We start from the raw sequence: 56,540 nt of genomic DNA on the forward strand, positions 1-56,540 counted from the left end.
GTGGAGCTGGCCCGCGAGGTCACTAAACATCTGCCGAACGTTGAAGTCGTCGGCTTTTCGACGTTGCTCGCGCATTTTGCCAAAGAGAAGAACGCCAACGTGTTCCTGCGTGGTTTGCGCGCGGTATCGGACTTCGAATACGAATTCCAGCTGGCCAACATGAACCGCCAACTGGCGCCGGATGTGGAAAGCCTGTTTCTTACCCCGTCCGAGCGTTATTCGTTCATTTCCTCGACGCTGGTGCGTGAAATCGCGGCCCTGGGCGGCGACATCACCAAGTTCGTCCACCCGGCGGTGGCCGACGCCCTCACCCTGCGCTTTAAAAAGTAGGAGCTGCCGAAGGCTGCGATCTTTTACGGCTACCGCAAGCTTCGATCGCTGCACTTGATCGCGCCCGCGTGCACTGCGGGCGCCAATGCGGCACAATTGTGCGCATTGATTTATTGCGCCCGGGCCTGCCGCCCCGGCTGGAGTTAGCATGTCCCTGATCATCACCGACGATTGCATCAACTGCGACGTCTGCGAACCCGAGTGCCCGAACGCCGCCATCTCCCAGGGCGAAGAGATCTACGTGATCGACCCGAACCTGTGCACACAATGTGTCGGCCACTACGACGAACCGCAGTGCCAGCAGGTCTGCCCGGTGGATTGCATCCCGCTGGACGAGGCTCATCCGGAGACTGAAGAACAGTTGATGGAGAAGTATCGCAAGATTACCGGTAAGGCTTGAGTCATTTGGCGCCTGTCAGGGCGCCTTCGCGGGCAAGCCTCGCTCCTACAAAGACCGCGTAAACCCTGTGGGAGCGGGCTTGCCCGCGATGAGGCCATCAGCCACACCGTAGATGTAACTGATTTCACTCCCGCTGCTCAAACCCCTCCCCGATACACCCCAAACACCGCACAAATGCGGCTTTCGCCGGATCGACCACCAACGCCTGCCCCGCATCGCCAATACCGCCGCCCAGCGCGGTAAACGGCAACGACACCACAAACGCCCCGGCACCGATCACCGTCGCCACCACCAATAACGGTCGGGCAATCAGTAAATCGCCAAGCATGGCGTAGGCCGGTGGGTTCTGGATGGTGTAACGAGGATCGCCGCTGCCGTTCTCAGCCGCCAGCGCGGACGCACCGACGCTCAGCAACAACGCAACGACAAGGGTTCGAAACAGATTCATGGCACGGTCCTTCGGCTAGGCAGTGAGAACACTGACTATAGACCGTAGCCGATATCAGCTCTGGCAGCGCGGACAAAAGACGCTGGCGCGCTGCCCAAGCTTGACTTCCCGCAGCCCTGTGCCACAGACCTTGCAGTGTTCACCACCACGGCCGTACACGAACAACTCCTGCTGGAAGTAACCCGGTTGACCATCGCCGCCGATAAAGTCCCGCAACGTGGTGCCCCCGCGCTCAATGGCGAGGGCAAGGATGCGCTTGATCTCGATCGCCAGCTTCAAATAGCGCGCACGGGAAATGCTCTTGGCTTCGCGCCGAGGGTCGATGCCGGCGGCAAACAGCGCTTCGGTCGCGTAAATGTTGCCGACGCCGACCACTACCGCGTTGTCCATGATGAACGGCTTGACCGCCATGGAACGCCCGCGCGATTGCTGGAACAGCCGCTCGCCGTCAAACAGATCGGTCAACGGCTCCGGCCCGAGGTGAATCAGTAGTTCGTGATTGAGCGGGTCGAGGCTCCAGAGCATCGCGCCAAACCGTCGCGGGTCGGTGTAGCGCAGGGCCAGGCCCGATTCCAGCTCAATGTCCACATGCTCATGCTTGGCCGCCGGCAGGCCGACTTCCACCAGCCGCAGATTCCCCGACATCCCCAAATGACTGATCAGCGTGCCGACTTCGGCGTTGATCAGCAGGTACTTGGCGCGCCGTTCCACCAGCACGATGCGTTGACCGGACAGTCGCACATCCAGATCTTCGGGGATCGGCCAGCGTAGACGGCGCTCACGCACGATCACCCGGCTGACGCGCTGGCCTTCCAGGTGCGGTGCAATCCCGCGGCGGGTGGTTTCAACTTCCGGCAGTTCAGGCATGAGGCTCTCGAATCAGGCGAGGTTCGACACTCAACGAGAGGCGAGGTCGCGAATCTCTTGTTTCTGGGTTTCGAAATCGTATTCCGACAGACCAATGTAATCGAGCACAAGAGGCCCGACACTGTTCCATTCATGGTCTTCGGACTGGTTGCCCAGTACCCGGAAGGAAGCGCAAATGTGCTCGGCCATCTTTAGCAGCGCCAGCAGATTTTTCAGCGGCGTATTACGAGCCGATTCATCGCTGAAAATGGCCAGGGCGTTGTGATGGTTGGCAATGGCCTGGGTGACATGTTCCGGCAGGCGCCAGGACTTGGCGGTGTAATACCCGACCACGGCGTGGTTGGTGTTGTATTTTTTGTTCTCGGTATCCACCACGCGACATTCGGCACTGGCATTGCCATAGGCCTGTTCCAGCACTTTCATGTAGTCGGGGAATTTCTTGAGCATCAACGGGATGCCGCAATCGTGGAACAGGCCCAGCGCATAGGCTTCATCACCGGCCTGGACACCGACGCGCTTGGCCAGGGTGAGGCACGTCATCGCCACGTCCTGCGCCGTGTCCCAGAAGCGGTTGAGGGTGACGATCGCGTCGTCGTTCAGCTCGCCCTTGATCGACTGCGCATTGATCAGGTTGATGATCGAACGGCTGCCCAACAGGTTCACTGCCCGCTGGATCGCGGTGATCTTGTTACTCAAGCCGTAGTACGGCGAGTTGACGATTTTCAGCAAGGCGCCGGACAGGCCTGGGTCCTGGGAGATCAGCTTCGCGATCACTTCCAGGTCCGGGTCGGGCATGTATTGCTCCATCTGCAGATCCACCATGATCTGCGGCTGGGCCGGCACGCTGATGCCTTGCAGGGACTGTTGAATCTGTGCGGTCGTCAACTCTTGGGACATAAGTACACACTCCGGGTCAGGCGGGGATTCTAACCCTTAAGAAGATGGATCTGACACACCCGCGGCTATGTCGCCGAAATTTCATTTATTGCCCAGAACAAATGCACTCCCTGTGGGAGCGAGCCTGCTCGCGATAGCGTCGGATTAGCCAACATTGATCTTGAATGTACCGCCGTCATCGCGAGCAGGCTCGCTCCCACAAGTTGCAGCCCCCCTCACCGCATGTCCATCCGCCAAGCCGAGCCCTTGCGCAACACGCTATACTCCCGCTCTTTTTTCCGGAGCGACGTCATGTCCCTGCCTAGCCTGCGCCTCAAAGCCAACGCCGACCGTCGCCTGCGGAACGGCCACTTGTGGGTCTACAGCAACGAAATCGATGTAGCCGCTACGCCTTTGCACGGTTTCAAGGCCGGCGACCAGGCGATCCTCGAAGCCGCCAGCGGCAAGCCGCTGGGCATCGTTGCCATGAGCCCGAACAACCTGATCTGCGCCCGTCTGCTGTCGCGCGACATCAAGTTGCCGCTGGACAAGTCGCTGCTGGTGCATCGCCTGAACGTTGCCCTGTCCCTGCGCGATCGCCTGTTCGACAAGCCGTTCTATCGCCTGGTCTACGGCGACTCCGACCTGCTACCAGGTCTGGTGGTCGACCGTTTCGGCGACATCCTGGTAGTCCAGATCGCCTCGGCGACCATGGAAGCTCACAAAGATGACGTGATCGCGGCATTGACCCAAGTGCTCAAGCCAAGCGGCATTCTGTTCAAGAACGACTCCGCTGCCCGTGATGCCGAAGGCCTCAACCGCTACGTCGAAACCGTATTCGGCCTGGTGCCGGAATGGGTCGCGCTGGAAGAGAACGGCGTGAAATTCGAAGCGCCAGTCATCCAGGGGCAGAAAACCGGCTGGTTCTACGACCACCGCATGAACCGCGCGCGTCTGGCACCTTATGCCAAAGGCAAACGCGTACTGGACTTGTACAGCTACATCGGCGGCTGGGGCGTTCAAGCAGCTGCCTTCGGCGCCAGTGAAGTGTTCTGCGTCGATGCTTCGGCCTTCGCCCTCGACGGCGTCGAGCGCAATGCCGCACTGAACGGCGTCGCCGAAAAAATGACCTGCATCGAAGGCGACGTGTTCGAAGCCCTGAAGGAACTGAAAGCCAGCGAAGAGCGCTTCGACGTCATCGTGGCCGACCCTCCTGCCTTCATCAAACGCAAGAAAGACATGAAAAACGGTGAAGGCGCCTACCGTCGCCTGAACGAGCAAGCCATGCGCCTGCTTAGCAAGGACGGCATCCTGGTCAGCGCTTCGTGCTCGATGCACCTGCCGGAAGACGATCTGCAGAACATTCTGTTGACCAGCGCCCGTCACCTGGACCGCAACATCCAGATGCTGGAGCGCGGCGGTCAGGGCCCGGATCACCCGGTACACCCAGCGATTGCCGAGACTCGCTACATCAAGAGCATCACCTGCCGTCTGCTGCCAAACAGCTGAGTACGCTGGTTTGACGGGGAGCCGACAGGCTCTCCGTCAGCCGTTTTAACGCCACACGATCCACTCTTCAGCCTCTGTTTCTTACTCTTGCGGTCCTACTGACTTGCAGGACGTTTCCCTGCATCTTTTATTTAAAAGAATATAACTTACAAACTTGCGCCTACCGCCAGATCGCTCCGACAAAATTACTAGAATATTCCTACTTAACATCCCCTTGATAAGGGCTCATTACCGCCTATGATTGAGTTGTCACCGCGAAGTGACACTCACTATCAATGACAAGGAGTCAAAAAACATGAAAGCAATTACTCTGGAAACAAACAAAATCGCTAACCTGGCTTTTCTGGTTGCGCCAAAAACCCGCTAAGTAAATGAAACGCTGGGGAGTGCCGGCTACCCAGCGTTTTCTATAGCTACGTCCAGAGCGAACCGTCCATCATGCAGATAAATCCATACCTGTTCATACTTCCCCGTACGCCCGGCCAAATAGTCTGGGATTACAAAAACCACAAACAATTTGAACTTAATCTGGAATATTCAACCCGGCTTACACAACTTATCCACAACCCCGAACTGTATAACGACAGCAACAGAGTAGACACTCAACTTCTGAACTCCGGAATACTGACCACCTCAATACAAGACACTATTGAATGGGGCTGGGATGAACTGTCGAAAATATTCCATATCGGCACCAAGAACATTCCCTGCGAAACTGTTCCTCAGAATATTCATGAATGGTCGAGATACTATCTGGATCATTGCACCGAAGTACTGGGCGCACCCGCGCCGGACGCCAGGCTCACAGAACGCCAGGCATGCGAGCTGATCGCCCTGCCAAAACCTTCCTGCCTGCCGGAGGGCTCCCTTGCCAACGTCCTGATCGGCCGAAAAACCTGCCGCACCTTCACGGATGAAGCGGTTTCGCTGGAAGATGTCGGCACACTGCTTTACCTGTCCCTGGGCTACTTGCATGAGCGCGAAAATGACGTCGACGAAACCATCGTCGAAGGTCTCGGTGCCCGACGCAGCAGCCCGTCCGGGGGCGGGCTGAATGCCTGCGAAGGCTTTCTTCATGTACAAAACGTCAGCGGCCTGAAACCCGGGCTCTACGCCTACCATCCCACTAACCACGCACTGAGCTTCATCAACCCGGCACCTGACTCGCCCCTGGGGCAGTTGCTGTGTGGGCAACATTTCATCAATAACCTGCCGGTGGGTCTGTTCATTACCGCTCGCTTCGACAAGTTGTGGTGGAAATATGAACACTCGCGAGCCTACCGAATGGCCTTCGTGGAGGCGGGACATATTTCCCAGACCTTTCAGCTGGTGGCCACTGCACTGGGGCTGAACACGTGGCTGACCGGAGCACTGACGGACGATCAGGTCGAAACATTGCTGGGGCTCGAGAACAACGCAGAACAACCCTTGTTTTTTGTTGGCTGCGGCCACAGCGACGGACAAGTGATGTGCAAGGAGTTGAAGGATCTGCTGAGCAGTCGGGAGCCGCAACAATGACCGACCCCATCATTGCCGCGTCAGACCACCCCGTTTCCTGGGCGCTGCGTTTCACCCTCGGCGACTGGAATACCCGCGCGTCGGTGCGAACCAGCGAGCATGACTATCTATTACCGCCAGACCTGGAACAGCAACTGGAAACACGTCACTGGTTTCCCCCAGGTTTGCTGGCTTACCTGAATCACCCGGCTATCAAAGCGCTGGGGAAAACCGTCATCCAGCGGCTGTCGGCCAATCATCTGGTGTACTTCCTCGACTACACCACCGTGCTCGAACACCGCATCGTCAACCGTTCCGTGGAAACCATCATCCACGGTGAATTGAAGGTCAACATTCCCTCACGGATGAAGACCGCAGCGCTTCAGCTTTATACCGACGAGGGTTATCACGCCCTGTTCTCCAATAGCCTTGCCGAGCAGATTGCCGGGGTCTACGGGATCAACCTGCGCCCGGTCATGCCGCACCGCATCACGCGATTGAACACCCTGCTCGAGCGCACACCTGACCAACACCGGGCGCTGGCCTGGTTTCTCGTCGGGTTCGTATCGGAAACGATCATTGCCAGGGAACTGCTCGACGTCTGCCGTGACGACCTGGTGTCGAGCGTCCAGATAATGCTCAGGGAGCATCTCGCGGATGAGGCGCGCCACAGCCGCTATTTCTCTGAAGTGTTCCATTACCTGTGGCTGACGCTGAACAGCCGTCAACGCATATTCGCCGCCAGGCTGCTGCTGGACAGCATCCGGATTTTCTTCGAGGCCGATGAGCGATGGCTGCGGGAAAGCCTGCACAGCGCGGGTATCGGCGAGACCGCCGTCACGCAAGTGCTCGGTGAACTGACCAGCCCCCAAGCCGCCCTTCAGCGTGCGCGATCCGGCGCCGGGGCGACGCTTCAGGCTTTGAAAAAGGCCGGTTTTTTCGATCTGCCTTACAACCGGCAACTGTTCATCAAGGCAGGACTTATCGATGGATGAAGGGCACTCTGCGGTAACCGTCAGACACCGCCGAGGGAAGGTCGGCCTGTTGTTGGCAATGGTACTGCTTGGCGTGTTCCCGCTGGATGTCCTGCTGCCCTCGTTCCCTGCGCTCGCTGAACACTTTCGCAACACGCGCGCCGATATTGCGCTGTCGATCAGTCTGTTTGCCGTCGGTATTGCGGCCTCTCAATTGCTGATCGGGCCGCTGTCGGATGTGATCGGGCGCAAAGGACTGTTGCTCGCCGGAATAACCGTTTCGATGCTGGGTGCAATGGGCTGCATATTGACCACGGACTATCTCTACTTCCTGCTGTTCCGTGTCATTCAGGCCTTGGGCTGCGGGTGTTTCGTGCTGTCACAAGCGCTGGTTCAGGATCTGTTCGAGGGTGAGGAACGTACCCGGTTGCGGATCCTGATGGTCACCGCCAGCGGCATTTTCATCTCGGTCTCGCCGCTGGCCGGTACGTTCCTGCAAGCCACGCTGGGCTGGCAGGGCAGCTTCTGGGTGTTTATCGCACTGGCTGGCGTGGTGCTGCTCAATGCTTGTCTGTTTCTCGAAAACACCCGGCCGGCGGCAACCGGAGCCCGACCGAATATCTTCCAGTCCTATGGTCGGGTCCTGCGTGATGCCGACTTCCTGCCCTATTGGTTGATCTCAGCCTTTGCTTTCGCCTGCCATTTTTCGTTCATCGTCATTTCGCCGCTGATTTTCATGGATCAACTCCAGCTATCGGCCTATGACTTCTCGCTGATTCTGTTGATATACGGTGGCGCCTACATTGTTGGCGGCATGGTGGCGACGCTCTTGGGTAAACGCATGAGCCCCGGTCATCAAATCATCAGCGGGTTGAGCCTGATCCTGCTGTCCGGTGTCATCATGCTTTACCTCTCAAGCCACTTTGCGCTGTCCCCGATCACCGTCCTGGTACCGATGCTTATCTGTACCGCCGGCACCACCATCACCCGGCCGGCCGCCAGTTCCAAAGCCATGAGCCTGTTCCCTGAAAATGCGGGAACCTCGGCGTCGGCTGGCAGCACGGTGACTTTCATCTGCGGCGGGTTGATCAGTGCGCTCATCAGCTTGAGCCCGGCCAACCTGCAATCCACCCTTGGATACAGCTTCATCATCTTGAGCAGCGTGGCGCTGGCGCTCAACAGTCGTATCAATAGCCGAGCAAAAAGCCCAAGAGCCAGCCCAAACGTCGAATAATCCTGCCGATCGTCATCCCACACGCTCCGTCAGCGCTGGTTCAACACTTTCCGGCATTCCCTCCTGACGCCAGCGGTGTAGAATCGCGAGATTCATCGCCAGTCATCCCCCGGCGGGTTTATGAGCTCAAGCTGAAGCGCGCGGCGATCCCGCAAAGTTATCGGCAACTTCCGGACACACGGCCATTTCTGAGTGTTCCAGACGTCAATAGAAGCTCACTTCCCTTTTGATACCTGATTAGCCGCCCGGAGTGCTTCATGCCTGATTACCGCTCGAAAACATCCACCCACGGCCGCAACATGGCCGGTGCTCGCGCACTGTGGCGCGCCACGGGGATGAAAGATGACGACTTCAAGAAGCCGATCATCGCCATTGCCAACTCCTTTACCCAGTTCGTACCGGGCCATGTGCACCTCAAGGATCTGGGGCAACTGGTCGCTCGCGAAATCGAACGGGCCGGCGGCGTCGCCAAAGAATTCAACACCATCGCCGTGGATGACGGCATCGCCATGGGCCACGACGGCATGCTCTATTCGCTGCCGAGCCGCGAGATCATCGCCGACTCCGTCGAATACATGGTCAACGCCCACTGCGCCGACGCCATTGTCTGCATCTCCAACTGCGACAAGATCACCCCTGGCATGCTGATGGCCTCCCTGCGCCTGAACATCCCGGTGATCTTCGTGTCCGGCGGCCCAATGGAAGCCGGCAAGACCAAACTGGCCAGCCATGGTCTCGACCTGGTCGACGCCATGGTGATCGCCGCCGACTCCAGCGCCTCCGACGAGAAGGTTGCCGAGTATGAGCGTAGCGCCTGCCCGACATGCGGCTCCTGCTCCGGCATGTTCACCGCCAACTCGATGAACTGCCTGGTTGAAGCCCTGGGCCTGGCATTGCCGGGCAACGGTTCGACCCTGGCCACCCACAGTGATCGCGAACAGCTGTTCCTGCAGGCCGGCCGCACCATCGTCGAGCTGTGCAAGCGTTACTACGGCGAGAACGATGAGTCGGTGTTGCCGCGCAACATCGCCAACTTCAAGGCGTTCGAAAACGCCATGACCCTGGACATCGCCATGGGCGGTTCCACCAACACCATCCTGCACTTGCTGGCCGCGGCCCAGGAAGCCGAGATCGATTTCGACCTGCGCGACATCGACCGTCTCTCCCGTCATGTACCGCAACTGTGCAAGGTCGCGCCGAACATCCAGAAGTACCACATGGAAGACGTGCACCGTGCCGGCGGGATCTTCAGCATTCTCGGCTCCCTGGCCCGTGGCGGTCTGTTGCACACCGACCTGCCGACCGTACACAGCAAGTCCTTGGCTGAAGGCATCGCCAAGTGGGACATCACCCAGACCACCGACGAAGCCGTGCATCACTTCTTCAAGGCCGGCCCGGCAGGCATCCCGACGCAAACCGCGTTCAGCCAGTCGACCCGTTGGGAAACCCTGGATGACGACCGTGAAAACGGCTGCATCCGCAGTGTCGAACACGCTTACTCGAAAGAAGGCGGCCTGGCCGTTCTGTACGGCAACATCGCTCTGGACGGTTGCGTGGTGAAAACCGCCGGCGTCGACGAGTCGATCCACGTGTTCGAAGGCAACGCAAAGATTTACGAAAGCCAGGACAGCGCCGTGCGCGGCATCCTCGCCGACGAAGTGAAGGCCGGCGACATCGTGATCATTCGTTACGAAGGCCCGAAAGGCGGCCCGGGCATGCAGGAAATGCTGTACCCGACGTCTTACCTGAAATCCAAAGGCCTGGGCAAAGCCTGCGCCCTGCTCACCGACGGCCGCTTCTCTGGCGGCACTTCGGGCCTGTCCATCGGCCACGCTTCGCCAGAAGCCGCTGCCGGCGGCGCGATCGGTCTGGTGCAGGATGGCGACAAGGTTCTGATCGACATTCCGAACCGCTCGATCAACCTGTTGATCAGCGATGAAGAAATGGCCGCCCGCCGTGCCGAGCAGGACAAGAAAGGCTGGAAACCGGTGGAAGTGCGTCCACGTAAAGTGACCACTGCGCTGAAAGCCTATGCCCTGTTGGCCACCAGCGCCGACAAGGGTGCGGTACGTAACAAGGCGATGCTCGACGGGCTGTAATACTTAACCGTCGAACAAAAAAATGCCCCGCCAAGTGCGGGGCATTTTTTGATCGTTCCCACGCTCCCGCGTGGGAATGCCTCAAGGGACGCTCTGCGTCCAGTGACGCAGAGCGTCACGGGCTGCATTCCCACGCAGAGCGTGGGAACGATCAATGGTGAATGTTATGGCCCCATCGCGGGCAAGCCCGCTCCCACAGGGACCTTCGGTGTTCAAACAATCTACTTATCACCTCAGCTCCTGTGGGAGCGAGGCTTGCCCGCGATGGGCGCGACTCGGTCCTACTGAATCTCTTCCGGCTTGACGATCACCCAGTTCTTGTCCGCCGTCACCGCCAACCCTTCTTTCGCCTGGGCTGCAGCGTTTTTGGCCATCATGCCGTTAATCTGGGTCATGTACTTGTCTTTGCGGTTGACCCACAAATGGATGCCGCCCTTGGACACGTCGACGCTGTGGAACAGCATGTAGCCGTCGCTGGTCGGGGTATCGCCGCCCACCAGGACCGGTTTCTTCCATTCATCGATGTAGGTCAGGATCGCCGCCTGCTTGCCGGCCATCCAGGTTGCCGGGGTCCACAGGTACGGGGTCAGTTCGAGGCCCAGGTTGGCCTTCTCGTCATACTTGCCAGCAGTAACCTGCTTGCGTGCCGTGGTCAGCTCGCCGGTCTTGCGGTCCTTGAGCATCAGGCTCACGCCGATCACGTTCTGCGGTTTGACGTTGTAGCCATACTTCGGATCGGAAGCGACCATGCGCACCAGTTCTTCAGAGGCGGCGGTCATCACATAGACCTCGATGCCGTTCTCCATCAGTTTGTTGTAGAGCTCTTTCTGACCGGTGAAAATTTTCGGCGGGTTAACATCGATGGTCTTGACCACGTCACCATCGTAATAAGTGCTCGGCACCGGTTTGCCAGACGCCATCAACTCATCGACGTTGCCCTTGAGTTCCTGAAGGGTGAAGCCGGAAAACACTTGGGCGACCCATGGATAGCAAACCATGTCGTCGATTTCACAGAGGCGATAGTAGTAGCTGAACAGGCTTTCCTTGTGGTCGGCGGTGTCCTTGAACGGAATCAGTTTCAGGGAGGGATCGAGGCTCTCGCGAGTGATCAAGCCTTTGTTTTCCATGAACGGCAGCAAGGACTCTTCGAGGTCGTAGCGGTAACTGGTGTTGTCCATGTCGAACACCGCGAAGTTACCTTTGTTGGCATTGGCCGCGATCATCGCGTCCAGCGCCTTGGCCTGATCGGCTGGCCAGTGCTTCAGGTCAGTAGCGAACGCCTGGCCGGCAAGGCCAAGGCCCAAACTCAATCCCAGTACGGCAGCCAGCATTTTCGGTGCGAACTTCATTAGCGCTTTCTCCCTGATTCAAAGATATCGACGCTAACAAATCTGTATGACAGTCCCCGCCTGCCCGCGACCGCTTGCATCCTGATTCCGTCAGCGGCATTCCCCACAGCGTCAGCGGCTTATTCCAAAAACGACAGCCAACCGCTGTTTTTGATATTAAATCATTACATATCAAGCTGTTAGGCTTGCCGGTTCGCAGTCACACACGAAGGTGGCTGGCACAAGTCTATGGAGCTTCTATGAATCTGCCGCTGATCCTCAATCTGCTGGTGTTCCTCGCCCTGCTCTTCGGTCTGGCACAAACCCGTCACACCACGTGGAGTCTGGCGAAAAAAGTCCTGCTCGCGTTGGTATTGGGCGTGGTGTTCGGTGTTGCTTTGCACACCCTCTATGGTGCCGGCAACCCGGTACTGAAAGCCTCGATCAGTTGGTTCGATCTGGTGGGCAACGGTTATGTGCAGTTGCTGCAAATGATCGTGATCCCGCTGGTGTTCGCCTCGATCCTCAGTGCCGTGGCGCGCCTGCACAACGCTTCGTCGCTGGGCAAAATCAGCTTCCTGACCATCGGCACGCTGCTGTTCACCACCGCCATCGCGGCGCTGATCGGCATCGGCCTGACCAACCTGTTCGGCCTCACCGCCGAAGGCCTGGTCGCCGGCACCCAGGAAATGGCTCGCCTGCAAACCATTCAGAGCGATTACGCGGGCAAGGTCGCCGACCTGAACGTGCCACAGCTACTGCTGTCGTTCATCCCGCAGAACCCGTTCGCCGACTTGGCTCGCGCCAAACCTACATCGATCATCAGCGTGGTGATCTTCGCGGCATTCCTTGGGGTCGCCGCACTGCAGCTGCTCAAGGATGATGTCGAAAAAGGTCAGAAAGTGATCAACGCCATCGACACCCTGCAAGCCTGGGTGATGCGCTTGGTGCGTCTGGTGATGAAGCTGACCCCGTACGGCGTATTGGCGCTGATGACCAAAGTGGTCGCCGGCTCCAACCTGCAAGACATCATCAAGCTCGGCAGTTTTGTAGTGGTGTCCTATATCGGCCTGGGGCTGATGTTTGTGGTGCACGGCGTGCTGGTGTCGGCGGCCGGGATCAACCCGCTGCGCTTCTTCCGCAAGATCTGGCCGGTGCTGACGTTTGCCTTCACCAGCCGCTCCAGCGCCGCCACCATTCCGCTGAGCATCGAAGCCCAGACCAGCCGTTTGGGTATTCCACAGTCCATTGCCAGTTTCGCCGCCTCGTTCGGCGCGACCATTGGCCAGAACGGCTGCGCCGGTCTGTACCCGGCGATGTTGGCGGTGATGGTCGCGCCGACCGTGGGCATTAACCCGCTGGACCCGCTGTGGATCGCGACGTTGGTGGCGATTGTGACGCTGAGTTCGGCCGGTGTGGCCGGGGTCGGTGGCGGCGCGACCTTCGCCGCGTTGATCGTGCTCCCGGCCATGGGTTTGCCGGTGTCACTGGTGGCGTTGCTGATTTCGGTTGAGCCGTTGATTGATATGGGGCGTACGGCGTTGAACGTGAGTGGTTCGATCACCGCTGGGGCGATCACCAGCCAGATCATGCAGCAGACGGATAAAGAACTGCTGGATGCGGATGAGCATGGGACGTTGGCTCAGGCTTAAGACTTTCATCGTCTGAGCGGGCCTCTTCGCGGGCAAGCCTCGCTCCTACGGGATTTGTGTCGATCACCTAATGTGATTCACCACACCCCTGTAGGAGCGAGGCTTGCCCGCGAAGCTTTTAGGCCTTTTCCCAAACCTCAAAGCTGTAAGCCGGTTTGTCGCCTTCTGCCGGATTCGGAACATTCGACACCAGCTTCCACTGGTTCAAATCAAACTCTGGAAACCACGCATCCCCTTCCGGGCTTAGCGCCACGCGCGTCAGGTACAGCCGATCAGCCTGTGCCAACCCTTGCGCATACAACTGCGCGCCGCCAATCAACATCACCTCATCGACGCCCTGCTCGTTCGCCCATTCCTGCGCCCGAACGACGGCAGCCTCCAGCGACGGATAAACCTCCGCGCCTTCCAGCTGCAGATCCGCCTGACGGCTGACCACGATGTTCAACCGGCCCGGCAGCGGACGACCGAGGGAATCCCAGGTCTTGCGACCCATGATGATCGGTTTGCCGAGGGTGGTGGCCTTGAAGTATTTGAAGTCCCCCGGCAAGTGCCAGGGCATGCTGTTGTCGATGCCGATCACACGGTTTTCACCGAGGGCTGCGATCAGGCTGAGGGGGAGTGATTTAGTCATGTCGGCGAGGATACCAGAGCCTCCCTTACCCCGATAAGCGTCACAGCGGTTATGCTCACCGCTCAATTAAGCGACGGGATGCCGCGTGACTGAACTGACGCCCCTGCAAAACCTCTGGCTGAGTGAAACCATACGTCTGCGTGAAGAACACGCAGGCCCGCTGGACGATCTGGAAGCCAATCGAATCGCACGAAGCGCCGGCGGCGACCTGCCGACGCGCATTCAACGCCGCGCCCGGTGGCTGGCCGAGCGTGACGGACAGACCCACGCCCTCAAACATTGGCTGCAAGGCGCGCGACTGGCCCTGATCGTGCTGGCTGTGCTGGCCGTGATCAGCGGAGCCGGGCTGGCGTTTGCCGCACTGGGCGATGGCCAGCCGCCGGTCAATGTGTTCTGGGCGTTGGGCAGTCTGCTCGGGCTAAACCTGATTCTATTGCTGAGCTGGGCCTTGGGCCTGGTGTTCGCCGGGGAACAAAGCGCCGCCCTCGGACGCTTGTGGCTGTGGCTCAGTGAAAAACTCGCCCGAGATGCCAACGCCGCGCAACTGGCGCCCGCCCTGCTGCTGTTGCTGCAACGGCAGAAACTCAATCGTTGGGCGCTGGGCGTGCTGGTCAACGGGTTGTGGTTGCTGGCGATGTTCAGCGCTTTGGTGATGGTGCTGACGCTGATGGCGACCCGGCGCTATGGCTTCGTCTGGGAGACCACCATTCTCGGCGGTGACACCTTCGTCGCCATGACCCAAGCCCTCGGCGCCCTGCCGGCCTTGCTCGGTTTCGGTGTGCCCAGCGTGGAGATGATCCGCGCCAGCGGCGATGCCGCGCTGAACATCGAAAGCGCCCGCCAGGCCTGGGCGGCGTGGCTGGTTGGTGTGCTGCTGGTGTACGGTGTTTTGCCGCGCCTATTGCTCGCATTGTTCTGCCTGTGGCGCTGGAAAACCGGTCAAGCGGCCCTGCATCTGGATTTGAACCTGCCCGGCTACGCCCAACTGCGCGAACGGCTGATGCCCACCAGTGAGCGCCTGGGCATCAGCGATGCCGCGCCAGAACAACTTCATCGGGTTGAAAAAACTGCCAGTGACCTGCAAAGCGATGGCGCGCTGTTAGTGGCCATCGAGCTGGATGACCAACGCCCCTGGCCGCCCCAGCTGCCGAAAAACGTCAACAACGCCGGCGTCCTCGACAGCCGTGAATCCCGGCACAAACTGCTCGAACAGCTGAGTCGTTTTCCCCCGGCCCGTCTGGCCATCGCCTGTGACCCACGGCGTTCGCCGGACCGTGGCAGCCTGGCGCTGATCGCCGAACTGTCTCGCAGCGCTACCGCCACCCGTGTGTGGTTGTTGCAAGCGCCGCCGGGCGAAGCGCTGGATGCCGAACGCCTGGGCGACTGGCATGTCGCGCTACAACAACTGGACCTGCCATTCGCCGATTGCGCGCCGTTGAACTGGCTGGAGACGGGTCATGACTGATGCCTGGAATAAGCCATTGAAGCTCGCGGTGGTCGGCCACACCAATGTCGGCAAAACCTCGTTGCTGCGAACGCTGACGCGAGATGTCGGCTTCGGCGAAGTGTCCCATCGTCCCAGCACCACCCGCCACGTCGAAGGCGCGCGATTGTCGGTAGACGGCGAGCCGTTGCTCGATCTGTTCGACACGCCGGGCCTGGAAGACGCCATCGCCCTGCTCGACTACCTCGAGCGCCTGGAACGCCCCGGCGAACGCCTCGACGGCCCGGCACGGCTGGCACGATTCCTCGAGGGCAGCGAAGCCCGGCAGCGCTTCGAACAGGAAGCCAAAGTGCTGCGGCAACTGCTCGCCTCGGACGCCGGCCTCTATGTGATCGACGCCCGGGAGCCGGTGCTGGCCAAGTACCGCGACGAACTGGAAGTGTTGGCCAGTTGCGGCAAACCGCTGCTGCCAGTGTTGAATTTTGTCAGCAGCGCCCAGCATCGCGAGCCCGATTGGCGCGAAGCCCTGGCGCGTCTCGGCTTACATGCCTTGGTGCGTTTCGACAGCGTTGCACCGCCGGAGGATGGCGAACGTCGACTCTATGAAAGCCTCGCGCTGCTGCTGGAAAACTCCCGCGAACAACTGGAGCGTTTGATCGCCGACCAGCAGGCCCAACGCCTGGCCCGTCAGCAGAGTGCTGCGCGACTGATTGCCGATTTATTGATCGATTGCGCCGCCTGTCGCCGCAGTGTGGTCAGCGAGGTGGAGCAGGAACAGCAGGCGATCAGCGAACTGCGCAAAGCAGTGCGTCAGCGCGAACAACGCTGCGTCGAGGCCTTGCTCAAGCTCTATGCCTTCCGCCCACAAGACGCGGCGGCCAGTGACTTGCCGTTGCTCGATGGCCGCTGGGGCGATGACCTGTTCAACCCGGAAACCCTGAAACAGCTCGGTGTACGGGTCGGCGGCGGTATCGCGGCTGGCGCGGCGGCCGGGGCCGGGGTCGATCTGCTGGTGGGCGGCCTGACCCTCGGCGCCGCGGCACTGGCCGGCGCGATTGCCGGCGGCGCCCTGCAAACTGCCCGCAGTTACGGCAGCCGTCTGCTGGGCAAGATCAAAGGACAGCGAGAACTGACCGTCGACGACGGCGTGCTACGGTTGTTGGCCTTGCGCCAGCGGCAATTGCTGCAAGCGCTGAACCAGCGCGGGCATGCGGCGATGGACAGCATTCAGGTCGCCACGCCGCAGGACAAAACCTGGCGCGAAGGCAAACTGCCCGAAGCGCTGAACAAGGCGCGGGCGCATCCGCAGTGGTCGTCGCTTAATCCGAATTCGAAGTTGAGTCAGGGGGAGCGCCAAGAGCAGGTTGAGGTGTTGGCGCAACAACTTTAAAGACCCGCAATCTGCGGTGTCAGCTCTGGCCTCATCGCGGGCAAGCCCGCTCCCACAGGGATCTTCGGTGTTCATGCAATCTCTGTATCACCCGAGACCTTGTGGGAGCGGGCTTGCCCGCGATGGGCGCGACTCGATTGTGAAGCTTTACTCAGCCAACAGCCGCAACGCCTTTGCCTTCAAGATGCCCAGATCCATCACCGGCACCCACATCTCCTTGGCCAATTCATCCCACTGACGCATCCGCAAACTGACCGCACACAACGGATCCTGCTCGAACGCCTCAGCTTCGGCAGCCGTCATCACCCCGCCCTGATACTCAAGCGTCCGCCGACTGGCTTCGCTCAAGCGCTCGTAGTACCCGGGCTCTTTGAGCGTCAGATAACGCTTGGCCTGAACGTGGTATTCCACCAGCCGCGCCAGGCGTTCGCTGAAGCCGGCCCGACGCAAATATTCAGCGCCCAAACGCTCATGGCTGACCACACCAAAACCACCCATGTTCTCGGCACCCTCGGCGCAGATATGTCCGATGTCATGAAAGAACGCCGCCAGTACCACTTCATCATCGAACCCTTCGGCCATCGCCAGTTCCGCCGCCTGAGACATGTGCTCGATCTGCGACACCGGTTCGCCGATGTAATCGTTGTCGCCAAAACGCTCGTACAGACCGAACACCTCGGCGATCACTTGCTCATGGCGGCCCATCAACTGTCTCCCAATAAAGTCATGACGTTACGTTCGGCCAGCGCCGGCCCGACGCTCATGCCGACGCCGGTGTGCATCAACGCCACGCTCACACCTGGCATCGGCCGCAGAAAGGAGAACGGCCCCGGTCCGCGTGAACCATAGACGCCCTGCCAGCGTTCGACCACTTGCACCGTGCAACCCAACGTCTGCTCGGCCAGTTCAATCATCCAGTCATCCACCTGCTCGGCATTGAACGGTGATGGATCGCTGCCGTAATGATGAGAGTCGCCGATGATCAACTCACCGTAAGGCGTCGGACTGATCAGCAGGTGAATACCGTTTTCATGCAGATGGGGTGCCTCGCGCAGAATCTGCGCCTGCACCGCGGCGGCTTCCGGCAAATCGGCGAAGGCGCCGTAATGCACGCAACTCAAACCGGTGAGCAGCGCGTGTTGCAGGTTGAGGTTGATCTGCGGGCGGGCGCGGAGCATTTGCAGGCGGCAGATTTGCGGATTCAGCTCAGCAATCGGCTCAGCCAGCAGCGTTTGATAATCGTGACCGGAGCAGACGATGATCTGCTCCGCGCTGAAGGATCCGGCGGTGCTGTGCAAGCGGCCGGGCTCGATGTCACGCACGAGTGTGGAGAAGTGAAACTCGACGCCCAGTTCGCGGTGCAGGTAGTCGATCAACGCCGGAATCGCTTCACGGGAGTACAACTGCTGGTCGTCCATGCCGTGCAACGCGGCGCGGTGATGACTGAACTGTCCGCCGTATAAATCGCGCAACGCCGCACCGCGCAGCAGCTCAACGCGGTAACCGTGCTGCATGGCGCGGCCGGCGCAGAAGGCTTCCAACAGGTGCTCTTCCGCTTCGGTGCGGGCGAACAGGTACGAGCCGTTGCGCTTGAGTTGCAGGCCCGCCAGTTGTGCCCATTGGCCCCAGATGTCGCGGCTGGCCTTGGCCAGTTCAAGCATTGGGCCCGGTGGCTGGCCGGTGACCAGTGCCTGGCCGAAGTTGCGCACCGAAGCGCCGAGCGGCGTTTCGCTGCGTTCGAAAACGGTGACTTTCAGACCGCGTCTGGCGGCGGCATAGGCGTGGGACAGGCCGAGAATGCCGGCGCCTACGATTAGCATGTTGCTGTGTTGAGTCATTAAGAGATGTCCTGAATTCGAGGCCGCCTTCGCGGGCAAGCCTCGCTCCTACAGGGGAATGCGATCAACCTGTAGGAGCGAGGCTTGCCCGCGAAGAGGCCCTGTCAGCCAATAAAGAACTTACTTGGCAGCCACTTTCTCGGACTTGCCGTCATAACGCTTGCGCCATTCGGTGAGGATCTCGTCGCGATTCTTCGAGGCCCAGGCAAAGTCGTTCTTGATCAGGCGCTGCTCATAATCCGCCGGCAGTTCGGTCTGCGGCTTGGCGATACCCGGTTGCGCGAGCACCGCGAAGTTCTCTTTATAAAGCTCCATCGCCGCCGGGCTTGCAGAGAAGTCAGCCAGCTTCTTCGCCGCGTCTTCGTGCGGTGTGCCTTTGATCACGGCAGTCGCTTCGATCTCCCAGCCCAGGCCTTCTTTCGGCAGGATGATGTCCAGCGGCGCGCCCTGGCGTTTCAGCTGAACGGCCGGGTATTCAAAGGAAATGCCGATCGGGAATTCGCCGGCGGCAGCGAGTTTGCATGGCTTGGAACCGGAGTGAACGTACTGGCCGATGTTCTGGTGCAGATCGTCCATGTACTGCCAGCCCTGCTTCTCGCCGAAGGTTTGCAGCCAGGCGCTGACGTCGAGGAAACCGGTGCCGGACGAGGCCGGGTTGGGCATGACGATCTTGCCTTTGTATTCAGGCTTGGTCAGGTCCTGCCAGCTCACGGGTTTGCTCAAACCCTGCTTTTCGGCTTCGACGGTGTTGAAGCAAATGGTCGCCGCCCAGACGTCCATGCCGACCCAGGCTGGCGGGTTGGCAGCGTCGCGGTAGTTGCCACCGATCTTGCCCAGATCCTTCGGTGCATAGCTTTGCAGCATGCCTTGCTGGTCGAGGATCGCCAGGCTCGACGCCGCCAGACCCCATACCGCGTCAGCTTGCGGACGGGCTTTTTCGGCCAGGAGTTTGGCAGTGATGATGCCGGTGGAATCGCGCACCCACTTGATCTCGACGTCCGGGTTGGCCTTTTCAAAGGCCTCTTTGTAGGTCTTCAGTTGTTCGGCTTCGAGGGCGGTGTACACCGTCAACTCGGTTTTCGCCGCAAAGGCGTTCAGGCTGAAAGCGGTGAGGACAGCAGCGGCCAGGGCCAGGGGCTTGAACATGATCTTTTCCTGTTTGAGTTGAGGTGTGGGGGGCAAATCAGTGACCGGGCGCGGTCTGCCGCCAGGCCTGGGAGCGGCGCAACAAACCGCGCGAGGCCCAGGCCAACAGCAGGGACACGCCCGCCGAGGTGAACAGAATCAGGGTCGACATCGCCGCCGCGCCGCCGACGTTGCCGGCGTCGTCCATGTTCAGCACCGCCACCGCCGCGAGGATGGTGTCGGGGCTGTAGAGGAAGATCGCCGCCGAGACGGTGGTCATGGCCGAGACGAACAGGTAGCGCACGATATCCAGCAGCGCCGGCAGGCAGATCGGCACGGTGACCCGCAGGTAGTGCCGATACAACGGCGCCTTGAGCGACAGCGCGGCGGCTTCGAACTCGGCATCGAGTTGGCGCAACGCGGTGGTGGCAGTCATTTGTGCGGTGGTCAAATAGTGAGCAATGGTGCAGACCACCAGCAGGGTCATGGTCCCGTAGAGCACATGCAGCGGGTTGCCGCTGAGGTTGAAGAAGAAGACGTAACCCAGACCCAGCACCAGACCTGGCACCGCCATCGGCACGAAACTAAGCATGCGCAGGGTCAGATTCAGTCCCTGCTGACCCTTGGTTTTTTCCATCAGGTACGCACCGGTGAAGATCAGCACACTGCCGATCAACGCCGTACACAACGCCATCTTCACGCTGTTGCCGTAGGCCAGCCAACCGCCGCCCGCCGTGTCGTTGAACTGGTAATGGTTGAGCGACAGCGACAGGTTGTACGGCCAGAACTTCACCAGCGATGAGAACACTGCCATGCCGAACACCAGCAGCAACACCGCGCAGATCAACAGCACGATGGCCAGATAACAACCGTCGCGCAGCTTCGATGGCGTCGGTTGAAAGACTTGCGCCCGCCCGCTCATGGAATCGCCATGACGCCGACGCAGCCAGGCGTCGACGCCGAAACTGAACAGCGCCGGCAGCAGTAGGACCATGCCGATCAGCGCGCCGCGACCGAATTGTTGCTGGCCGACCACGGCTTTGTAGGCTTCCAGTGCCAGCACTTGATAGTCGCCCCCGACCACCACGGGCACGCCGAAGTCGGTGATGGTCAAGGTGAAGACGAGGCAGAACGCTGCGAACACCGCCTGACGGGTCGCCGGCCAGGTGATGCTGCGAAAGGCTTTCGCCGGACTGGCGCCCATGCTGGAGGCGGCATCGAAGAGTCGCGCGTCCGCCAGGGACAACGCTGACAGCAAAATCATCAAGGCATGTGGGAAGGTGTAGATGACCTCGCCCAGAACAATGCCCCAGAAGCCGTAGATATTGTCCGAGAGCAAACCGCGCAACATGCCCTGGTTGCCGAACAGATAAACCAGCGCAATCCCCGGCAGCATCGACGGCGCCATCAGCGGCAGCAGCGACATGCCGCGCCAGATGCCTTTACCGGGAATCAACGTACGTTGCAGCGCGTAGGCAAACAGATAAGCCAGCGGTACGACAATGGCCGCGACGCTGACAGACACTTTCAGGCTGTTGCCCAGTAACCAGTGGAAATTGGCGCTGGTCAGCAGTTCGCGAGCGGCGATCAGTCCACCGCCCTGCCCGGCTTCAGAGCTGAAACCGCGCCAGAAGATCGCCAGCAACGGCATCAACACAGCGACGCCAAGCAACACCAGCAGCACGACCTTGCCGCCGACCACAAACAACCGGTCGCCGATTTCGGCACGGGAGGTCTGCCGGACCTGCTTGTGCGGTATCGGCAGCGCGACGTTCGCGCTCATCAGGCAAACACCTGCAGGCTGCGCGGCGGCAAGGCGACCATGATCTGTTGCGCGCCAAGACGCGGCATGGCTTCCGGCGCCAGTTCCGCCAGTAGCGCATGGCCCGGCAGCTGATCGAGTTCGAAGCTCATGCGACAGCGGTTGCCGAGAAAAGTGATCTCGCGAACCTTGGCCGGGAACAGGTTTTCTTCATGCACCGGCGGGTTGACGTTGATGGCCTCGGGGCGGCAGAACAAACGACCCGAGGCAGTTTTAGCGCTGCCTTCGGCCAGGCGCATGTTCATCCCGCCGACCTGGGCATGACTGTCGCTGCTACGGCGAAACGGCAACCAGTTGCCCTGACCGACGAACTCCGCCACAAACGGTGTGGCCGGACGGTCGTAGATTTCCTGTGGCGTGGCGTACTGCTCGACCTTGCCGTTGTGCATCACGGCGATGCGGTCGGCCATCAGCATGGCTTCATCCTGATTGTGGGTAACCATCAGGGTGGTGACGCCGAGGTTGCGCTGCAATTGGCGCAGTTCGGTGCACAGATGCTCGCGGACGCGGGCGTCAAGCGCCGACATCGGTTCGTCCAGCAGCAACAATGAAGGGGCCGGCGCCAGGGCCCGAGCCAGTGCGACTCGCTGCTGCTGACCGCCGGACAATTGGCCGGGGTATTTTTTCTCACTGCCGATCAGGCCAACCAGTTCCAGCATCTGACCGACGCGCTGGCGCACTTCATCGCGACTGCTACCGGTGAGGCCGTAGGCGATATTCGCCTCGACGCTGAGATTGGGGAACAGTGCGTAGGACTGGAAGAGAATGCCGTAGTCCCGGGCTTGAGGTGCCAGGTGGGAAACGTCGCGATCGCCGAGGTACAACTCGCCACTGTCTTGTTTCTCAAGACCCGCAATGCAGCGCAGCAAGGTGGTTTTGCCACAGCCCGAAGGCCCCAAGAGGCACACCAGCTCACCGGCCGCCACGTCGAGGGAAACGTTATCCAACGCAGTGAACGCGCCGAAGCGTTTCTGCACGCCGCGCACTTTCATCGGCGCGCCGGGGTTGGTCAGGGCAGTTGCAGTCGAGTGGTTCATGGACAGGCCTCATCAAGCAGATGAGGGCCATCCTAGGTTTGCAATGCGTCCGTCATGTGGCAATGAGGCAAAAACGGCCGATAGTGGTATTCGGGGATTTGGGTTGGATGCGGCGGCGTACCGACGGACGTCTTCGCGGGCAAGCCTCGCTCCTACAGGGGCATACGATCAACCTGTAGGAGCGAGGCTTGCCCGCGAAGAGGCCATAAGCATCGCCACACGCCTCAGGCCGGGGCCATTTCCTGCGCCAACCCGAGAAACGCCGCCGGCAGCCGCGCACCTTTTCTCTCCTTGAGGCAGTACAGATACTCGGGAATCTGCGGCGCATTCTCGATGGTCAGCACCCGCAATTGCGGATCGTGAGGCACTTCCTGCCGGGCAATGATGCTGATACCAATGTTGCGCAGCACCGCCTCTCGGATCGACTCCCGGCTGCCAATCTCCAGTAGCGGCCCGAAACTCACCCCGGCGCCGGCCAGCAACTCTTCGGTCAAACGCCGAGTGGTCGAGCCCGATTCGCGCATCAACAAGGTATGCCCGGCCAACGCACTGAGCGGCACATGATCATGCACCGCCAGCGGATGATTGCGATGCACCGCCAGCACCAGTGGATCGCTGCCGAGCACGCGGCGGATCAATCGCGCATCGTCCAGCAACTGCGAGGACGCAGCGACATCGACCCGGTAGTCCTCCAGCGCCTCGAGCACCTGTTGGGAGTTACCGATTTCCACCGACACCTCCACCTGCGGCAAGCGCTCGCGAAAGGTCTTCACCAGGTCGAGGATGTAATACGGCGCCGTGGCAGCGATGCGCAACGTGCCCTGGACCTGACCGCTGTTACGCAGGAAGAACTCGATGTCGGCTTCCTGCTGCAACAGCGCCTTGACCATCGGTAACAACCGCGCGCCTTCGTCGCTGACGCTGAGGCGGCGACCGCCACGGTAGAACAGCTCAACCGAGTATTGGCTTTCCAGATGGCGAATCTGGGTCGTCACCGTCGGTTGGCTCAGGCCGAGCTTTTTCGCCGCCAGGGTAATGCTGCCCAACCGGGCAACCATGTAAAACGCCTTCAGCTCGGCACTCAGCACACCCTTCCCTCGTCGTCTATTTGCGCAACAGGCGCAAACCGTTGAACACCACCAACAGGCTCACGCCCATGTCGGCGAACACCGCCATCCACATGGTGGCGATCCCGGCGAAGGTTACCCCAAGAAAGATCGCCTTGATGACCAATGCCAGGGCAATGTTCTGTTTGAGGATATTCGAGGTCTGCCGCGACAGGCGGATGAAAGCCGGAATCTTGCGCAGATCGTCGTCCATCAGGGCGACATCGGCAGTTTCAATGGCGGTGTCGGTACCGGCCGCCGCCATGGCGAAACCGATCTCGGCCCGCGCCAGTGCCGGTGCGTCGTTGATGCCGTCGCCGACCATCCCGACCCGATGACCTTGGGCATACAGCCTTTCAATGGCTTGCAGTTTATCGGTCGGCAACAGATCGCCCTGCGCCTGATCGATGCCCACCTGGGCGGCGATGGCCTGAGCGGTATGAACGTTGTCGCCGGTCAGCATCAGGGTTTTGATGCCCAACTCGTGCAACTGCTGGATTGCTTCGCGACTGGACGCTTTCACGGTGTCTGCCACGGCAAACAATGCCAGTGGACCGGATTTATCGAGCAACAGCACCACCGACTTGCCCTGTTTCTCCAGAGCAAACAGTTTCTCTTCCAGCGCTGGCGAACACAGGCCCAACTCTTCCACCAGGCGATGGTTGCCCAAGTGGTAGAGCTCACCGTTGATCTCGCCGCGCACACCACGACCCGCCAGGGCTTCGAAGTTATCCACAGCGGGGGCGCGCCGGTTATCCACAACTGCAGCCGCATTGGCGATGGCCAGCGACACCGGGTGATCCGAACGACCGGCCAGGGCCGCCGCAATGGCCGGGGCAATTTCATCCGCGATGGGGTCGAGGGACAAATAGTCGGTCTGCACCGGTTTGCCGTGAGTGAGGGTGCCGGTCTTGTCGAGGGCCAGGTAATCGAGTTTGTGGCCGTGCTCCAGATAAACGCCGCCCTTGACCAGAATCCCTTTGCGCGCCGCTGCCGCGAGACCGCTAACGATGGTCACCGGGGTGGAAATCACCAATGCACACGGGCAGGCGACCACCAGCAGCACCAGCGCCCGGTAGATCCAGTCGAACCACAGCGCATCCATGAACAGCGGCGGGATCACCGCCACGGCCAGGGCCAGGATGAACACCGCCGGGGTGTAGATTTTCGAGAAACTGTCGACGAAACGCTGGGTCGGAGCGCGTGCCCCCTGAGCCTGTTCCACAGCGTGGATAATCCGCGCCAGGGTCGAATTGTTCGCCGCGGCGGTTACCGTGTATTCCAGCGAACCGGACTGGTTGATGGTGCCGGCGAACACTTTGTCGCCGATGGTTTTTTCCACCGGGAGGCTTTCACCGGTGATCGGCGCCTGATCGATGGTCGAGCTGCCGGACAGCACTTCGCCGTCCAGACCGATCCGTTCGCCCGGACGCACCCGCACCCGCGCACCCAGTTCGATGTTTTTAACCGGTTGTGCGACCCAACTGCCGTCGGCCTGCTGCACCGTGGCTTGCTCGGGGGTCATCTGCATCAGCCCGCCGATGGCGTTGCGCGCCCGGTCCAGGGACCTGGCTTCGATCAACTCGGCCACGGTGAACAGGAACATCACCATCGCCGCTTCCGGCCATTGGCCGATCAGAATCGCGCCGGTCACCGCGATGCTCATCAGCGCGTTGATGTTCAGGTTGAGGTTTTTCAGGGCGATCCAGCCCTTCTTGTAGGTGCTGAGGCCACCGCTGAGGATCGAGATCAGCGCGATAACCGCCACCACCCAATTCGGCGCCGCGTTGGTGAAATGGATAACTTCAGCTGCCAGCGCGCCAACGCCGGACAATGCCAATGGCCACCAAGGCTTTTTCTCAGGCGCCGGGGTTGGCGCTTCGACGCCCGGCTCCAGCGGCTCGGCGTGCATGCCGAGCGACTTGATCGCATCGATGATCGGCGCGGTGCCTGGCAGGTCATGGGTCACGCCCAACACCCGATTGATCAGGTTGAATTCCAGTTGCTGCACACCCGAAAGCTTCCCGAGTTTGTTCTGGATCAGCGTCTGCTCGGTCGGGCAGTCCATGGCCTCGATGCGGAAACTGCTCAGCCGCGCACCGGCGGTCGGCGTTTCGCTCAACTTGATCAGCGACGGCGCTGCTGCTTTGGAGGAACAGCAGGAATCCCCGTGGCCGCCATGGTCATGGCTTGCGTGGTCATGCTTGTGCACAGGCTGCAGCTTGGGGCTGTGATCATGCCCGGCCTCGGGTTTATGGGTGTGAAGAGAATCGCTCATTGGTCGCGTCCATGAAGGTGCCTGTTGCCAAGTAAAGACCCTGTAGCCACTATAGGGTCAAGCACCCTTTTGGAGATTGTCGCGATGAAAATCGGAGAACTGGCGAAACTCACCGACTGCGCCGTGGAAACCATCCGCTACTACGAGCGCGAAAACCTGCTGCCGGAGCCGGCCCGCAGCGACGGCAATTACCGCGTCTACACCCAGGCCCACGCCGAGCGCCTGACCTTCATCCGTAACTGCCGCACTCTGGACATGACCCTCGAGGAAATCCGCAGCCTGCTGGCCCTGCGCGACAGTCCGCAGGATCAATGCGAAAACGTCAACGCGTTGATCGACGAACACATTCACCATGTGAAGGCGCGGATCGATGGTTTGCTGGCCTTGCAGACACAACTGCTCGACCTGCGCCAACGCTGCAGCGAAGGGCCGGATATCGATCAGTGCGGGATTTTGCAGCGGCTGGAAGTGAGCGGCGGGGTTGTGGCGACGGAGGTTGAGCATTCACATGTCGGGAGAAGTCACGGCCATTGAGGACGCCTTCGCGGGCAAGCCTCGCTCCTACAGGATTTGTGTTGGTCGCCCGGAAATGGACACGACGCATCATCTGTAGGAGCGAGGCTTGCCCGCGAACACCGCGAAGCGGTGCCTGAATCAGACCGCCATCGGCGCGGTCATCGGCGCGTGGTGCTCATAGCCTTCCAGCGAGAAATCGCTCGGCTCGATCAACTCCAGCCACTCCGGCTGATAAACACCGGTCTTGGCAAACTCCGGCACGCGGTCGGATATCTTCAGCTTCGGCATGGCGAACGGCTCGCGCTTGAGCTGTTCGTTGAGCATGTCCAGGTGATTTTCGTAGACGTGGGCGTCGCCGATGAAATAGGTGAACCAACGCGGTGTGTAACCGGTCAGGCGACCGATCAGGCTCAGCAGCGCGGCGCCTTCGGTGAGGTTGAACGGCGTGCCCAGGCCCAGGTCGTTGGAGCGGATGTAGAGGGTCAGGGAGATTTCCCTGGTCTCGACATTCGGGTGGAACTGGTACAGCAAGTGGCACGGCGGCAAGGCCATTTCGTCGAGCTGGGCGACGTTCCAGCCGTGGAACAGAATGCGACGGCTGCCCGGGTCCTTGATGATGGTGTCGACGCACTGGCGGATCTGGTCGATCGCCTTGTACAACACCACATAAGCCTGGCCATCTTCTTCGCCCTCGGCGATTTGGCGGTAGCCCTGACTCAGGGTCTGCTCGATGGCGGCCTGGTTGCTGACCGGGATCTGTTTGTACGCCGGCCATTTGCGCCATTGCACGCCGTAGATCTCGCCGAGGTCGTCTTCGCCCTGACGGAACGGGTTGGCCAGCCACTGCGCGTTTTCGTTGGCGTTCTGGTCCCAGACCTTGCAGCCCAGCGCCCGGAATTCGGCGGCGTTGTTCACCCCGCGCAGAAATCCGCACATTTCGCCGATGGCGGATTTGAAGGCCATCTTGCGAGTGGTGATCGCCGGGAAACCTTCCCGCAGATCGAAGCGCAGCATCGCGCCCGGAAAGCTGATGGTGTTCACGCCGGTGCGGTTGGCCTGTTTGGTGCCGTTCTTGATGACGTGGGCGACCAGTTCGAGATATTGCTTCATGAATTACCTGTGTCCTTGAACCCGGGACTGTCGCCCCGGGGTTCGAATTTATAGCGCCTGCTTCTTATACCGCAGCTGCGGGGGCCGCCGGAGCGCGTCGATAAGCCAGCCAGATCAGGAACAATCCGCCGACAATCATCGGTACGCACAGTACCTGGCCCATGGTCAGCCAGTTCCAGGCCAGATAACCCAGTTGCGCGTCCGGCACGCGAACGAATTCGACGATGAAGCGGAAGATGCCATAGAACAGCGCGAACATCCCGGACACTGCCATGGTCGGCCGCGGCTTGCGCGAGAACAGCCAGAGGATGGCGAACAACGCCACGCCTTCCAGCGCGAACTGGTACAGCTGCGACGGATGACGGGCCAGTTGCGCCGGATCGGTCGGGAAGACCATCGCCCACGGCACATCGGTGGCCTTGCCCCACAACTCGGCGTTGATGAAGTTACCGATGCGCCCGGCACCCAGGCCGATCGGCACCATCGGCGCGACGAAGTCCATCAGCTGGAAGAACGACTTGTCGTTCTTTTTACCGAACCACAGCGCGGCCAACATCACGCCGATGAACCCGCCGTGGAACGACATGCCGCCCTTCCACACTTCGAAGATCAGGGTCGGGTTGGCCAGGTAGGCGTTCAGATCGTAAAACAGCACATAACCCAGGCGGCCACCGACGATGACACCCATCGACATCCAGAACACCATGTCGGAGAGTTTCTCCTTGGTCCAGGTCGGGTCGAAGCGGTTCAGCCGGCGTGATGCCAGCCACCACGCGCCGCCGATGCCGATCAGGTACATCAGGCCGTACCAGTGGATTTTCAGCGGACCGATGGCCAGGGCCACCGGGTCGATCTGCGGGTAAGGCAGCATTGCGACTCCTCGTTAGAGTTGAAACCTTCAAATTCCCGGGCGACGCTGTCACGCCAGGATTAAGCCAGGATTGCGCTACGCGTCAGAGCAAGAAGCTCAAGCCGACGCAAAACAGCAAAGCGGCAAACAGTCTTTTCAGCAAGCGCGGCGACAGCCTGTGGGCCAGTCGCGCACCAAGGCGGGCGAATACCATGCTGGTCAGGGCAATCCCCAGCAGCGCCGGCAAATAAACAAAACCGAGACTATGGGCCGGCAACAATGGATCGTGCCACCCCAAAATCATGAAACTTAATGCACTGGCCAAGGCGATTGGCAGGCCACAGGCCGACGAAGTGGCCACCGCCTGCTGCATTGGTACGCTGCGCCAGGTCAGGAACGGCACGGTCAACGAGCCGCCGCCAATCCCGAAAATCGCCGAAGCCCAGCCAATGACGCTGCCCGCGACGGTCAGACCGACTTTGCCCGGCACCGTTCGGCTGGCTTTGGGTTTGAAGTCCAAAGCGAGTTGAACGGCGATGATCAGCGCAAATACACCAATGATCTTCTGCAAATTCGGCCCGGAAATGGCTTCGGCAGTCAGCGCGCCGAAACCGGCACCGATCAGAATACCCAGGGTCATCCAGGCAAAAATCGGCCAACGCACGGCGCCGCGGCGATGGTGCTCGCGAACCGCATTGACCGACGTAAAGATGATCGTCGCCAGGGAGGTGCCGACTGCCAGATGCGTCAGGATCGACGCATCAAATCCCTGCAAGGTGAAACTGAACACCAGCACCGGGACAATGATGATCCCGCCGCCTACCCCGAACAGCCCGGCCAACACGCCCGCACAGGCGCCCAGCGCCAGATAGAGCAGAAATTCCATGGCCGCATCCCCAAGCATCCCGAATCAGGAGCGGCATGGTAACGGAAGCATGGCCTCGGGCTCCACTGTGGATGGCGATGGATCGATGAGCGATGTCTGCGTAGAGTGAGCAAAAAACACACAAGGACCACCTTATGTGCCTGATTGTTTTTGCCTGGCGGCCGGGTCATGCCCAGCCGCTGATCGTGGCGGCCAACCGCGACGAATTCTATGCCCGGCCCAGCCTGCCCCTGGCGCAATGGCCACATGCTCCGCACGTGTATGCCGGCCGCGACCTTGAGGCTGGCGGTACGTGGCTCGGTGTCGGCGCCAACGGGCGCTTCGCCGCGCTGACCAACATCCGTGATCCCCTTCAGCCGCCGGCGCGCAAGTCGCGAGGCGAACTGGTGGCGCAGTTTCTCAGCGGGGACATGCCGATTGACGACTATTTAAAGGACGTTGTCGGACGTTCGCCTGAATATGCCGGATTTAATCTGTTGATTGGCAATGCCAACGAGCTATGGCACTTCAATGCCCGGGAGACGGAGGCGGTCATGCTCCAGCCGGGCATTTATGGGTTATCGAACGCGGGGCTTGATACGCCGTGGCCGAAAGTGCTCAAGGCCAAGGCAGCATTGAGCGAAGTATTGGGCGATCCGCAGCCGCAGGCGCTGTTAGCCTTGCTGAGCGACCCGCAGACCGCGCCGCTTGCCGAACTGCCGGACACTGGCGTGGGGCAGGCCACCGAGACGTTGTTGTCGAGCGTGTTTATCAAGAGCCCGACTTACGGGACACGGGCGAGCACGGCGTTGATCGTTCAGGCGGATGGGGGGCGGCATATGGTCGAACGGAGTTTCGGGCCGTATGGGGGGCATTTGGGGGAAGTAGAGATCAGGATTTGATTTTGTGCTGCCTGGACTGGCCCTATCGCAGGCAAGCCAGCTCCCACAGGTTTTGGTGTTGATCACAAATCAGTGAATCGACCCAAATTCCTGTGGGAGCTGGCTTGCCTGCGATGGGGCCATCAGCCTCTTAGAGGGTTTTGACCGAAGCCGGATTAATCATCCGCGCCAACCCAAGGTTCTTCAGCGCCAGTTGCAGCGAGCTGTGGATAACTTGCGGGTTGTCGATGGTCATCAGCTCAGCCAGCAATTCCTTGGCCTTGCTCAGGTTGATCTGACGCAGCATCCACTTCACTTTCGGCAGGTTGGTGGCGTTCATCGACAGGCTGTCGAAGCCCATCGCCATCAACAACACCGCCGCCGCCGGGTCACCGGCCATTTCGCCGCAGATACTCACTGGCTTGCCTTCGGCATGGGCGTCGCGCACCACGTTCTGCAAGGCTTGCAATACTGCCGGGTGCAGGTAGTCGTAGAGATCGGCCACCCGCGGGTTGTTGCGGTCCACGGCCAGCAGATACTGGGTCAGGTCGTTGGAACCGACCGACAGGAAATCCACTTGTCGCGCCAATTCCTTGGTCTGGTACACCGCCGCCGGAATCTCGATCATTACGCCAATCGGCGGCATCGGCACGTCGGTGCCTTCGTCGCGGACTTCGCCCCAGGCCCGGTGAATCAGGTGCAGGGCTTCTTCCAGTTCATGGGTGCCGGAAATCATCGGCAGCAGAATGCGCAGGTTGTTCAGGCCTTCGCTGGCCTTGAGCATGGCGCGGGTTTGCACCAGGAAGATTTCCGGGTGGTCGAGGGTCACACGAATGCCGCGCCAGCCGAGGAACGGGTTGTCTTCCTTGATCGGAAAGTACGACAACGCCTTGTCGCCGCCGATGTCCAGGCTGCGCATGGTCACCGGTTGCGGATGGAACGCGGCGAGCTGCTCGCGATAGATTGCCAGCTGCTCTTTTTCGCTCGGGAAGCGCTGGTTGATCATGAACGGCACTTCGGTGCGGTACAGACCCACGCCCTCGGCACCGCGCTTCTGCGCCCGTGCCACGTCCGCCAGCAGGCCAGTGTTGACCCACAGCGGCATGCGGTGGCCATCGACCGTCACGCACGGCAGGTCCCGCAATGCATCCAGCCCGAGGGCCAGTTGTTTCTCTTCCTCGACCACCTCGGCGAACTGCTTGCGCAGCACGTCACTCGGGTTGGTATAGACCTCACCGTGGTAGCCGTCGACGATCATCTGGATGCCGTCGACCTTGGAATACGGCAAGTCGACCAGGCCCATCACCGTCGGAATACCCATGGCGCGCGCCAGGATCGCCACGTGTGAGTTGCCGGAACCGAGTACCGACACCAGACCCACCAGCTTGCCTTCCGGCACCTCGCCGAGCATCGCCGGCGTCAGTTCTTCGCTGACCAGAATGGTGTTGTCGGGGTAGACCAGCGTCTGCTGCCGCTCTTCCTGCAGGTAAGCCAGCAAGCGCCGACCGAGGTCTTTGACGTCCGAGGCGCGCTCACGCAGGTAGGCGTCGTCCATCAATTCGAATCGGTTGACGTGTTCGGTGACCACTTGACGCAACGCGCCCTGAGCCCACTGACCGGTCTTGATCACCGTGGTGATTTCGCTGCCGAGCGAGGCATCGTCGAGCATCATCAGGTAAACGTCGAACAACGCCCGTTCTTCAGGCCGCAGCTGGGTCGCCAGCTTGGCGGACAAGGCACGCATGTCGGCGCGTACGCCTTCGATGGCGGTCTTGAACAGGCCCAGTTCCGCGTTGATGTCGGTGATGGTCTTGTCCGGCACCACGTCCAGATCGGCCGGCGGCAGCATGACGACCGCGGTTCCGACCGCCGCGCCCGGCGAACCCGGTACACCGACGAACTTTGCTTCCTGAATACCTTTGCCCTGACGGCCCAGGCCACGGATCGAACCGGTGGCCTCGGCGTGGGCGATAACGCCGGCAAGTTGCGCGCTCATGGTCACGAGGAAGGCTTCTTCACCTTCATCGAACTGGCGGCGTTCTTTTTGCTGAATGACCAACACGCCGACAACGCGACGGTGGTGAATGATCGGCGCCCCGAGGAACGAGGCGTAGCGCTCCTCACCGGTCTCGGCGAAGTAACGGTAGCGCGGGTGATCCGCGGCGTTTTCGAGGTTCAGGGGTTCTTCACGCGTGCCGACCAGGCCGACCAGACCTTCGTTGGGTGCCATGCTGACTTTGCCGATCGAGCGCTTGTTCAAGCCCTCGGTGGCCATCAACACGAAGCGGTTGGTCTCTGGGTCAAGCAGGTAGACCGAGCAGACCTGGCTGCCCATGGCCTCTTTGACGCGCAACACAATAATCCCCAACGCCGCCTTGAGATCCTTGGCGGAGTTAACTTCCTGGACGATCTTGCGCAGCGTATTGAGCATGGCTCGGGGTCGAACTCCGTCGTCAGTCGCGCGCTAAAAGGCGCGGGGCAAGCTCTTTGAGAGCGCGGCGATAAACCTCGCGCTTGAATGTCACCACCTGGCCCAACGGATACCAATAGCTGACCCAGCGCCAGCCATCGAATTCCGGTTTACCGGTCAAATCCATCCGCACCCGCTGCTCGTTGGAGATCAGGCGCAGGAGAAACCATTTCTGCTTCTGGCCGATGCACAGCGGTTGGCTGTGCGTCCTGACCAGACGTTGCGGCAAACGATAGCGCAACCAGCCCCGGGTGCAGGCGAGTATTTCAACATCTTCGCGCTCCAGGCCCACTTCTTCGTTCAACTCGCGGTACAAGGCGTCTTCCGGCGTCTCCTGGGGGTTGATCCCGCCCTGTGGAAACTGCCAGGCATCTTGATTGATACGGCGAGCCCATAGCACCTGGCCGGCATCATTCGTCAGAATGATCCCGACATTGGGGCGGAAACCATCGGGGTCGATCACGGCAACAACCTCGCAAACGCATGTCGCCGCATTGTTCCACAAAGGTTGTGAAAGCAGCAACGAGCCGACCTACCTTATGTGCACTCTTGTGAAAAGTCCGTATTCTGGACGCCTTTCTACAGACTTTTCAGCGAGTAACTGCAATGCGGCTGGCTTTATTCGACTTGGACAACACGCTTCTGGGCGGTGACAGTGACCACGCCTGGGGCGACTATCTGTGCGAACGCGGCTTCCTCGACGCCGTCGCCTACAAGGCACGCAACGACGAGTTCTATCAGGATTACCTGGCCGGCAAGCTGGATAACGACGCGTACCTGAACTTCTGCCTCGAAGTTCTCGGCCGCACCGAAATGGCCACGCTGGATCAATGGCACCAGGACTACATGCGCGACTGCATCGAACCGATCGTGCTGCCCAAAGGCATCGAACTGCTGGCCAAGCACCGCGAGGCCGGCGACAAACTGGTGATCATCACCGCCACCAACCGCTTTGTGACCGGGCCCATTGCAGCACGTCTGGGCGTTGAAACCCTGATCGCCACCGAATGCGAAATGATCGACGGCCGTTACACCGGGCGCAGCACTGATGTCCCGTGCTTCCGCGAAGGCAAGGTGACCCGGTTGAATCGTTGGCTGGAAGAAACCGGCCATAATCTGGAAGACAGCTATTTCTATAGTGATTCGATGAATGACTTGTCGTTGCTGGAACAGGTGGCGAATCCGATCGCTGTTGATCCGGATCCTAATTTGCGGGCCGAGGCCGAGAAGCGTGGCTGGCCGGTGATTTCGTTGCGCGATTGAGATCGCCATCGCGGGCAAGCCCGCTCCCACAGGGATCTCTGCTGTAAATGCTATCTATGTCACACAGCAGAACCTTGTGGGAGCGGGCTTGCCCGCGATTGGGTCGACTCGGTCAAAAGCCCTAAACCGGCTTGGCCCCCATCAACCCCGCAATGGCGATAAAGCAGACAAAGCTGAACAACGCCAACGCAAACGTAAACTTCGCATTCCCCCCCGCGGGCGCCTTGCGCAGCCGATTCAGCCGCACCACCAGCCAGAACCAGCCCAGCGCCGCCACGGTGTAGAGCACACTGGACGCCAGCAACCAGGTCTGCCCCAACGGCCAGCCCACCAGATGCACCATCCACCAACCGGTGAACGGCATGCTCAGCAGTGCCAGGCCCATCAATAGCCAGATGAACACCTGCGGTCGTTGCAAGGTGCGAGTATGAGCCGTCGCGTCGCCGTTACGGCGTGTGCGCCAGACCCATATCGCCAAACCCGGCGCGCACACCAGCAACACTACCGTTGCAACCATGTGCGCCACTTTCAGGGCGGTTAACGTTTCCATTGTTCGATTTCCTTATGGCCTGCCGATCAGCGTAGCCGCTCAGCCGAGAAACAGCTGATAGGCCGGGTTGTCGCTTTCGTCCCAATACGGGTAACCGATTTCTTCCAGCGCGGCCGGTACCAGATGACGCTCGTCGTGCGGCACTTGCAGGCCCGCGACCACACGGCCATCGGCCGCGCCGTGGTTGCGGTAGTGGAACATCGAAATGTTCCAGCGCCCGCCGAGCTTGTTGAGGAAGTTGAACAACGCACCCGGACGCTCCGGGAACTCGAAGCGCAGCACCACTTCATCGACCACATGGACAGCACGCCCGCCGACCATGTGGCGGATGTGTAACTTGGCCAGTTCGTTGTCGGTCAGGTCTAGCACCGGGAAACCCTGCTCGGTGAGACTGGCGAGCAGCGCACTGCGCGGGTCGTTTTCCGGATGAGTCTGCACGCCGACAAAGATGTGCGCTTCACTGCCGGTGTTGTAGCGGTAGTTGAATTCGGTGATCTGGCGCTTGCCGATGGCTTCGCAGAACGCCTTGAAACTGCCCGGTTTCTCGGGGATGGTCACGGCGATGATGGCTTCGCGACCCTCGCCCAGTTCGGCGCGCTCGGCCACGTGGCGCAAGCGGTCGAAGTTGACGTTGGCACCCGAGTCGATGGCGACGAAGGTATGCCCCGTGATGCCGCGTTGCTCGACGTACTTCTTGATCCCGGCCACGCCCAAGGCACCAGCAGGCTCCGTGATCGAGCGGGTATCGTCGTAGATATCCTTGATTGCCGCACAGATCTCGTCAGTGCTGACAGTGATGACTTCGTCTACGTAGTCTTTGCAGATGTCGAACGTGTGCTGGCCGATCTGCGCCACAGCGACGCCGTCGGCGAAGAGGCCCACGGTAGGCAGGATCACGCGTTCACCAGCGGCCATGGCGGCTTGCAGACAGTTGGAGTCGTCCGGCTCGACGCCGATGATTTTGATTTCAGGCCGCAGGTACTTCACGTACGCCGCGATCCCGGCGATCAATCCGCCACCGCCCACCGGGACGAAGATCGCGTCCAGACGGCCAGGGTGCTGGCGCAAAATCTCCATGGCCACCGTGCCCTGCCCGGCAATGGTGTGGGGATCGTCGTAAGGGTGGATGTAGACGTAGCCTTTTTCGTCGACCAGTTTCAGCGAGTAGGCCAGGGCTTCCGGGAACGAATCCCCGTGCAGCACCACTTTGCCGCCGCGTGAACGCACGCCTTCGACCTTGATTTCCGGGGTGGTCTTGGGCATCACGATGGTCGCTTTCACGCCCAGTACCTTGGCCGCCAGGGCCAGGCCTTGCGCATGGTTGCCCGCCGACGCGGTGACCACGCCGCGAGCACGCTCTTCATCGCTCAATTGCGTCAACTTGTTGTAGGCGCCGCGAATCTTGAACGAGAACACCGGCTGCAAGTCTTCACGCTTGAGCCAGATATCGTTGCCCAGCCGCTCGGAGAGCTGGCGGGCAGTCTGCAATGGGGTTTCCACGGCAACGTCATAAACGCGCGAGGTGAGGATCTTTTTGACGTACTGTTCGAGCATCGGAAAGCATCACTGAGCGGGTTGGGCAGGGCCAAGGAGTCTAACCCGGCTTTTGGGCGGGCGACCACACTTGTAGGAGCGAGTCTTGCCCGCGAAAGCGATCTTACTGCCAATATTTATGCTGGATGTGACGACCTCTTCGCGGGCAAGCCTCGCTCCTACAGGTAACGATCACGCCCCGCCAATCGGGCAATGACCTTCCCCATCGCGAGGCCTATAATGCCGGCCTTTCGTTCCCCTTTCGGCACCTCGGAGCCCGCATGACCCAGGATCAACTCAAACAGGCCGTAGCCCAGGCCGCCGTCGACTTCATCCTTCCGAAACTCGACGACAAGAGCATCGTCGGGGTCGGCACCGGCTCCACCGCCAACTGTTTCATCGATGCCCTGGCCAAGCACAAAGGCGCGTTCGATGGCGCGGTCGCCAGTTCCGAAGCCACCGCCGCCCGCCTCAAAGGCCACGGCATTCCGGTGTATGAGCTCAATACCGTCAGCGACCTGGAGTTCTACGTCGATGGCGCCGATGAAAGCGACGCGCACCTGAACCTGATCAAGGGCGGCGGCGCGGCCCTGACCCGCGAGAAGATTGTGGCGGCCGTGGCCAAGACCTTCATCTGCATCGCCGACGCCAGCAAACTGGTGCCGGTGCTCGGTGCGTTCCCGCTGCCGGTGGAAGTGATCCCGATGGCCCGCAGCCACGTGGCCCGCCAACTGGTGAAGCTCGGCGGCGACCCGGTTTACCGTGAAGGCGTGCTGACCGACAACGGCAACATCATCCTCGACGTGTTCAACATGCAGATCACCAACCCGGTGGAGCTGGAAACACAGATCAATGCCATCGTCGGCGTGGTCACCAACGGTTTGTTCGCAGCCCGCCCGGCTGATTTGCTGCTGCTGGGCACGAGTGAAGGCGTGAAAACCCTGCGCGCCGAGTAAGCGAGATAGCCCGGATTCATGGGCAAATGAAATACCTGTGGGAGCGGGCTTGCCCGCGATGAGGCCGTCACATTCAACATTGATGTTGACTGAAAGGCCGCCATCGCGGGCAAGCCCGCTCCCACAGTGTTTTGCGGTGTTGGTTAGGGTTGCGGTGGTTTTTTGAAGACGTAGAAAAGGTTCGGCTCGCTGACGAGGTACAGGGTGCCGTCGTCGTCCATGGCGATGCCTTCCGCTTGCGGTACAGTTTTCTGCAATCCCTGACGCCCCTTGCTCAGTGACAGGGTGGTCAGCGGTCGCCCGTCGACATCCAGCTCCAGAATCAGTCGCGACTCATCGGACAGCGCCAGTAAATGGCCGCTGCGCTCGTCGTATTGCAGGCTCGACAGGTCTCGCACGAACATCCCGGCATCACGTTTGGGGTTGTTCACCACGTGCACCGCGTAGGATTTTTCCGGGTTGTAATGCGGAAAGCCCTGCACTTCGTAAATCAGCATCGGATCGCGCTCCTTGGCGACAAACAAGCGCTTGCCCACCGAGTCATAGGCCAACCCTTCAAACCCCTTGTTGCCACTCATGTGCACGCCGAGGGTCATCTGTTCGGCGTCCGCGGCATCGAGGAACGTCGTGTCCTTCTCCAGATGAATCTTGATCAGCCGTTGCTGGCGCTCGTCGGTGATCACATAAGTGTCAGCGCTGATGAACTCCACCGCCTCCGGATCGCCAAACCCGACCAGCGCCACACGCCGCAGGATTTTGCCTTCCAGGGACAATTCGATCAGCTCGGCGTTTTTGTTGGTGACGGTGAACAGGCTTTTACGCACGGGATCGAAGGTCAGCGCCGAAACATCGTCGTCCAGACCATCAATGACTTGCGCCTCGATCGCTACCTGATACTGATCCAGGCCAATGGACTGGGCATTCATCGGCTGCCATAACGCCTGCACATTGAACCAGGTACGCTCGAACAGACGCAGGTACTGGCCGACGGCAATCAGCACGATCAGCGCAATGACCGACAAGATCAGCATCAGGGGTTTGGGACGGGCAAGTCGGCGCATTCAGGCGAGCTCGGAAACAAGACGGGCGGATGAAATACCACGGCAGCATGAATTCAAGCTTAATGGCCAATGGCCTTTGACGACAATTGCCGACCCCTACGGTTGTTTTTCGAACCGGTAGAACAGGTTCGGCTCACTCACAATGTACAGCGTGCCCGCCTCGTCCATGGTCACGCCTTCGGCACGGGGAATGGTTTTCTTCAGACCATTGAAACCACCCAGCAGAGTCATGAAGCTGACCTGCTCGCCTTTCTCGTCCAATTCCAGCAGCAAGTGCGAATCGGCGGACAGCACCAAGGTATGGCCGGTGCGCGGATCGATGGCCAGGGGCCGACAGATTGCGGATATCCAATTCGTCGCTGGACAGCTTTTGCTTGTCGCCCTTGAGGATTTGGCTGCCGTCGCTTTTCCAGCTGAACAGCGCCGGTGGACGCTCTTCACCCAGCAGCAGTTGCTGGTTGCGCGCATCCCAAACGATCGCCTCAAAGGCCTTATTCTGGTTTTTCGACGGGCCCAGGTCGTATTTCGGGAAACTGGCGATATTCAGTTCCCGGGTATCGGCGTCGACCTTGACGATGGAAAGCAGGTGCGCGCGTTCATCGGTGATCGCCAGCAAACCATTACCCATGACCGTCACCCCTTCCGGGTTGCTCCAACCCACCAGCGGCATTTTGCGCAACACATCGCCCTGCAACGTCAGCTCGACCAGGAACGGGTTCTTGCCCATCACCGCAAACAGGGTTTTGGTCTGCGGGTCATAAGACACGTCTGACGCTTCGTCCTTCTCCATGCCCGGCAGCAACTTGGCGTCGATCACCGCCCGGTAATCCGGCAGCCAGATACTCTCTTTTCGCTCGGCCGGGCTTTCGAAACGCTCCTTCACCCAGAGCACGCCGCGATCGTCCCAGTGCATCGCAAACATGAGGCCATACACAGCAGCAGCCACCAGCAAAAGCCAGGAATACCAACGCATGACAAAGCGCGAGCGGCGGGCAGTTTTCAGCTTGGGCAGCGGTTGGGTGGTCATGCAGGGATACGTTCCAGAAATTCAGGCTATGGGTAATAGCACAATTGGGACTGGCTCAGACGCCAGAAGCCCAAGAATTATCCGGACAAAATGTGAAAAAAACGGGAAATGGCGGGATTGCCCTGCGTGGACACAGAAACTTGCGACCACTAGAAACCATTGTGGGAGCGGGCTTGCCCGCGATGGCGGCCTGACATTCAACATCAATGTTGACTGTCATGGCCTCATCGCGGGCAAGCCCGCTCCCACAGGGTTTGTGTTGGGTCAGCGCACGCTGCTGGTGAAGCGGCTGGTGCCCGGCAATTCGAGCACCAGTTCGTCACCGACATTCAACGGACCAACGCCTACCGGCGTGCCAGTCAGAATCACGTCACCGGCCTGCAGCGAGAAGCAGCCGGCCATGTACTGGATCATCGGCACGATCGGATTGAGCATGTCCTTGCTGTTGCCATCCTGGCGGACTTCGCCATTGATGGTCAGGCGGATACCGATGTCGGTCAGATCGGCAAAGGTACTGCCCGCCACGAACGGCGCAATGACTGCCGCGCCGTCGAAGGACTTGGCGATTTCCCACGGCAGGCCCTTGGCTTTCAGCTCGGCCTGTTTGTCGCGCAGGGTCAGGTCCAGGGCCGGGGCGATGCCGGAGATGGCATCCAGCACTTCTTCACGGCTCGGCTTGGTCGACAGTGGCTTGCCGATCAACACGGCGATTTCCGCCTCGTAATGCACCGAGCCACGCTCGGTCGGAATGCTGAAACCACCTTCCAGCGGCACCACGCAACTGCCCGGCTTGATGAACAGCAGTGGTTCGGTAGGCACCGGATTGTCCAGTTCCTTGGCGTGTTCGGCGTAGTTACGGCCGATGCACACCACTTTCCCCAGCGGGAAATGAATACGCGTACCGTCGACATACTGATGCTGATAGCTCATTGACCGACTCCTGTTTCGTAGCTCTTAAATTTAAAAGTCAAACAGCGAAAATCTTGCCCGGGTTCATGATGCCGTTCGGGTCGAACACTGCTTTGACGGCTTTCATGTACTCGATCTCAACCGGCGAGCGACTGTAGGTCAAGTAATCACGCTTGGTCATGCCAACGCCGTGTTCGGCGGAAATCGAACCGTTGTACTTCTCGACGGTTTCGAACACCCACTTGTTGACGGTCGCGCACTTGGCGAAGAACTCGTCCTTGCTCAGGTTGTCCGGCTTGAGGATGTTCAGGTGCAGGTTGCCGTCGCCGATGTGGCCGAACCAGACGATTTCGAAATCCGGGTAGTGTTCGCCGACGATCGCATCGATTTCTTTCAGGAACCCCGGGACTTTCGACACAGTGACCGAAATGTCGTTTTTGTAGGGTGTCCAGTGGGAAATGGTTTCGGAGATGTACTCGCGCAATTTCCACAGGTTCTGCAACTGGGTTTCGCTCTGGCTCATAACGCCGTCCAGCACCCAGCCCTGCTCCACGCAGTGCTCGAAGGTTTCCAGGGCGTGGTTGGCCACTTCTTCCGTGGTCGCTTCAAATTCCAGCAGCGCGTAGAACGGGCAATCGGATTCGAACGGTGCCGGCACATCACCGCGCGCCATAACCTTGGCTAAAGCCTTGTCGGAGAAGAATTCGAAGGCAGTCAGGTCAAGTTTGCTCTGGAACGCGTGCAATACCGGCATGATCGAATCGAAATCGGCGGTACCGAGGACCATTGCGGTGAGGTTTTTCGGCGCACGATCCAGACGCATGGTGGCCTCGACCACAAAACCCAGCGTGCCTTCGGCGCCGATGAACAGCTGACGCAGGTCGTAGCCAGTGGCGTTCTTGATCAGGTCTTTGTTCAGTTCCAACAAATCGCCCTTGCCGGTGACGACTTTCATGCCGGCCACCCAGTTACGGGTCATGCCGTAGCGAATGACCTTGATCCCGCCGGCATTGGTGCCGATATTGCCGCCAATCTGGCTGGAACCTGCCGACGCGAAGTCCACCGGGTAGTACAGACCGTGCTCTTCAGCCTTGTTCTGCAATTGCTCGGTAACCACGCCTGGCTGACAAACGGCTGTGCGGTCAGTCAGGTTCACGTCGAGGATCTGGTTCATGTAGTCGAAGGACACGACCACTTCGCCATTGGCTGCCACGGCCGCAGCCGAAAGCCCGGTACGCCCGCCGGACGGCACCAGCGCCACCTTGTGTTCATTGGCCCAACGAACAATGGCCTGGACCTGCTCGGTGGTCTTGGGAAACACGATGGCGGTCGGGGCCGGGGCGAAATGCTTGGTCCAATCCTTACCGTAAGCATTCAGGGAGTCGGCATCGGTCAGCACCTTGCCAGGCTCAACCAGGGTCTTCAGCTCATCAATCAGCGCAGGATTGGTCATCGATAGAACTCTCGAACAATTCATGGTCATCCTGAGAACGCTTCACGTCGCAGGAATGAGTGTTTAGCGGGGTGCATATGCTAGCATATCGACCCCGCAGCATAGTGCCCAACGGCTGTCCTGCGGCGACGGCTTTCTTGCCGTCCGGGTCAGCATCTGTTGACCATTTCCTGCCAATTTTCTCCGGGATACAGGTTTACGCAGATGAGCAAGACTTCTCTCGATAAGAGCAAGATCAAGTTCCTTCTTCTCGAAGGCGTCCACCAATCGGCTGTCGACGTCCTCAAGGCGGCGGGCTACACCAGCATCGAGTACCTCACAGGTTCTCTGCCGGAAGCCCAGCTGAAGGAAAAGATCGCTGATGCTCACTTCATCGGCATTCGCTCCCGCACTCAACTGACCGAAGAGATCTTCGATCACGCGAAGAAACTGGTGGCTGTCGGCTGTTTCTGCATCGGCACCAACCAGGTCGACCTCAACGCGGCTCGCGAACGCGGCATCGCGGTATTCAACGCGCCGTACTCCAACACTCGCTCCGTAGCCGAGCTGGTATTGGCCGAAGCGATCCTGTTGCTGCGCGGCATTCCTGAGAAGAACGCTTCCTGCCACCGTGGTGGCTGGATCAAGAGCGCAGCCAACTCCTTCGAAATCCGCGGCAAGAAGCTGGGTATCGTCGGTTACGGCTCGATCGGTACTCAGCTGTCGGTTCTGGCTGAAGGCTTGGGGATGCAGGTGTACTTCTACGACACCGTGACCAAGCTGCCACTGGGTAACGCCACCCAGGTCGGCAACCTGCACGAGCTGCTGGGCATGTCCGACATCGTCACCCTGCACGTTCCGGAAACCGCAGCCACCCAGTGGATGATCGGCGAGAAGGAAATCCGCGCCATCAAGAAGGGCGGCATTCTGATCAACGCTGCTCGCGGCACTGTTGTTGAACTGGACGCCTTGGCGGACGCGATCAAGGACAAGCACCTGATCGGCGCGGCCATCGACGTATTCCCGGTGGAGCCGCGCTCCAACGAAGAAGAGTTCGAAAGCCCGCTGCGTGGCCTGGACAACGTGATCCTGACCCCGCACATCGGTGGCTCCACCGCTGAGGCGCAAGCCAACATCGGTCTGGAAGTGGCGGAAAAACTGGTCAAGTACAGCGACAACGGTACGTCGGTATCGTCCGTGAACTTCCCGGAAGTGGCCCTGCCAGCTCACCCTGGCAAGCACCGTCTGCTGCACATCCACGAGAACATTCCGGGTGTGATGAGCGAGATCAACAAGGTCTTCGCCGAAAACGGCATCAACATTTCCGGTCAGTTCCTGCAGACCAACGAGAAAGTCGGCTACGTCGTGATCGACGTCGATGCCGAATACTCGGAAATGGCGCAAGAGAAGCTGCAGCACATCAACGGCACCATTCGTTGCCGCGTATTGTTCTGATAGTGACTTGAGTGACAAAAAAGGAGACCTTCGGGTCTCCTTTTTCATGGGCGTGACTAATGTTACTTAACGTTGACGGTGATTTTCTCCGACACGATCGGCGGATCGAACGGCATGTGACCGCTGTCGCCCAGCTCAAGCTGCAAGGTGTGCTTGCCCGGTGTCAATTTGACTTCAGCCTGGGTCTGCGCCTTGCCAAAGTGCAAATGGTTGGCATCATTCGGAATCGGGGCGCCAGCGGCTGGCAGCTTATCGACATCGATCAGCAAATGGTGATGGCCGGTGTTCTTGGTGAGGTCGCCCGCCGGCGCCAGCGCAATGTTCTCGACAGCGAACTTGACGACGACAGTTTGCGGAACCGTGGCTCCGTCCGCAGGAGAAACGATGGACGCTTGTGCGCCTTTGGGAGCAGGTGTGGCAGCCGTTGCCAGCATCGATGCACCCAGCAACAGGCCAGCCAACGCTGCACGTGACATAAAGCTTTTCATTCTCTTCTCCAGTTTTTCCGTAAAATTCGCTCGACCGTGACAACTTCACGGCCATTCGTTGTCGAAGGCACACGACAACCATAGCAAAGCGAGCCTGAACAGCGCGTCGCGATAAATGAATTCAAAGGAGTGACCATGCGTTTTTTGCCTGGCCTGATCTGCCTGCTACCCCTTTTGAGCCCTTTGGCTCATGCCGAACTGATTGACGATGTAAACGACCGCGGCGAATTGCGCATTGCCCTTGAGGCTAATACACCGCCCTTCAATTTCAAGGATGACGACAAACTGACCGGCTTCGAAGTCGAGTTGGGTCAACTGCTGGCCGATGAGCTGGATGTGCGGGCCGACTTCGTCGTCACCGATTCCGACGATCTGTTGACCGGCGTCGAAAGCGGCAAATACGACGTGGCCATCAATCACGTAGCACCGACTCCGGACCTGAAGGATCGTTTTGACTTCAGCGAACCTTACATTCACGCCAATGCGCAATTGATCGCGCAGAAAGAAGAGCAACCGCGATCAATCCTGTTGGTGCAGTCGCTGACGGAGGAAAAGCCGAAAGCCGCCCCGGCTGTGAGCCTGGCGATTCCGTTTCAGAAGGGTAACCCGGCGTTTCACGCCAGCCTGGAAAACGCCTTGCAGCGGATCAAGGGAGATGGCCGGCTGGAGGCGCTGGAACAGAAATGGTTCGGGGCGGATGCGAATGTGGCGCCGAAACCCTGATTCAAGGTTGACGAGTAACCCTGTGGGAGCGGGCTTGTCCGCGATGGCGGTTTAACTTTCTACATCGATGTTGAATGTTATGGCCTCATCGCGGGCAAGCCCGCTCCCACAGGGATTTGTGCAGGGCCGTTAGTCGAGGGTTGCCAGTGCCTGCGCCGCTTCAGCCAACTCCAGCTCGCTGAAAACCTGCACGCCATTGCGCTTGAGCAATGCCGCGGTAACACCCTCGCCGTTGACTTTCACGCCACTGAACGTCCCGTCATAGGTCAACAGATTCCCGCAAGACGGGCTGTTGGCCTTGAGCACGGCAATGCGGATGCCGTGCTGTTGCACCAGCTCCAGCGCTTGATAAGCCCCCGAAAGAAACTCGGCACTGACGTCCTCGCCCTCGGTGGTGATGACCGATGCAAGGCCATCTAGCACTTCAGCGCCCTGCCCGCCCGGAATCTCCGCCGCGGCTCTTGGCGTCGGCAAACCACCGGCGACTTCCGGGCACAACGGCACCACCCGGCCTTCGGCAATCCACTGCTCCAGCAGATTGAACGGCCCACTGGCGCCGCCGTCGTAACGGACGCGGTGACCGAGCAAACAGCGGCTTACCAGAATCTTTTGCATGATCAGAACGGCTCGTTGCCACGACGGCGGAACCAGCCCGTCAACGACAGGCGATCTCGGGTCGCGGGCAGGACTTCGTGGGGGACTTCGCCCGACAGGAAGACCACCAGGCATCCGCCGGTGGGGACCACATCGTGTTCGACGCCTTCGTCCAGGTACATGCGCAACTGACCGCCATGCTCGGGCAGCCAGCTGTCATTGAGGTAGATCACCGCCGAGACCATGCGCCGGTCGTCATCGCGGAAACGGTCGACATGCTTGAGGTAAAAAGCACCCGGCGGGTACAGGGCGAAATGACTTTCGAAATCCTCCAGGCCCAGAAACAAACTGCGATTCATCGCCTCACGCAGGCTGTTCATCAACCCCAGATAACTGTCGCAGGCCTCAACCTGACCGGGTTCGAGCCACTGGATATGGTCGCCACGAATGCCCTCGCGGATCTCCGAAAACGGCCCGCGCCCGACGGCGGCCGGGGCGAGCTCACCCTCGGCGGCACGTTTGCGGCACTCGGCCGCCAGCGCCCGGGTCAGATCCTGAGGCAGGAAAATATTCTGCTGCGACCAGCCGCGCTCAGCCAGGTCGTCGACGATACGTAACAGCAGCGGATGATCAGAGGATATTTGCATGGCGCGCATAGTATTCCTGTGCCCGCAAATCCGACAGAGCCGCGCAGCGGAGTATTGGTCGGATAAGGTACGCAACCTGATACGAATTCTCGACAAGTACGAATGCCGCACGGAGAATAGTCGCCTGCTGACAGGAGTCCCTATGCGCCGTTTGCTTTTTTCACTGCTGATGTTCTGTGTTTTGCCCGCCTGGGCGGACGGCCACGACCAGTTGTACAAGGTCGCCGGTTGGCCAGAACAACGCGCGCATTTCAACGATGCTCTCTCCGCCGCTCAACAGCGTTACCAGAATAGCCTGCCGCCGGCGGTGTTTCAGGCCCTGGTCAACAACAGTAATCAGCGTTTCGCCCCCAAGGCCATGGACCAGCGTGCCGAAGCGCAGCTGCGCAAAAAGCTTGCCGATCCGAAACCTGCGTTGACCTTCTTCCAATCGCCCCTGGGCAAGAAAATCGTCGCCGCCGAACTGCTGGCGACCCGTCGCGATCAATTGGCGAAAAACGCCAAGGGCTTGCCGAAAATGCAGGCCAGCGATACCCGTCAGCTGATCATCGGCCACCTCGCCCAGGCCCTGCCCGCTCGCGAGGCCGGTGCTGAAGTCAGCCTGGCGATTGCGGGCGTGGCGGCCGACAGCCTGAGCTCGATGATCCCCGGCCTGCTCGGCGGCGGTCAGGCTCAAGGCATGCTGAACGGACAGCGCCAACGCCTGATGGAGCAGATCGGCGCTGACCTGAACAACACGCTGCTGTATGTCTATCGCGACCTGTCGGATGACGAGCTGGAAGAGTTCGCCACGTTTGCCGAGTCCAGTGAAGGCAAGGCTTACTATCAAGCGGCCTTGGCGGCGATTCGGGCGGGGTTGGCGGTGGGGCAGAGTACGTCGAGCCTTACCCAGTAATTTTTGGCGTCAGCCAGATCGCCATCGCGGGCAAGCCCGCTCCCACAGTGATCGGTGTCGTTCACAAATCCTTCGGTCAAAGCAGATACCTGTGGGAGCGGGCTTGCCCGCGATGGGGCCCTGACTACCGCTAAAGATTCCGCCCCTTCATCCGCTTGCTCAAAAACCCGAAATACTCCTGCCGCAACCCCGGCGTCTCATTCGCCAGATGATGCCGCGCCTCAGGCAGCATCAGCACCTGAGGCCGATCGAATTTGCCCCGCAATACGTCAAGGTTGTGCTTCCAATCCACCGTCATGTCCGCCTGCCCCTGCACAATCAACGGCCGCCGTGGGCTGCTCGGTGCCGCTTCTATACGCTTGATCCAGCGCCCCAGCGCACCGACCCAGGCCGTCGGCAGACGCAGCGGCTGCAGCGGATCGGCTTGCAGGAACGCCAGGAAGTCAGGGTCGTTGGAGTTCTCGCTGAAACGCCGGGCGATGCCTTTGACGAACGGCTTGAGCAGGTAATAACTGAGCTGCGACCAACCCCAGGCTCGCGGCCGCACCAGTGGCGACAGCAGAATCACTTGCCCTTGGGCCGGACTGCTCGCACCCTGATTGAGCACATGATCGATCACGATCGCCCCGCCAGTGCTTTGCCCGCACAGGTGCCAGGGCTGCGGAAGGTCCAGCGATTGCGCCTCGGCCAACAACCCTTGCAGTGCGCTCTGATACTCGGCGAAGTCCTTGATGCTCGCCCGTTCGCCACTGGACAAGCCATGCCCCGGCAGGTCACAGGCGATCACCACAAAACCCTGTTCCAGCGCCCACTCGATCACATGCCGATAGAGCCCGGTGTGATCGTAGAAACCGTGAAACAAAAACAGCGTCGCCTTCGCCCGCTCGGGCCACCAGAGCTGGCTGACCACTTCATAGCCATCGACCTCGAAACGCCCCAGGCCACTGCGCAAGGTTCGCTGGGGGAAATCCAGCCCGTAAAAATGCTGATAGGCCATGGATTCCGTCGACAGCGGCTGCCACTCGGCCAATGGCCGCAGGCTGGCACGCAAATGATCGGGGTCGAAAGTGGCAGACATGGGCTATTCCAGAGCGCGAAACGGACTTTATGGGCCTGCGATATTCATCTGTCGCGGCAAGCATGGCAAGCTAGCCGACCTTCGAGGATTGAAACCCATGCGTCCGGCCTACCGCACCACACTGCTTGCCAGCCTGCTCGCCCTTGTGTGTGCCGGCGTGCTGTGGGCCGCCTATGACTGGTTTCAGGGGCGCTACTTGCGCGCCTTCAGCTCGCACACTGCGGTGTTCTCCGGCGACCCGTTGCGCCTGCCAGACGAACTTGCCGGCCCCGGCGCCATTCGCCTGGTGCACTTCTGGGACCCCGCCTGCCCGTGCAATGTCGGCAACCAACAACACCTGACCGAACTGGTTGAGCACTATGTACCGCAGGGCGTCGAGTTCTATGCGGTACAAAAGCCCGGCACCCACGGTCAATTGCCCGGCACGCTGAGTCGCCTTAAAACCATTACTGTCCTGCCAGGTTCCGAACAGATCCCTGCCAGCCCGGCGGTGGCGATCTGGGACCGCAGTGGCAAGCTGGCGTATTTCGGGCCGTACAGCGAAGGCCTGACCTGCAATTCGAGCAACAGCTTTATCGAGCCCATTCTGCAAGCGCTGAATGAAGGCCGGTCGGTAAACGCCACCCACACGCTGGCGGTGGGTTGCTACTGTCCGTGGCCTGCCGAGGTGAAGTAAGGCATTCCTGACTTTTCCAGGACCGCGATGCCCGGCACAGGAGGTCTGTGCTACACGTTTGCAGCCCCCACGGGCGGCAATCCCGAAAGAACAAGGAGTCACCATGAAACGCGTCCTGACCGTACTTGCCTTGCTGATCGTCGTACTCGTCGCCGGGGGCGGCTGGTATGTGTACAGCAAGCAACCGACGCGCCAGGGCCAGGTGCAATTGCAGCACCTGCAAGGTTCGGTGACCGTGCGCTACGACGTGCGCGGCGTGCCGCATATCCGTGCCGAAAACGAAACCGACCTCTACCGCGCCCCCGGGTATGTGCACGCCCAGGACCGACTGTTCCAGATGGAAGCCATGCGGCGCCTGGCCCGTGGAGAGCTGGCCGAAGTCCTTGGCCCGAAACTGGTCGACACCGACAAACTGTTTCGCAGCCTGCGCATCCGCGAGCGGGCTGAAAGCTACGTCGCCGCGCTGGATCGTCAGTCGCCGGCGTGGAAGGCCCTGCAAGCCTATCTGGACGGCATCAATCAATATCAGGACAGCCACGCTGCGCCGGTAGAGTTCGATGTGCTGGGGATCCCCAAGCGCCCTTTCACCGCCGAAGACAGCATTAGTATCGCCGGCTACATGGCCTACAGCTTTGCCGCGGCGTTTCGCACCGAACCCTTGCTGACTTACGTGCGTGACCAACTGGGCGCCGAGTACCTGAACATCTTCGATCTCGACTGGCAGCCCAAGGGCGTATTGGCCAAAGGGCGCGCCACCCCTGCACCGATCCTCACCGCCAATGACTGGAAGGGTCTGAACGCCCTCGCCCGTTTGAGTGAGCAAGCCCTGGCCGACAATGGCCTGCCGCAATTCGAAGGCAGCAATGCCTGGGTGATTTCCGGCAACCGCAGTAAAAGCGGCAAGCCTCTGCTGGCCGGCGACCCGCACATTCGCTTCTCGGTGCCGTCGGTGTGGTACGAAGCGCATCTGTCAGCGCCGGGTTTCGAGCTGTATGGCTACCATCAGGCGCTGGTGCCGTTTGCGTTTCTCGGCCACAACCTGGATTTCGGTTGGAGTCTGACGATGTTCCAGAACGACGATCTGGACCTGATCGCCGAGAAGGTCAACCCGGACCACCCGAACCAGGTCTGGTATCGCGGTCAGTGGGTCGACATGGTCAACACCGAACAACAGATCGCGGTCAAAGGCCAGTCACCGGTCACACTGACCCTGCGCCAGTCGCCCCACGGCCCGATCATCAACGATGCGCTCGGCACCGCCGCCGGCAAGACACCGGTCGCCATGTGGTGGGCCTTCCTCGAGACGCCGAATCCGATCCTCGACGGTTTCTACGAGCTCAACCGCGCCGACACCCTGGCCAAGGCGCGCGCCGCATCGGCCAAGGTTCAGGCACCGGGGCTGAACATCGTCTACGCCAACGCCAAGGGTGACATTGGTTGGTGGGCCTCGGCGCTGCTGCCCAAGCGCCCGGCCGGGGTGAAGCCCGGTTTCATCCTCGACGGCAGCACTCCTCAGGCGGACAAGGAAGGTTTTTACCCGTTCAGCGCCAACCCACAGGAAGAGAACCCGGCGCGAGGCTATATCGTCTCGGCCAACTTCCAGCCGGTGTCGCCGACCGGCATGGAGATTCCCGGTTACTACAACCTTGCTGATCGCGGTCAGCAGCTCAATCGTCAGCTCAGCGACAAGAACGTGAAGTGGGACAACGAGTCCAACCAGAAGCTGCAACTGGGCACCACCACCGAATACGGTCCGCGTTTGCTGGCGCCGTTGCTACCGGTACTGCGTGAAGTGGTGAGCGATCCCACCGAGCTCAAACTGGTGGAGCAACTGGCGCAGTGGAGCGGCGATTACCCGCTGGACTCCATCAACGCCACGCTGTTCAACCAGTTTCTGTTCAACCTCGCCGACGCGGCGATGCGCGATGAACTGGGCAATGACTTCTTCGAAACGCTGCTCCCGACCCGGGTGATCGATGCCGCACTGCCGCGCCTGGCGGCCTCGGCCGATTCACCGTGGTGGGACAACCGCAACACCCCCGGCAAGGAAACCCGCGCCGATACGGTCAAGGTTGCCTGGCAAGCGAGCATGGCTCACCTCAAAACCACCCTGGGCGCCGATGTCGCGCAATGGAAGTGGGGCAAGGCGCACACCCTGACTCACGGTCATCCGCTGGGGACGCAGAAACCGCTGGAGCGGATCTTCAACGTCGGGCCGTTCGCGGCGCCCGGCACGCATGAAGTGCCGAACAACCTCTCGGCCAAGATCGGCCCGGCGCCGTGGCCTGTGACCTATGGCCCGTCAACCCGACGGTTGATCGACTTCGCCGACCCGGCCCACAGCCTGACCATCAACCCGGTCGGCCAGAGCGGCGTGCCGTTCGACAGCCACTATGCCGACCAGGCCGAGGCGTATATCGAGGGGGTTTACTACCAGGCGCATTTCAATGATGAAGAAGTGACGGCCAATACCCGTAGTACGTTGAAGCTGCTGCCGGCGCGTTCAGGGCAATAGATTTCTGTTGGTTTAACTGACGTCATCGCGGGCAAGTCGAATCGTCGCACCGCCGCTCCCACAGGTCTTGTGTTGATCACAAGATTGTTGCCTCACACCGATCACTGTGGGAGCGGGCTTGCCCGCGATGAGGCCCGCCCAGGCAATGCAAATTACCGCTAAACCATCGCCGCAAAATTCAACCTGAACTGCTGCGGTGTCACCCCCAGCCTGCGGTTGAACACACTGCGCATATGCTGGGCATCGCGAAAGCCGCACTGATACGCCACGGTTTTCAGCGGCGCATGGGTGCTTTCGAGCATCACCCGCGCCGCGTCCACCCTCGCCCGTTCGACGAATTCCGCCGGGGTGATTTTCGCTTCCTTGGCAAACACCCGGGAAAAGTTGCGCGTGCTCATGTTGGCGGCATTGGCCAGATCGGCAATGGTCAGGTCGCCATTGAGGTTGGCCAGCACGTAGAGCTGGACCAGCGCCACCGCCGAAGTCGGTTCGGCGTGGGGCGTGAGGAACGGGCTGAACTGCGATTGCCCGCCCGAGCGCTGAGTGAACACCACCAGCCGCTTGGCCACACTGAGTGCCACGTCCGGCCCGTGATCCCGGGCCAGCAGATACAGCGACAAATCGATCCCCGCCGTGACCCCGGCCGAGGTGTAAAGCTCGCCATCCTGCACGTACAAACGATCAGCCTCGACCTGAGTCGACGGACACAAATCCGCCAATGCCGCGGCGTCGCCCCAATGAGTGGTGACTGTTCGCCCGTCGAGCAATCCGGCCCGAGCGAGCATGAAGGCGCCATTGCAGATCGAGCCAAACCGTTGCGACAGCGTGCAGGCATCGCGCAGCCAGGTATCGAACGCCGCACCAAAATTGATGAACGGCAACTGCGGCCCGCCCGCCACCAACAGCAAGTCATAAGCCTCTAGCGCTTCGCTGAAATGCCGGTGGGCATTGAGCGACAAACCGTTGGAACACGCCATCACCCCACGCTCGATACCGATCACCTCCAGCCGATAGTGATCCTCCGGGGCCAGGAAACGATTGGCTTCGGAAAACACATCCATGGGGCCGGTGACGTCCAGCGACTGGACGCCTGGGAACACTACGATGGCAACGGTTTTGTGCATGGCAGGAAACCACCCTCAATTGATCAGGATTAACACTTACTTGTGGCGAGGGGGCTTGCCCCCGTTGGGCTGCGCAGCGGCCCCATTTCAGGTTCATGTACGGGGATGGGAGTGCTGCGCACTCCAACGGGGGCAAGCCCCCTCGCCACAGCACGCTCCCTCGCCACAAAAGCGTAATGACCGCGCTCAACCCTAGCCAATCCAGGCCCAACAAGCGAGGTTGGCGCGATATGCAGGCTCATTGGCCGGGATCGCAGCCATGCATCGATTGTCCGGTTTCGGCTGCGCGAACAGACTGACCCCATCAGCGCCGCCACGGCGTTCCCCATGAGGAAAGCACCATGAGCAGCATCATCGCCGGCATCAAAATCCCCGACAGCGCGTTGGCCAAGGCCACCACTGAATACATTCGCGACGTCGAGTCCGACCTGTTGTTCCACCACTCACGCCGGGTATTTCTGTTCGGCGCCTTGAGCGGTGAGCGCAAGCAATTGGCCTACGACCCGGAACTGCTTTACGTCGGCGCGATGTTTCATGATTTGGGCCTGGTGGAAGGTCACCGCAGCGATGATGAACGATTCGAAGTCGACAGTGCCAATGCAGCCAAAGCGTTCCTCAAACCCTACGGTTTGTCTGACGACGATATCGAACAGGTCTGGTTGTCGATCGCCCTGCACACCACACCGGGCGTGCCGCAACACCTGCGGCCCAACGTGGCGCTGGTAACGGCCGGCGTCGAGATGGATGTGCTGGGCATCGACTACGCGGCGTTTTCCACCGTGCAGCGTGAAGCAGTGGTGCATGCGCATCCACGGGGTGAGGAGTTCAAGGAGTGCATCCTGTGTGCGTTCGCCAACGGCTTCAAACATAAGCCGGACAGCACGTTTGGCACCGTGAACGCGGATGTGCTGGTGGACAGCGAGCCGGGCTTCAAGCCGATGAACTTCGTCGAGATCATCCGCAAATCACCTTGGGTCGCTTGACCTGATCGTTCCCACGCTCTGCGTGGGAATGCAGCCCGGGACGCTCCGCGTCCCATCAAGAGCCGAACGCGGAGCGTCCGTTGAGGCATTCCCACGCAGAGCGTGGGAACGATCATGCGTGGCTCAAGCCGCTTCCGGCGCCTGCGCCCGGCGCACGTCCGGTTGTTTCCAGGAGTCGGCGGCGCCTTCTTCGATGGCCTGCTGGATCGCACGCTTGCGAATCTCTTCGGCACGACGGCTGAAGAACCAGACCAGGAACGTCACCAGCGACACCGCCAGCAGAATCAGGCTGGCCACGGCGTTGATCTCGGGTTTCACGCCCAGGCGCACCGCCGAGAACACTTCCATCGGCAGGGTCGTGGAACCCGGGCCGGACACGAAGCTTGCCAGCACCAGGTCATCCAGCGACAGGGCAAACGACATCATGCCCCCCGCCGCCAGCGATGGCGCGATCATCGGAATGGTGATCAGGAAGAACACCTTCCACGGCCGCGCGCCCAAGTCCATGGCCGCCTCTTCGATGGACAGGTCCAGTTCACGCAAGCGCGCCGACACCACCACCGCCACATAGGCCGCACAGAACGTGGTGTGGGCGATCCAGATGGTGACGATGCCGCGTTCCTGTGGCCAACCGATCATCTGCGCCATGGCCACGAACAGCAGCAACAACGACAGACCGGTGATCACTTCGGGCATCACCAGCGGCGCGGTGACCAGGCCACCGAACAGCGTGCGGCCCTTGAAATGGGTGATACGCGTCAGCACGAAGGCCGCCAGCGTCCCCAGTGCCACCGCTGCAATCGCCGTGTAGCAGGCGATTTCCAGCGAGCGCACCACCGAGCCCATCAGTTGGGTGTTGTCCATCAAACCCACGTACCACTTGATCGACCAGCCGCCCCACACCGTCACCAGTTTCGAGGCGTTGAACGAGTAGATCACCAGGATCAGCATCGGCGCGTAGATGAACAGCAAACCCGCTATCAGCATGAAACTTGAGAAACGGAAGCGCTTCATTCCTTGCCCTCCATTTCTTTGGCCTGACTACGGTTGAACAGGATGATCGGCACGATCAGGATCGCCAGCATCACCACCGCCAGGGCAGACGCCACCGGCCAGTCACGGTTGTTGAAGAATTCTTGCCAGAGCACTTTACCGATCATCAGGGTTTCCGGACCGCCGAGCAGTTCCGGGATCACGAACTCACCCACCACCGGGATGAACACCAGCATGCAGCCGGCGATGATGCCGTTTTTCGACAGCGGCACGGTGATCTTCCAGAAGCTGTTGAAGGTGCTCGAACCGAGGTCCGACGCGGCTTCCAGCAGGCTGGTGTCGTGTTTGACCAGGTTGGCGTAGAGCGGCAGGATCATGAACGGCAGATAGGAGTAAACCACCCCGATATAGACCGCGAGGTTGGTGTTGAGTATCTGCAGCGGCTCGTCGATCCAGCCCATGCTCATCAAAAAGCCGTTAAGCAGACCGTTGTTGCTGAGGATGCCCATCCACGCGTACACGCGGATCAGGATTGCGGTCCAGGTCGGCATCATGATCAGCAGCACCAGCACCGTTTGCAGCTCTTTGCGGGCACTGGCAATGGCGTAGGCCATCGGGTAGCCGATCAACAGGCAGAGGACGGTGCTGATCAGCGCCATCTTCAACGAGCCGAGGTAAGCGGCGATGTACAACTCGTCATCGCTGAGCATCGCGTAGTTGCTCAGGTTAAGCAGCACCTGGAGCTTCTGGTCGATGAAGCTGTAGATCTCGGTGTACGGCGGAATGGCCACGTCGGCTTCGGCGAAGCTGATCTTCAAGACGATGAAGAACGGCAACATGAAGAACATGAACAGCCAGATGAACGGAACCCCGATGACCAGCTGACGGCCACCGGGAATTATTCGATTGAGCCGGCGTTTGAGTTTGCGCATGTTCATGAGCGAAGTACCACGCCGCTGTCGTCTTCCCAGTACACGTAAACCTGGTCACCCCAGGTTGGGCGCTGGCCGCGGCGTTCGGCGTTGGCGACGAAAGACTGGACGATCTTGCCGCTCGGCAGTTCGACGTAGAACACCGAGTGGCCACCGAGGTAGGCGATGTCGTGCACTTTGCCGCTGGACCAGTTGTATTCGCAGGTCGGCATGGTCGGCGTCACCAGCAGTTTTTCCGGACGGATCGCGTAGGTCACGGACTTGTCCTGCACCGAAGTGCTGATGCCGTGGCCCACATAAATCTGCCGGTCCAGGTCCTTGCAGGTGATGGTCGCATGGCCTTCGGCGTCGTCGATCACTTCACCGTCGAAAATGTTGACGTTGCCGATGAACTCGCAGACCAGACGGCTGGTCGGGGTTTCGTAGATGTCGATCGGGCTGCCGATCTGGGCGATCCAGCCCAGGTGCATGATCGCGATGCGCTCGGCCATGGTCATGGCCTCCTCCTGGTCATGGGTCACCATCACGCAGGTCACGCCGACCCGCTCGATGATCTCGACCAATTCCAGCTGCATTTGCGAGCGCAGTTTCTTGTCCAGCGCGCCCATCGGTTCGTCGAGCAACAACAGCTTCGGTCGCTTGGCCAAAGAACGCGCCAGCGCCACACGCTGACGCTGGCCGCCGGACAACTGATGCGGCTTGCGCTTGGCGTACTGGCTCATCTGCACCAGCTTGAGCATGTCGGCCACGCGTGCATCGACTTCAGCGGCGGGAAGCTTGTCCTGCTTGAGTCCGAAGGCGATGTTCTGCGCCACGGTCATGTGCGGGAACAAGGCGTAGGACTGGAACATCATGTTGATCGGCCGCTCGTACGGCGGCATGTCAGTGATGTCTACGCCATCGAGGTAAATGCGCCCCTCCGTGGGCCGTTCGAAACCTGCCAGCATCCGCAGCAAGGTGGATTTGCCCGAACCCGAGCCACCGAGCAAGGCGAAGATCTCGCCTTTCTTGATTTCCAGGGACACGTCGTCCACGGCAATCGTCTCGTCGAACTTTTTGGTGACCCGGTCGATTTTGACCAGCACCTGTTTAGGTGTCTGGTCGCCCTCGAGGGCTTTCTTATAGGCGCCGGAGGCAACTGCCATTTACGAAACTCCCAACAGAATTTGCAGTTCGCTCAACGTGGCGAACCTGGATAGTTTGAAGCTATTTGCCCGACTTGACCTTGGTCCAGCTGCGCGTCATCAAACGTTGAATGTTCGGTGGCAACTCGATGGATACGTACGTCTTGTCGAGGACCGCTTGCGGTGGATATACCGATGCGTCGGTGCGTATGGACTGTTCCATCAGTTTGTCCGACCCGGGGTTCGGGTTGGCGTAGCCTACGGAATCGCTGACCTGGGCAATCACCTCGGGTTTCAGCAAATAGTTGATGAAGGCATGGGCTTCTTTGGCGTTGGCCGCATCCTTGGGGATCGCCAGCATGTCGAACCAGAGCGCACCGCCCTCTTTCGGAATCGAGTAGGCGATGTTCATGCCTTTGCCGGCTTCAGCCGCGCGGGCCTTGGCCTGGAACATGTCGCCGGAAAAACCGATCGCCACGCAGATGTCACCGTTGGCGAGGTCCGCGATGTATTTGGACGAGTGGAAGTAAGTCACGTATGGCCGTACCGCCAGCAACTTGGCTTCAGCCTTTTTGTAGTCTTCAGGGTTGGTGCTGTTGGCGTTCAGGCCCATGTAGTTGAGGACCGTGGGCATCATTTCATCGGCGGAGTCGAGGAACGCCACGCCACAGCTGTGCAGCTTCTTGATGTTCTGCGGCTCGAACACCACATCCCACGAATCGATCTTGTCGAGGCCCAGTACTGCCTTGACCTTGTCGACGTTGTAACCGATGCCGTTGGTGCCCCACAGATACGGTACGGCGTACTGATTGCCCGGATCGTTCTGCTCCAGGCGCTTGAGCAGTACCGGGTCGAGGTTGGAATAGTGGGTCAGCTTCGATTTGTCGAGCTTCTGAAAAGCCCCGGCCTTGATCTGTTTGCCAAGGAAGTGGTTGGACGGCACGACCACGTCATAACCGGTACGCCCGGCCAGCAACTTGCCTTCCAGGGTTTCGTTGGAATCGA

At 60.2% G+C, this 56,540-nt stretch carries 51 protein-coding genes and 1 pseudogene (2 of these 52 only partly in view); 20 read left to right on the forward strand and 32 right to left on the reverse strand.

Features of this window, described 5'->3' with window-relative positions; genetic code table 11:
- Nucleotides 1-330 carry the 3' portion of a pantetheine-phosphate adenylyltransferase gene (gene coaD / locus AB7M22_RS25125; protein ID WP_007897855.1) on the forward strand. The gene continues 150 nt to the left of window position 1, outside the view, so 330 of the gene's 480 nt are visible here — the last part of the coding sequence; the start codon falls outside the window, past its left edge; the stop codon is at nt 328-330.
- A 148-nt stretch (nt 331-478) separates the two neighbouring features.
- Nucleotides 479-730 (forward strand): YfhL family 4Fe-4S dicluster ferredoxin, encoded by a 252-nt coding sequence (locus tag AB7M22_RS25130; RefSeq protein ID WP_003195146.1) that lies wholly within the window; start codon nt 479-481, stop codon nt 728-730.
- A 124-nt stretch (nt 731-854) separates the two neighbouring features.
- Here AB7M22_RS25130 and AB7M22_RS25135 read toward each other — a convergent pair whose 3' ends face one another.
- Genes AB7M22_RS25135 through AB7M22_RS25145 form a run of 3 tightly spaced genes read right to left on the reverse strand, consistent with a single transcriptional unit; the run spans nt 855 to nt 2,888 of the window.
- Nucleotides 855-1,178: a multidrug transporter gene (locus AB7M22_RS25135; RefSeq protein WP_123361031.1), complete on the reverse strand. Its 324-nt coding sequence runs from the start codon at nt 1,176-1,178 to the stop codon at nt 855-857.
- Nucleotides 1,179-1,232: 54 nt separating this feature from the next.
- Nucleotides 1,233-2,045 carry a bifunctional DNA-formamidopyrimidine glycosylase/DNA-(apurinic or apyrimidinic site) lyase gene (mutM, locus tag AB7M22_RS25140; RefSeq protein ID WP_454188097.1) on the reverse strand — a complete coding sequence of 271 codons (813 nt, stop codon included), beginning with the start codon at nt 2,043-2,045 and terminating at the stop codon, nt 1,233-1,235.
- A gap of 30 nt (nt 2,046-2,075) precedes the next feature.
- The gene (locus AB7M22_RS25145; RefSeq protein WP_454188856.1) at nt 2,076-2,888 is read right to left on the reverse strand and encodes an HDOD domain-containing protein; all 813 of its coding nucleotides are present in this window, start codon (nt 2,886-2,888) and stop codon (nt 2,076-2,078) included.
- Between the two features lie 345 nt (nt 2,889-3,233).
- Between AB7M22_RS25145 and AB7M22_RS25150 the strand changes: the two genes are divergently transcribed.
- The 5 genes from AB7M22_RS25150 to ilvD all read left to right on the forward strand — a co-directional run bounded on the left by AB7M22_RS25150 (nt 3,234) and on the right by ilvD (nt 10,234).
- Nucleotides 3,234-4,430, forward strand: a complete 1,197-nt coding sequence (locus AB7M22_RS25150) for a class I SAM-dependent rRNA methyltransferase (protein ID WP_007897847.1) — start codon at nt 3,234-3,236, stop codon at nt 4,428-4,430.
- A gap of 438 nt (nt 4,431-4,868) precedes the next feature.
- On the forward strand, nt 4,869-5,948 hold the full coding sequence (locus AB7M22_RS25155) for a SagB family peptide dehydrogenase (RefSeq protein ID WP_454188098.1): 1,080 nt from the start codon (nt 4,869-4,871) through the stop codon (nt 5,946-5,948).
- A complete protein-coding gene (locus tag AB7M22_RS25160; protein ID WP_454188099.1) occupies nt 5,945-6,922 on the forward strand; it encodes a diiron oxygenase in 978 nt (325 codons plus the stop codon). Before AB7M22_RS25155 ends, AB7M22_RS25160 begins: the two co-directional genes overlap by 4 nt.
- Nucleotides 6,915-8,135, forward strand: coding sequence for a multidrug effflux MFS transporter (locus AB7M22_RS25165; protein ID WP_454188100.1), 1,221 nt, complete (start codon nt 6,915-6,917; stop codon nt 8,133-8,135). Before AB7M22_RS25160 ends, AB7M22_RS25165 begins: the two co-directional genes overlap by 8 nt.
- Before the next feature lie 257 nt (nt 8,136-8,392).
- Complete coding sequence (gene ilvD / locus AB7M22_RS25170; protein ID WP_454188101.1) at nt 8,393-10,234, forward strand: dihydroxy-acid dehydratase; 1,842 nt, start codon at nt 8,393-8,395, stop codon at nt 10,232-10,234.
- Between the two features lie 281 nt (nt 10,235-10,515).
- Here the strand turns inward: ilvD and AB7M22_RS25175 are convergent, their stop codons facing one another.
- Nucleotides 10,516-11,583 carry a haloacid dehalogenase-like hydrolase gene (locus tag AB7M22_RS25175; protein WP_454188102.1) on the reverse strand — a complete coding sequence of 356 codons (1,068 nt, stop codon included), beginning with the start codon at nt 11,581-11,583 and terminating at the stop codon, nt 10,516-10,518.
- A gap of 239 nt (nt 11,584-11,822) precedes the next feature.
- Between AB7M22_RS25175 and AB7M22_RS25180 the strand changes: the two genes are divergently transcribed.
- The gene (locus tag AB7M22_RS25180) at nt 11,823-13,214 is read left to right on the forward strand and encodes an L-cystine transporter (RefSeq protein ID WP_454188103.1); all 1,392 of its coding nucleotides are present in this window, start codon (nt 11,823-11,825) and stop codon (nt 13,212-13,214) included.
- 118 nt (nt 13,215-13,332) lie between these two features.
- On the opposite strand, the gene AB7M22_RS25185 is transcribed toward AB7M22_RS25180, so the two are convergent.
- A complete protein-coding gene (locus AB7M22_RS25185; RefSeq protein ID WP_454188104.1) occupies nt 13,333-13,845 on the reverse strand; it encodes a dihydrofolate reductase in 513 nt (170 codons plus the stop codon).
- Nucleotides 13,846-13,930: 85 nt separating this feature from the next.
- Here AB7M22_RS25185 and AB7M22_RS25190 point away from each other — a divergent pair, with 85 nt between their 5' ends.
- Entirely contained in the window at nt 13,931-15,310 is a 1,380-nt protein-coding gene (locus AB7M22_RS25190; RefSeq protein WP_454188105.1) for a DUF2868 domain-containing protein, read from the forward strand.
- Entirely contained in the window at nt 15,303-16,679 is a 1,377-nt protein-coding gene (locus tag AB7M22_RS25195) for a GTPase/DUF3482 domain-containing protein (RefSeq protein WP_007897822.1), read from the forward strand. The genes AB7M22_RS25190 and AB7M22_RS25195 overlap by 8 nt, the downstream gene beginning before the upstream one ends.
- 147 nt (nt 16,680-16,826) lie before the next feature.
- Here the strand turns inward: AB7M22_RS25195 and AB7M22_RS25200 are convergent, their stop codons facing one another.
- The 7 genes from AB7M22_RS25200 to AB7M22_RS25230 all read right to left on the reverse strand — a co-directional run bounded on the left by AB7M22_RS25200 (nt 16,827) and on the right by AB7M22_RS25230 (nt 25,885).
- On the reverse strand, nt 16,827-17,384 hold the full coding sequence (locus AB7M22_RS25200; RefSeq protein WP_454188106.1) for a phosphonate degradation HD-domain oxygenase: 558 nt from the start codon (nt 17,382-17,384) through the stop codon (nt 16,827-16,829).
- Nucleotides 17,384-18,517 (reverse strand): TIGR03364 family FAD-dependent oxidoreductase, encoded by a 1,134-nt coding sequence (locus AB7M22_RS25205; RefSeq protein WP_454188107.1) that lies wholly within the window; start codon nt 18,515-18,517, stop codon nt 17,384-17,386. The genes AB7M22_RS25200 and AB7M22_RS25205 overlap by 1 nt, the downstream gene beginning before the upstream one ends.
- 120 nt (nt 18,518-18,637) lie before the next feature.
- The gene (locus tag AB7M22_RS25210; RefSeq protein ID WP_123719723.1) at nt 18,638-19,663 is read right to left on the reverse strand and encodes a putative 2-aminoethylphosphonate ABC transporter substrate-binding protein; all 1,026 of its coding nucleotides are present in this window, start codon (nt 19,661-19,663) and stop codon (nt 18,638-18,640) included.
- A 37-nt stretch (nt 19,664-19,700) separates the two neighbouring features.
- Nucleotides 19,701-21,425, reverse strand: coding sequence for a putative 2-aminoethylphosphonate ABC transporter permease subunit (locus tag AB7M22_RS25215; protein WP_454188108.1), 1,725 nt, complete (start codon nt 21,423-21,425; stop codon nt 19,701-19,703).
- A complete protein-coding gene (locus AB7M22_RS25220; protein ID WP_454188109.1) occupies nt 21,425-22,501 on the reverse strand; it encodes a putative 2-aminoethylphosphonate ABC transporter ATP-binding protein in 1,077 nt (358 codons plus the stop codon). Before AB7M22_RS25220 ends, AB7M22_RS25215 begins: the two co-directional genes overlap by 1 nt.
- Nucleotides 22,502-22,725: 224 nt before the next feature.
- On the reverse strand, nt 22,726-23,589 hold the full coding sequence (locus AB7M22_RS25225) for a LysR family transcriptional regulator (RefSeq protein WP_007897791.1): 864 nt from the start codon (nt 23,587-23,589) through the stop codon (nt 22,726-22,728).
- A gap of 16 nt (nt 23,590-23,605) precedes the next feature.
- A complete protein-coding gene (locus AB7M22_RS25230) occupies nt 23,606-25,885 on the reverse strand; it encodes a heavy metal translocating P-type ATPase (RefSeq protein WP_454188110.1) in 2,280 nt (759 codons plus the stop codon).
- A gap of 84 nt (nt 25,886-25,969) precedes the next feature.
- Here AB7M22_RS25230 and cadR point away from each other — a divergent pair, with 84 nt between their 5' ends.
- Complete coding sequence (gene cadR, locus AB7M22_RS25235) at nt 25,970-26,419, forward strand: Cd(II)/Pb(II)-responsive transcriptional regulator (RefSeq protein WP_007897786.1); 450 nt, start codon at nt 25,970-25,972, stop codon at nt 26,417-26,419.
- Nucleotides 26,420-26,539: 120 nt separating this feature from the next.
- Here cadR and AB7M22_RS25240 read toward each other — a convergent pair whose 3' ends face one another.
- The 3 genes from AB7M22_RS25240 to AB7M22_RS25250 form a co-directional block, all read right to left on the reverse strand.
- A complete protein-coding gene (locus AB7M22_RS25240) occupies nt 26,540-27,511 on the reverse strand; it encodes a thymidylate synthase (RefSeq protein ID WP_454188111.1) in 972 nt (323 codons plus the stop codon).
- Between the two features lie 64 nt (nt 27,512-27,575).
- Nucleotides 27,576-28,382, reverse strand: coding sequence for a prolipoprotein diacylglyceryl transferase (lgt, locus tag AB7M22_RS25245; protein WP_008007345.1), 807 nt, complete (start codon nt 28,380-28,382; stop codon nt 27,576-27,578).
- 82 nt (nt 28,383-28,464) lie between these two features.
- On the reverse strand, nt 28,465-29,247 hold the full coding sequence (locus AB7M22_RS25250) for a sulfite exporter TauE/SafE family protein (protein ID WP_007897738.1): 783 nt from the start codon (nt 29,245-29,247) through the stop codon (nt 28,465-28,467).
- A 134-nt stretch (nt 29,248-29,381) separates the two neighbouring features.
- Between AB7M22_RS25250 and AB7M22_RS25255 the strand changes: the two genes are divergently transcribed.
- Nucleotides 29,382-30,128 (forward strand): NRDE family protein, encoded by a 747-nt coding sequence (locus AB7M22_RS25255; protein WP_454188112.1) that lies wholly within the window; start codon nt 29,382-29,384, stop codon nt 30,126-30,128.
- Between the two features lie 130 nt (nt 30,129-30,258).
- Here AB7M22_RS25255 and ptsP read toward each other — a convergent pair whose 3' ends face one another.
- Together ptsP and AB7M22_RS25265 are read right to left on the reverse strand one after the other, a co-directional pair.
- Nucleotides 30,259-32,538 carry a phosphoenolpyruvate--protein phosphotransferase gene (gene ptsP, locus AB7M22_RS25260; protein WP_454188113.1) on the reverse strand — a complete coding sequence of 760 codons (2,280 nt, stop codon included), beginning with the start codon at nt 32,536-32,538 and terminating at the stop codon, nt 30,259-30,261.
- A gap of 22 nt (nt 32,539-32,560) precedes the next feature.
- Nucleotides 32,561-33,040, reverse strand: a complete 480-nt coding sequence (locus AB7M22_RS25265; protein ID WP_007897732.1) for an RNA pyrophosphohydrolase — start codon at nt 33,038-33,040, stop codon at nt 32,561-32,563.
- A gap of 143 nt (nt 33,041-33,183) precedes the next feature.
- Here AB7M22_RS25265 and AB7M22_RS25270 point away from each other — a divergent pair, with 143 nt between their 5' ends.
- Nucleotides 33,184-33,840 carry a histidinol-phosphatase gene (locus AB7M22_RS25270; protein WP_008007341.1) on the forward strand — a complete coding sequence of 219 codons (657 nt, stop codon included), beginning with the start codon at nt 33,184-33,186 and terminating at the stop codon, nt 33,838-33,840.
- A 121-nt stretch (nt 33,841-33,961) separates the two neighbouring features.
- Here AB7M22_RS25270 and AB7M22_RS25275 read toward each other — a convergent pair whose 3' ends face one another.
- Both AB7M22_RS25275 and ilvA read right to left on the reverse strand, forming a co-directional pair.
- The gene (locus tag AB7M22_RS25275; RefSeq protein ID WP_008007339.1) at nt 33,962-34,390 is read right to left on the reverse strand and encodes a DUF2269 domain-containing protein; all 429 of its coding nucleotides are present in this window, start codon (nt 34,388-34,390) and stop codon (nt 33,962-33,964) included.
- 39 nt (nt 34,391-34,429) lie between these two features.
- Complete coding sequence (ilvA, locus tag AB7M22_RS25280; RefSeq protein WP_454188114.1) at nt 34,430-35,944, reverse strand: threonine ammonia-lyase, biosynthetic; 1,515 nt, start codon at nt 35,942-35,944, stop codon at nt 34,430-34,432.
- A 260-nt stretch (nt 35,945-36,204) separates the two neighbouring features.
- Between ilvA and rpiA the strand changes: the two genes are divergently transcribed.
- Nucleotides 36,205-36,879, forward strand: a complete 675-nt coding sequence (rpiA, locus tag AB7M22_RS25285) for a ribose-5-phosphate isomerase RpiA (RefSeq protein WP_008068012.1) — start codon at nt 36,205-36,207, stop codon at nt 36,877-36,879.
- 143 nt (nt 36,880-37,022) lie between these two features.
- Here the strand turns inward: rpiA and AB7M22_RS25290 are convergent, their stop codons facing one another.
- The 4 genes and pseudogenes from AB7M22_RS25290 to AB7M22_RS25305 form a co-directional block, all read right to left on the reverse strand.
- On the reverse strand, nt 37,023-37,940 hold the full coding sequence (locus AB7M22_RS25290) for an SdiA-regulated domain-containing protein (protein ID WP_454188115.1): 918 nt from the start codon (nt 37,938-37,940) through the stop codon (nt 37,023-37,025).
- Nucleotides 37,941-38,036: 96 nt separating this feature from the next.
- Nucleotides 38,037-38,967: pseudogene (locus tag AB7M22_RS25295) on the reverse strand (SdiA-regulated domain-containing protein).
- Between the two features lie 264 nt (nt 38,968-39,231).
- Nucleotides 39,232-39,897 carry a fumarylacetoacetate hydrolase family protein gene (locus AB7M22_RS25300; RefSeq protein WP_454188116.1) on the reverse strand — a complete coding sequence of 222 codons (666 nt, stop codon included), beginning with the start codon at nt 39,895-39,897 and terminating at the stop codon, nt 39,232-39,234.
- A 37-nt stretch (nt 39,898-39,934) separates the two neighbouring features.
- Nucleotides 39,935-41,329: an FAD-binding oxidoreductase gene (locus tag AB7M22_RS25305; RefSeq protein ID WP_032835036.1), complete on the reverse strand. Its 1,395-nt coding sequence runs from the start codon at nt 41,327-41,329 to the stop codon at nt 39,935-39,937.
- 204 nt (nt 41,330-41,533) lie between these two features.
- Between AB7M22_RS25305 and serA the strand changes: the two genes are divergently transcribed.
- Nucleotides 41,534-42,763, forward strand: a complete 1,230-nt coding sequence (gene serA, locus AB7M22_RS25310; protein ID WP_007897715.1) for a phosphoglycerate dehydrogenase — start codon at nt 41,534-41,536, stop codon at nt 42,761-42,763.
- A gap of 62 nt (nt 42,764-42,825) precedes the next feature.
- On the opposite strand, the gene AB7M22_RS25315 is transcribed toward serA, so the two are convergent.
- The gene (locus AB7M22_RS25315) at nt 42,826-43,251 is read right to left on the reverse strand and encodes a DUF4399 domain-containing protein (protein ID WP_454188117.1); all 426 of its coding nucleotides are present in this window, start codon (nt 43,249-43,251) and stop codon (nt 42,826-42,828) included.
- Between the two features lie 135 nt (nt 43,252-43,386).
- Between AB7M22_RS25315 and AB7M22_RS25320 the strand changes: the two genes are divergently transcribed.
- Nucleotides 43,387-43,974, forward strand: a complete 588-nt coding sequence (locus AB7M22_RS25320; RefSeq protein ID WP_454188118.1) for a transporter substrate-binding domain-containing protein — start codon at nt 43,387-43,389, stop codon at nt 43,972-43,974.
- A 129-nt stretch (nt 43,975-44,103) separates the two neighbouring features.
- Here AB7M22_RS25320 and AB7M22_RS25325 read toward each other — a convergent pair whose 3' ends face one another.
- Nucleotides 44,104-44,589, reverse strand: a complete 486-nt coding sequence (locus AB7M22_RS25325) for a DUF523 domain-containing protein (protein ID WP_454188119.1) — start codon at nt 44,587-44,589, stop codon at nt 44,104-44,106.
- A 2-nt stretch (nt 44,590-44,591) separates the two neighbouring features.
- Nucleotides 44,592-45,224 carry a 2OG-Fe(II) oxygenase gene (locus AB7M22_RS25330; protein WP_454188120.1) on the reverse strand — a complete coding sequence of 211 codons (633 nt, stop codon included), beginning with the start codon at nt 45,222-45,224 and terminating at the stop codon, nt 44,592-44,594.
- A 133-nt stretch (nt 45,225-45,357) separates the two neighbouring features.
- On the opposite strand from AB7M22_RS25330, the gene AB7M22_RS25335 reads away from it, so the two are divergent.
- Nucleotides 45,358-46,110: a DUF2059 domain-containing protein gene (locus AB7M22_RS25335; RefSeq protein ID WP_454188121.1), complete on the forward strand. Its 753-nt coding sequence runs from the start codon at nt 45,358-45,360 to the stop codon at nt 46,108-46,110.
- 130 nt (nt 46,111-46,240) lie between these two features.
- Here the strand turns inward: AB7M22_RS25335 and AB7M22_RS25340 are convergent, their stop codons facing one another.
- Nucleotides 46,241-47,188, reverse strand: coding sequence for an alpha/beta hydrolase (locus AB7M22_RS25340; protein ID WP_454188122.1), 948 nt, complete (start codon nt 47,186-47,188; stop codon nt 46,241-46,243).
- Nucleotides 47,189-47,285: 97 nt separating this feature from the next.
- Between AB7M22_RS25340 and AB7M22_RS25345 the strand changes: the two genes are divergently transcribed.
- Together AB7M22_RS25345 and AB7M22_RS25350 are read left to right on the forward strand one after the other, a co-directional pair.
- Nucleotides 47,286-47,864 carry a DUF6436 domain-containing protein gene (locus AB7M22_RS25345; protein WP_454188123.1) on the forward strand — a complete coding sequence of 193 codons (579 nt, stop codon included), beginning with the start codon at nt 47,286-47,288 and terminating at the stop codon, nt 47,862-47,864.
- Between the two features lie 103 nt (nt 47,865-47,967).
- A complete protein-coding gene (locus AB7M22_RS25350; protein WP_454188124.1) occupies nt 47,968-50,379 on the forward strand; it encodes a penicillin acylase family protein in 2,412 nt (803 codons plus the stop codon).
- A 158-nt stretch (nt 50,380-50,537) separates the two neighbouring features.
- Here AB7M22_RS25350 and AB7M22_RS25355 read toward each other — a convergent pair whose 3' ends face one another.
- The gene (locus AB7M22_RS25355) at nt 50,538-51,503 is read right to left on the reverse strand and encodes a GlxA family transcriptional regulator (RefSeq protein WP_454188125.1); all 966 of its coding nucleotides are present in this window, start codon (nt 51,501-51,503) and stop codon (nt 50,538-50,540) included.
- Nucleotides 51,504-51,844: 341 nt separating this feature from the next.
- On the opposite strand from AB7M22_RS25355, the gene AB7M22_RS25360 reads away from it, so the two are divergent.
- The gene (locus AB7M22_RS25360; RefSeq protein ID WP_454188126.1) at nt 51,845-52,486 is read left to right on the forward strand and encodes an HD domain-containing protein; all 642 of its coding nucleotides are present in this window, start codon (nt 51,845-51,847) and stop codon (nt 52,484-52,486) included.
- A 123-nt stretch (nt 52,487-52,609) separates the two neighbouring features.
- On the opposite strand, the gene AB7M22_RS25365 is transcribed toward AB7M22_RS25360, so the two are convergent.
- The 4 genes from AB7M22_RS25365 to AB7M22_RS25380 form a co-directional block, all read right to left on the reverse strand.
- Nucleotides 52,610-53,500, reverse strand: a complete 891-nt coding sequence (locus AB7M22_RS25365) for an ABC transporter permease subunit (RefSeq protein ID WP_454188127.1) — start codon at nt 53,498-53,500, stop codon at nt 52,610-52,612.
- A complete protein-coding gene (locus AB7M22_RS25370; RefSeq protein WP_454188857.1) occupies nt 53,497-54,378 on the reverse strand; it encodes an ABC transporter permease subunit in 882 nt (293 codons plus the stop codon). Before AB7M22_RS25370 ends, AB7M22_RS25365 begins: the two co-directional genes overlap by 4 nt.
- 35 nt (nt 54,379-54,413) lie before the next feature.
- On the reverse strand, nt 54,414-55,556 hold the full coding sequence (locus AB7M22_RS25375) for an ABC transporter ATP-binding protein (RefSeq protein ID WP_008012607.1): 1,143 nt from the start codon (nt 55,554-55,556) through the stop codon (nt 54,414-54,416).
- A 61-nt stretch (nt 55,557-55,617) separates the two neighbouring features.
- Nucleotides 55,618-56,540 carry the 3' portion of a polyamine ABC transporter substrate-binding protein gene (locus AB7M22_RS25380; RefSeq protein ID WP_454188128.1) on the reverse strand. Its footprint extends 175 nt past the window's final position, so 923 of the gene's 1,098 nt are visible here — the last part of the coding sequence; its start codon lies beyond the right edge, outside the window; the stop codon is at nt 55,618-55,620.

The sequence above is a fragment of the Pseudomonas sp. ADAK2 TE3594 genome, assembly GCF_053628675.1.

What these genes read in the sequence shown, in the direction of transcription:
- AB7M22_RS25130 (WP_003195146.1), top strand. Translation starts at nt 479, where the DNA reads ATGTCCCTGATCATCACCGACGATTGCATCAACTGCGACGTCTGCGAA.
- AB7M22_RS25135 (WP_123361031.1), bottom strand. Translation starts at nt 1,178, where the DNA reads ATGAATCTGTTTCGAACCCTTGTCGTTGCGTTGTTGCTGAGCGTCGGT.
- mutM (WP_454188097.1), bottom strand. Translation starts at nt 2,045, where the DNA reads ATGCCTGAACTGCCGGAAGTTGAAACCACCCGCCGCGGGATTGCACCG.
- AB7M22_RS25150 (WP_007897847.1), top strand. Translation starts at nt 3,234, where the DNA reads ATGTCCCTGCCTAGCCTGCGCCTCAAAGCCAACGCCGACCGTCGCCTG.
- AB7M22_RS25155 (WP_454188098.1), top strand. Translation starts at nt 4,869, where the DNA reads ATGCAGATAAATCCATACCTGTTCATACTTCCCCGTACGCCCGGCCAA.
- AB7M22_RS25160 (WP_454188099.1), top strand. Translation starts at nt 5,945, where the DNA reads ATGACCGACCCCATCATTGCCGCGTCAGACCACCCCGTTTCCTGGGCG.
- AB7M22_RS25165 (WP_454188100.1), top strand. Translation starts at nt 6,915, where the DNA reads ATGGATGAAGGGCACTCTGCGGTAACCGTCAGACACCGCCGAGGGAAG.
- ilvD (WP_454188101.1), top strand. Translation starts at nt 8,393, where the DNA reads ATGCCTGATTACCGCTCGAAAACATCCACCCACGGCCGCAACATGGCC.
- AB7M22_RS25175 (WP_454188102.1), bottom strand. Translation starts at nt 11,583, where the DNA reads ATGAAGTTCGCACCGAAAATGCTGGCTGCCGTACTGGGATTGAGTTTG.
- AB7M22_RS25180 (WP_454188103.1), top strand. Translation starts at nt 11,823, where the DNA reads ATGAATCTGCCGCTGATCCTCAATCTGCTGGTGTTCCTCGCCCTGCTC.
- AB7M22_RS25185 (WP_454188104.1), bottom strand. Translation starts at nt 13,845, where the DNA reads ATGACTAAATCACTCCCCCTCAGCCTGATCGCAGCCCTCGGTGAAAAC.
- AB7M22_RS25195 (WP_007897822.1), top strand. Translation starts at nt 15,303, where the DNA reads ATGACTGATGCCTGGAATAAGCCATTGAAGCTCGCGGTGGTCGGCCAC.
- AB7M22_RS25200 (WP_454188106.1), bottom strand. Translation starts at nt 17,384, where the DNA reads ATGGGCCGCCATGAGCAAGTGATCGCCGAGGTGTTCGGTCTGTACGAG.
- AB7M22_RS25205 (WP_454188107.1), bottom strand. Translation starts at nt 18,517, where the DNA reads ATGACTCAACACAGCAACATGCTAATCGTAGGCGCCGGCATTCTCGGC.
- AB7M22_RS25210 (WP_123719723.1), bottom strand. Translation starts at nt 19,663, where the DNA reads ATGTTCAAGCCCCTGGCCCTGGCCGCTGCTGTCCTCACCGCTTTCAGC.
- AB7M22_RS25215 (WP_454188108.1), bottom strand. Translation starts at nt 21,425, where the DNA reads ATGAGCGCGAACGTCGCGCTGCCGATACCGCACAAGCAGGTCCGGCAG.
- AB7M22_RS25220 (WP_454188109.1), bottom strand. Translation starts at nt 22,501, where the DNA reads ATGAACCACTCGACTGCAACTGCCCTGACCAACCCCGGCGCGCCGATG.
- AB7M22_RS25230 (WP_454188110.1), bottom strand. Translation starts at nt 25,885, where the DNA reads ATGAGCGATTCTCTTCACACCCATAAACCCGAGGCCGGGCATGATCAC.
- cadR (WP_007897786.1), top strand. Translation starts at nt 25,970, where the DNA reads ATGAAAATCGGAGAACTGGCGAAACTCACCGACTGCGCCGTGGAAACC.
- AB7M22_RS25240 (WP_454188111.1), bottom strand. Translation starts at nt 27,511, where the DNA reads ATGAAGCAATATCTCGAACTGGTCGCCCACGTCATCAAGAACGGCACC.
- lgt (WP_008007345.1), bottom strand. Translation starts at nt 28,382, where the DNA reads ATGCTGCCTTACCCGCAGATCGACCCGGTGGCCCTGGCCATCGGTCCG.
- AB7M22_RS25250 (WP_007897738.1), bottom strand. Translation starts at nt 29,247, where the DNA reads ATGGAATTTCTGCTCTATCTGGCGCTGGGCGCCTGTGCGGGCGTGTTG.
- AB7M22_RS25255 (WP_454188112.1), top strand. Translation starts at nt 29,382, where the DNA reads ATGTGCCTGATTGTTTTTGCCTGGCGGCCGGGTCATGCCCAGCCGCTG.
- ptsP (WP_454188113.1), bottom strand. Translation starts at nt 32,538, where the DNA reads ATGCTCAATACGCTGCGCAAGATCGTCCAGGAAGTTAACTCCGCCAAG.
- AB7M22_RS25270 (WP_008007341.1), top strand. Translation starts at nt 33,184, where the DNA reads ATGCGGCTGGCTTTATTCGACTTGGACAACACGCTTCTGGGCGGTGAC.
- AB7M22_RS25275 (WP_008007339.1), bottom strand. Translation starts at nt 34,390, where the DNA reads ATGGAAACGTTAACCGCCCTGAAAGTGGCGCACATGGTTGCAACGGTA.
- ilvA (WP_454188114.1), bottom strand. Translation starts at nt 35,944, where the DNA reads ATGCTCGAACAGTACGTCAAAAAGATCCTCACCTCGCGCGTTTATGAC.
- rpiA (WP_008068012.1), top strand. Translation starts at nt 36,205, where the DNA reads ATGACCCAGGATCAACTCAAACAGGCCGTAGCCCAGGCCGCCGTCGAC.
- AB7M22_RS25290 (WP_454188115.1), bottom strand. Translation starts at nt 37,940, where the DNA reads ATGCGCCGACTTGCCCGTCCCAAACCCCTGATGCTGATCTTGTCGGTC.
- AB7M22_RS25300 (WP_454188116.1), bottom strand. Translation starts at nt 39,897, where the DNA reads ATGAGCTATCAGCATCAGTATGTCGACGGTACGCGTATTCATTTCCCG.
- AB7M22_RS25305 (WP_032835036.1), bottom strand. Translation starts at nt 41,329, where the DNA reads ATGACCAATCCTGCGCTGATTGATGAGCTGAAGACCCTGGTTGAGCCT.
- serA (WP_007897715.1), top strand. Translation starts at nt 41,534, where the DNA reads ATGAGCAAGACTTCTCTCGATAAGAGCAAGATCAAGTTCCTTCTTCTC.
- AB7M22_RS25315 (WP_454188117.1), bottom strand. Translation starts at nt 43,251, where the DNA reads ATGAAAAGCTTTATGTCACGTGCAGCGTTGGCTGGCCTGTTGCTGGGT.
- AB7M22_RS25320 (WP_454188118.1), top strand. Translation starts at nt 43,387, where the DNA reads ATGCGTTTTTTGCCTGGCCTGATCTGCCTGCTACCCCTTTTGAGCCCT.
- AB7M22_RS25325 (WP_454188119.1), bottom strand. Translation starts at nt 44,589, where the DNA reads ATGCAAAAGATTCTGGTAAGCCGCTGTTTGCTCGGTCACCGCGTCCGT.
- AB7M22_RS25330 (WP_454188120.1), bottom strand. Translation starts at nt 45,224, where the DNA reads ATGCGCGCCATGCAAATATCCTCTGATCATCCGCTGCTGTTACGTATC.
- AB7M22_RS25335 (WP_454188121.1), top strand. Translation starts at nt 45,358, where the DNA reads ATGCGCCGTTTGCTTTTTTCACTGCTGATGTTCTGTGTTTTGCCCGCC.
- AB7M22_RS25340 (WP_454188122.1), bottom strand. Translation starts at nt 47,188, where the DNA reads ATGTCTGCCACTTTCGACCCCGATCATTTGCGTGCCAGCCTGCGGCCA.
- AB7M22_RS25345 (WP_454188123.1), top strand. Translation starts at nt 47,286, where the DNA reads ATGCGTCCGGCCTACCGCACCACACTGCTTGCCAGCCTGCTCGCCCTT.
- AB7M22_RS25350 (WP_454188124.1), top strand. Translation starts at nt 47,968, where the DNA reads ATGAAACGCGTCCTGACCGTACTTGCCTTGCTGATCGTCGTACTCGTC.
- AB7M22_RS25355 (WP_454188125.1), bottom strand. Translation starts at nt 51,503, where the DNA reads ATGCACAAAACCGTTGCCATCGTAGTGTTCCCAGGCGTCCAGTCGCTG.
- AB7M22_RS25360 (WP_454188126.1), top strand. Translation starts at nt 51,845, where the DNA reads ATGAGCAGCATCATCGCCGGCATCAAAATCCCCGACAGCGCGTTGGCC.
- AB7M22_RS25365 (WP_454188127.1), bottom strand. Translation starts at nt 53,500, where the DNA reads ATGAAGCGCTTCCGTTTCTCAAGTTTCATGCTGATAGCGGGTTTGCTG.
- AB7M22_RS25375 (WP_008012607.1), bottom strand. Translation starts at nt 55,556, where the DNA reads ATGGCAGTTGCCTCCGGCGCCTATAAGAAAGCCCTCGAGGGCGACCAG.